The sequence below is a fragment of the Ehrlichia ruminantium genome (assembly GCF_009728835.1).
GTDB classification, from domain to species: domain Bacteria; phylum Pseudomonadota; class Alphaproteobacteria; order Rickettsiales; family Anaplasmataceae; genus Ehrlichia; species Ehrlichia ruminantium_B.
In genome coordinates this window covers 461373-519043 of the sequence record NZ_CP033455.1, presented here as the reverse complement: position 1 = coordinate 519043, position 57671 = coordinate 461373, and the positions used below count along the sequence as shown (strand labels likewise).

37 protein-coding genes and 1 tRNA gene are annotated in these 57671 nt (G+C 27.9%); 19 read left to right on the top strand and 19 right to left on the bottom strand.

What is annotated here, in order from left to right; genetic code table 11:
* Window positions 1-58: 58 nt before the first annotated feature.
* From uvrA to EDL80_RS01665, 3 genes are all read left to right on the top strand, one after another.
* The gene (uvrA, locus tag EDL80_RS01675) at window positions 59-2935 is read left to right on the top strand and encodes an excinuclease ABC subunit UvrA (protein ID WP_158406477.1); all 2877 of its coding nucleotides are present in this window, start codon (window positions 59-61) and stop codon (window positions 2933-2935) included.
* A gap of 830 nt (window positions 2936-3765) precedes the next feature.
* Complete coding sequence (locus EDL80_RS01670; protein WP_158406476.1) at window positions 3766-4137, top strand: NADH-quinone oxidoreductase subunit A; 372 nt, start codon at window positions 3766-3768, stop codon at window positions 4135-4137.
* A 6-nt stretch (window positions 4138-4143) separates the two neighbouring features.
* Window positions 4144-4677: a NuoB/complex I 20 kDa subunit family protein gene (locus tag EDL80_RS01665; RefSeq protein WP_158406475.1), complete on the top strand. Its 534-nt coding sequence runs from the start codon at window positions 4144-4146 to the stop codon at window positions 4675-4677.
* A 755-nt stretch (window positions 4678-5432) separates the two neighbouring features.
* Here the strand turns inward: EDL80_RS01665 and EDL80_RS01660 are convergent.
* On the bottom strand, window positions 5433-5579 hold the full coding sequence (locus EDL80_RS01660) for a hypothetical protein (RefSeq protein ID WP_158406474.1): 147 nt from the start codon (window positions 5577-5579) through the stop codon (window positions 5433-5435).
* Window positions 5580-5837: 258 nt separating this feature from the next.
* Between EDL80_RS01660 and EDL80_RS01655 the strand changes: the two genes are divergently transcribed.
* Window positions 5838-6413 (top strand): NADH-quinone oxidoreductase subunit C, encoded by a 576-nt coding sequence (locus EDL80_RS01655; protein WP_158406473.1) that lies wholly within the window; start codon window positions 5838-5840, stop codon window positions 6411-6413.
* A 1403-nt stretch (window positions 6414-7816) separates the two neighbouring features.
* On the opposite strand, the gene ccmE is transcribed toward EDL80_RS01655, so the two are convergent.
* From ccmE to leuS, 6 genes are all read right to left on the bottom strand, one after another.
* Window positions 7817-8224, bottom strand: coding sequence for a cytochrome c maturation protein CcmE (ccmE, locus tag EDL80_RS01650; protein ID WP_158406472.1), 408 nt, complete (start codon window positions 8222-8224; stop codon window positions 7817-7819).
* Window positions 8214-8342: a hypothetical protein gene (locus tag EDL80_RS05100; protein ID WP_269144132.1), complete on the bottom strand. Its 129-nt coding sequence runs from the start codon at window positions 8340-8342 to the stop codon at window positions 8214-8216. The genes ccmE and EDL80_RS05100 overlap by 11 nt, the downstream gene beginning before the upstream one ends.
* A complete protein-coding gene (surE, locus tag EDL80_RS01645; protein WP_158406471.1) occupies window positions 8339-9109 on the bottom strand; it encodes a 5'/3'-nucleotidase SurE in 771 nt (256 codons plus the stop codon). Before surE ends, EDL80_RS05100 begins: the two co-directional genes overlap by 4 nt.
* Window positions 9110-9743: 634 nt before the next feature.
* Window positions 9744-10439 carry an orotidine-5'-phosphate decarboxylase gene (gene pyrF, locus EDL80_RS01640; RefSeq protein ID WP_158406470.1) on the bottom strand — a complete coding sequence of 232 codons (696 nt, stop codon included), beginning with the start codon at window positions 10437-10439 and terminating at the stop codon, window positions 9744-9746.
* A 410-nt stretch (window positions 10440-10849) separates the two neighbouring features.
* Window positions 10850-11635, bottom strand: a complete 786-nt coding sequence (locus tag EDL80_RS01635; RefSeq protein ID WP_158406469.1) for a TatD family hydrolase — start codon at window positions 11633-11635, stop codon at window positions 10850-10852.
* Between the two features lie 889 nt (window positions 11636-12524).
* Window positions 12525-15017, bottom strand: a complete 2493-nt coding sequence (gene leuS, locus EDL80_RS01630; RefSeq protein ID WP_158406468.1) for a leucine--tRNA ligase — start codon at window positions 15015-15017, stop codon at window positions 12525-12527.
* A gap of 449 nt (window positions 15018-15466) precedes the next feature.
* Here leuS and EDL80_RS01625 point away from each other — a divergent pair, with 449 nt between their 5' ends.
* From EDL80_RS01625 to thiC, 4 genes are all read left to right on the top strand, one after another.
* On the top strand, window positions 15467-15793 hold the full coding sequence (locus EDL80_RS01625; protein ID WP_158406467.1) for an XRE family transcriptional regulator: 327 nt from the start codon (window positions 15467-15469) through the stop codon (window positions 15791-15793).
* A gap of 73 nt (window positions 15794-15866) precedes the next feature.
* On the top strand, window positions 15867-16265 hold the full coding sequence (rpoZ, locus tag EDL80_RS01620) for a DNA-directed RNA polymerase subunit omega (protein ID WP_158406466.1): 399 nt from the start codon (window positions 15867-15869) through the stop codon (window positions 16263-16265).
* Between the two features lie 153 nt (window positions 16266-16418).
* Window positions 16419-16982 carry a Smr/MutS family protein gene (locus tag EDL80_RS01615; protein ID WP_158406465.1) on the top strand — a complete coding sequence of 188 codons (564 nt, stop codon included), beginning with the start codon at window positions 16419-16421 and terminating at the stop codon, window positions 16980-16982.
* Window positions 16983-17611: 629 nt separating this feature from the next.
* A complete protein-coding gene (thiC, locus tag EDL80_RS01610; RefSeq protein WP_158406464.1) occupies window positions 17612-19279 on the top strand; it encodes a phosphomethylpyrimidine synthase ThiC in 1668 nt (555 codons plus the stop codon).
* A 1372-nt stretch (window positions 19280-20651) separates the two neighbouring features.
* Here thiC and coaE read toward each other — a convergent pair.
* Window positions 20652-21257, bottom strand: a complete 606-nt coding sequence (gene coaE, locus EDL80_RS01605; protein ID WP_158406463.1) for a dephospho-CoA kinase — start codon at window positions 21255-21257, stop codon at window positions 20652-20654.
* 314 nt (window positions 21258-21571) lie between these two features.
* Here coaE and EDL80_RS01600 point away from each other — a divergent pair, with 314 nt between their 5' ends.
* The 3 genes from EDL80_RS01600 to EDL80_RS01590 all read left to right on the top strand — a co-directional run bounded on the left by EDL80_RS01600 (window position 21572) and on the right by EDL80_RS01590 (window position 24191).
* The gene (locus tag EDL80_RS01600; protein WP_230957613.1) at window positions 21572-22192 is read left to right on the top strand and encodes an L-threonylcarbamoyladenylate synthase; all 621 of its coding nucleotides are present in this window, start codon (window positions 21572-21574) and stop codon (window positions 22190-22192) included.
* A gap of 487 nt (window positions 22193-22679) precedes the next feature.
* Window positions 22680-23570 (top strand): AAA family ATPase, encoded by an 891-nt coding sequence (locus tag EDL80_RS01595; protein ID WP_158406461.1) that lies wholly within the window; start codon window positions 22680-22682, stop codon window positions 23568-23570.
* 336 nt (window positions 23571-23906) lie between these two features.
* Window positions 23907-24191 (top strand): HU family DNA-binding protein, encoded by a 285-nt coding sequence (locus tag EDL80_RS01590; RefSeq protein WP_158406460.1) that lies wholly within the window; start codon window positions 23907-23909, stop codon window positions 24189-24191.
* On the opposite strand, the gene EDL80_RS01585 is transcribed toward EDL80_RS01590, so the two are convergent.
* Window positions 24178-24894, bottom strand: a complete 717-nt coding sequence (locus EDL80_RS01585; protein WP_158406459.1) for a pyridoxine 5'-phosphate synthase — start codon at window positions 24892-24894, stop codon at window positions 24178-24180. The two genes, EDL80_RS01590 and EDL80_RS01585, sit on opposite strands and share 14 nt — an antisense overlap.
* 391 nt (window positions 24895-25285) lie before the next feature.
* Window positions 25286-25849, bottom strand: coding sequence for a nicotinate-nicotinamide nucleotide adenylyltransferase (locus EDL80_RS01580; protein ID WP_158406458.1), 564 nt, complete (start codon window positions 25847-25849; stop codon window positions 25286-25288).
* Between the two features lie 302 nt (window positions 25850-26151).
* Between EDL80_RS01580 and EDL80_RS01575 the strand changes: the two genes are divergently transcribed.
* The gene (locus tag EDL80_RS01575; protein ID WP_158406457.1) at window positions 26152-27162 is read left to right on the top strand and encodes a hypothetical protein; all 1011 of its coding nucleotides are present in this window, start codon (window positions 26152-26154) and stop codon (window positions 27160-27162) included.
* Window positions 27163-27451: 289 nt separating this feature from the next.
* Here EDL80_RS01575 and dnaA read toward each other — a convergent pair whose 3' ends face one another.
* From dnaA to EDL80_RS01550, 5 genes are all read right to left on the bottom strand, one after another.
* Window positions 27452-28846: a chromosomal replication initiator protein DnaA gene (dnaA, locus tag EDL80_RS01570; protein ID WP_158406456.1), complete on the bottom strand. Its 1395-nt coding sequence runs from the start codon at window positions 28844-28846 to the stop codon at window positions 27452-27454.
* Window positions 28847-29160: 314 nt separating this feature from the next.
* Complete coding sequence (locus EDL80_RS01565) at window positions 29161-29964, bottom strand: SDR family oxidoreductase (protein WP_158407088.1); 804 nt, start codon at window positions 29962-29964, stop codon at window positions 29161-29163.
* A gap of 102 nt (window positions 29965-30066) precedes the next feature.
* Window positions 30067-30138: transfer RNA gene (locus EDL80_RS01560), tRNA-Asp, on the bottom strand.
* A gap of 401 nt (window positions 30139-30539) precedes the next feature.
* Window positions 30540-31985 (bottom strand): Asp-tRNA(Asn)/Glu-tRNA(Gln) amidotransferase subunit GatB, encoded by a 1446-nt coding sequence (gene gatB, locus EDL80_RS01555; protein WP_158406455.1) that lies wholly within the window; start codon window positions 31983-31985, stop codon window positions 30540-30542.
* Between the two features lie 35 nt (window positions 31986-32020).
* Window positions 32021-33400, bottom strand: coding sequence for a malonyl-CoA decarboxylase (locus EDL80_RS01550; RefSeq protein ID WP_158406454.1), 1380 nt, complete (start codon window positions 33398-33400; stop codon window positions 32021-32023).
* A 147-nt stretch (window positions 33401-33547) separates the two neighbouring features.
* Between EDL80_RS01550 and ssb the strand changes: the two genes are divergently transcribed.
* Window positions 33548-34018, top strand: coding sequence for a single-stranded DNA-binding protein (gene ssb / locus EDL80_RS01545; RefSeq protein ID WP_158406453.1), 471 nt, complete (start codon window positions 33548-33550; stop codon window positions 34016-34018).
* Window positions 34019-34927: 909 nt separating this feature from the next.
* Here ssb and EDL80_RS01540 read toward each other — a convergent pair.
* Together EDL80_RS01540 and EDL80_RS01535 are read right to left on the bottom strand one after the other, a co-directional pair.
* A complete protein-coding gene (locus tag EDL80_RS01540; RefSeq protein WP_158406452.1) occupies window positions 34928-36175 on the bottom strand; it encodes an MFS transporter in 1248 nt (415 codons plus the stop codon).
* Between the two features lie 1581 nt (window positions 36176-37756).
* Entirely contained in the window at window positions 37757-39010 is a 1254-nt protein-coding gene (locus tag EDL80_RS01535; RefSeq protein WP_158406451.1) for an MFS transporter, read from the bottom strand.
* A gap of 1057 nt (window positions 39011-40067) precedes the next feature.
* On the opposite strand from EDL80_RS01535, the gene EDL80_RS01530 reads away from it, so the two are divergent.
* The 5 genes from EDL80_RS01530 to EDL80_RS01510 all read left to right on the top strand — a co-directional run bounded on the left by EDL80_RS01530 (window position 40068) and on the right by EDL80_RS01510 (window position 51566).
* Window positions 40068-41591: a hypothetical protein gene (locus EDL80_RS01530; RefSeq protein WP_158406450.1), complete on the top strand. Its 1524-nt coding sequence runs from the start codon at window positions 40068-40070 to the stop codon at window positions 41589-41591.
* Between the two features lie 1059 nt (window positions 41592-42650).
* A complete protein-coding gene (locus EDL80_RS01525; protein WP_158406449.1) occupies window positions 42651-44276 on the top strand; it encodes a hypothetical protein in 1626 nt (541 codons plus the stop codon).
* Window positions 44277-44592: 316 nt separating this feature from the next.
* Window positions 44593-46164: a hypothetical protein gene (locus EDL80_RS01520; protein ID WP_158406448.1), complete on the top strand. Its 1572-nt coding sequence runs from the start codon at window positions 44593-44595 to the stop codon at window positions 46162-46164.
* A 1207-nt stretch (window positions 46165-47371) separates the two neighbouring features.
* Entirely contained in the window at window positions 47372-48955 is a 1584-nt protein-coding gene (locus tag EDL80_RS01515) for a hypothetical protein (protein WP_158406447.1), read from the top strand.
* Between the two features lie 1075 nt (window positions 48956-50030).
* Window positions 50031-51566, top strand: a complete 1536-nt coding sequence (locus tag EDL80_RS01510) for a hypothetical protein (RefSeq protein ID WP_158406446.1) — start codon at window positions 50031-50033, stop codon at window positions 51564-51566.
* 553 nt (window positions 51567-52119) lie between these two features.
* Here EDL80_RS01510 and EDL80_RS01505 read toward each other — a convergent pair.
* On the bottom strand, window positions 52120-53352 hold the full coding sequence (locus tag EDL80_RS01505) for an MFS transporter (protein ID WP_158406445.1): 1233 nt from the start codon (window positions 53350-53352) through the stop codon (window positions 52120-52122).
* A 522-nt stretch (window positions 53353-53874) separates the two neighbouring features.
* Here EDL80_RS01505 and EDL80_RS01500 point away from each other — a divergent pair.
* Window positions 53875-54090, top strand: a complete 216-nt coding sequence (locus tag EDL80_RS01500) for a hypothetical protein (protein WP_158406444.1) — start codon at window positions 53875-53877, stop codon at window positions 54088-54090.
* A gap of 485 nt (window positions 54091-54575) precedes the next feature.
* Here EDL80_RS01500 and EDL80_RS01495 read toward each other — a convergent pair whose 3' ends face one another.
* On the bottom strand, window positions 54576-57371 hold the full coding sequence (locus EDL80_RS01495; RefSeq protein WP_158406443.1) for a PD-(D/E)XK nuclease family protein: 2796 nt from the start codon (window positions 57369-57371) through the stop codon (window positions 54576-54578).
* Between the last annotated feature and the right edge of the window lie 300 nt (window positions 57372-57671).

The window sequence follows — 57671 nt, the reverse complement described above, 5'->3', positions numbered from 1 at the left end:
ATTCATATATTATGGTATCTTTAATGCTTAATTTGATGTCACTATGGTAATTTAAAATATGGCTACTTTTATTAGTATACGCAATGCCAAAGAACATAATCTTCATAATATTTGCATAGATATACCTAAAAATAAACTAGTAGTAATAACTGGAGTAAGTGGATCTGGAAAATCAAGTTTAGCATTTGATACAATATACGCTGAAGGACAGCGCAGATATGTAGAAAATCTATCATCCTATGCTAGTCAATTTCTCGACTCATGTGCAAAACCAGATGTTGAATCAATAACAGGGCTTTCTCCAGCAATTGCAATCACTCAAAAATCTTTATCACGAAATTCAAGATCAACTGTATCAACAGCTACAGAAATTTACGATTACTTAAGGTTGATGTATTCTAAGATAGGAATTCTATATTCCCCTACTACCGGATTACCAATAACCAAACAATCCACATCCCAAATAATAGATAACATATTAAAAATACCACTAGGTACAGAAATTCTAATTTCAGGAACATTAATCAGAAATAAAAAGGGAGAACATCAAAAGGAAATTCTTGAAATAAAAAAACAGAATTATCAATACCTAAAGATCAATGACGTAATATATGAGATTAATAACATACCCAAGTTAGATAGAAATAAAAAACACAACATTTGCGTTATTGTAGAAAAAACAATACTATCAGAAAGCTCTATAGACACTATAGGTAACAGTATTATCACTGCATTAAAGATAGGCAATGGTACAGTTCATGTTGAAATATTAAATTTACCTCAAAGTTATAATAATCAACAATATTATAAAAATCAGATATTAACTTTTTCAGAAAATTTTTCATGCCCTGAAACAGGCTTTAGTATAGAAGAAATAGAGCCAAGATTATTTTCATTTAACACTTCATATGGCTCATGTAAAAATTGCGAAGGAATAGGAAAAACTTATAGTGTAAATAAAAAACTTATAATAGCTAACGATAATTTATCGATTATAGAAGGAGCTATACACCCTATTGGTCCTATTAATTTACAAACTCTCCACCATAAAATTAACTCTCATTTTAGCTATCACTACGCAAATATAATTTTATCTTTAGCAAAATATTATAATTTTGACATCACAAAACCATGGAAAGAACTTAATCACGATATACAAGACATTATTTTATTTGGCACTAATGGAATACCAATACCTATATCTTACCAAAATAAGGAATATCAATACTCTCAGAATAAACAATTTGAAGGAATTATAAATATACTAAACAATAGAGAAGACATAGTAATTGAAAAGCTAGCTGAACAATATTTATCTATAAACACATGTAACATATGCCAAGGCTTTAGATTACGACCCGAAGCTTTATCAATCAAAATTAACAACAAACATATAGGAGAACTAACAAAATTATCTGTAGTAGAGGCAATTTCATGGTGCAAATCTCTTCCACATCAACTTACTAAACAACAAAAAGACATTTCCCAAAAATTACTAGACGAACTAATCAAAAAATTAACACTTCTCAAAAATATAGGTTTAGGATACTTAACACTTGACCGTGAATCAGGCACTTTATCTGGAGGAGAAGGCCAGAGAATAAAATTAGCTTCACAAATTGGATCAGGACTAACAGGAATAATTTACGTATTAGACGAACCATCAATAGGTTTACATCAAAAAGACAATACATTACTAATTAGTACCTTAAAAAATTTACGTGACATAGGAAATACAGTAATTGTCGTTGAACATGACGAAGAAACTATAGAAAGTGCAGATTACATTATAGATATGGGACCTGGAGCAGGACAAAATGGAGGATGTATAATAGCAAATGGTACTCTACAAGACATATTAAATAACGACAATAGCATTACTGGACAGTATCTAAGTCACAAAAAAACTATACCTTACTTTAAAAAGAACAAAACTTTCAACCAATGGATTAAAATTACCGGAGCACATGAAAACAATTTACGTAATATCGATGCACAAATTCCTCTCAATGCTCTTACATGCATTACTGGAGTCTCAGGAAGTGGAAAATCTACCCTAATTAATACCCTATATAAATATGCTATTAATGTATTAAATAACATCAATCAGGTACATAATAAATGTACCTCTATATCAGGATTAGAACATATAGATAAAATTATCCAAATAGATCAATCACCTATTGGAAGAACTCCTCTATCAAATCCTGCAACTTACATAGGATTATTCACTCATATCAGATCATGGTTTGCTGGATTGCCACTATCTAAAGCAAGAGGGTATAACATAAGCAGGTTTTCTTTCAACTCAAAAGGAGGAAGATGCGAAGCATGCAAAGGCGATGGACAAATAAAAATAGAAATGCATTTTCTACCTGATGTACAAGTAAAATGTGAACAATGCAAGGGGATGCGTTATAATAAAGAAACTTTAGAGGTAACATATGAAGGCAAATCAATAGCTGATGTATTAAATATGACAGTTGATCAAGCATATGAATTTTTTATAGACTTACCATTAATTAAAGAAAAATTAGATTCCCTACGTAGCATAGGAATGGGCTATATAAAAATTGGACAGACATCCAATACGTTATCAGGAGGAGAAGCACAAAGAATAAAATTATCTAGAGAATTATCAAAACGTGCTACAGGTAAAACTCTCTATATACTAGATGAACCAACTACAGGATTACATCTTGCAGACATAAATAACTTACTACATGTTTTACATACGCTTTGTGATTTAGGTAATACAATAATAGTTATTGAACACAACTTACATGTCATAAAAACAGCAGAATATATAATAGACATGGGCCCCAATGGAGGAGATGAAGGAGGTCAAATTATAGCAACCGGAACCCCACAAGAAATAGCACAAAATCCCAATAGTATAACTGGACAATATTTAAAACAATATTTAGAATGGTAGAGATCAAAATCAATTGGCTAATTAATATTCGTAACTAATCTTTAGTATATAATATCAGATCAGCATAGGATAATCACATAAAACAACACCTGATTTTCAATAACTAAATCATTTTTATATACTATCAGGAATTTAAAGTAAACTATAGTACCAAACTATAATCACGTTGTACTATCAAATACAAATCAGAGAACAACATTAAAAAAACGGTAAACACAAATATCAATTGGCTAACTAATATTCAGATTTAATCTTTAGTATATAATATCAGATAAGTATAGGATAATCATACAAAACAATGCATGATTTTTTATAACTAAATCATTTTTATATACTATCAGGAATTTAAAGTAAACTATAGTATCAAACTATAATTATGTTGTACTATCAAATACAAATCAGAGAACAACATTAAAAAATGGTAAATAAAAAATAGGACAATTTTCATTTCATCAAGAAAATGTACACCATTAAAGTTATGCTATATAAAATTATGATATAATTATATAATGTAAAGATTATATGTTTTAGTAGGGAAAAAATACATAAAATATCTTTACGTATTTAATATATAATATTAATATATTTGCAACTATGTTATATAGTTGCTATACACATTATCATAAACAGGTAATCGAATAATGTAAGTTGTTCCAATATATCATATAAAATTAACAGTAAATGTTATTTGCTGTTTTTATACTAATTATAATTATACTTCATTTACAATTAGTGGTATGATTTAACGGTAAGAGGTGTGTATATGTGTTAATAAATTGACATATAATAGAAACTCTATAAATATTGAATTATTTACCAATGTATATAATATGACACAAACCTTTAATATTGCTGAATATTTTCCTATATTAATTTTCTTAGGAATAGCAGGTTTTATATCGTTCTTGTTTTCCGTATTACCGATGTTTTTAGCGTCAAGAAATCCAGACCCACATAAACTTTCGTCTTATGAATGTGGTTTTACACCACTTAGCAATTCAAGAAAAACTTTTAATATCAGGTTTTATCTAGTAGCAATATTATTTATTATATTCGATCTTGAAGTAGCATTTTTATTCCCATGGTCTATCTGTCTTTCAGACATAGGCATAGGTGGATTTTGGTCTATGATGGTATTCTTAGTGATATTAATAATAGGATTTATATATGAGTGGAGTAAGGGTGCATTAGAATGGGAGTAATTTTATATGATAAATAAGCATAGTTCTATTTTAAATAACCAATTTTGGCAGAGCTATAATCACCGTGGGTTTATGGTGACTAAGTTCTCAGACCTAATAAACTATGTGTCAAGTTGGGCAAGGTCAAATTCTTTATGGCCAATGACATTTGGGTTAGCATGTTGCGCTGTAGAAATGATGCACACAGCAGCAAGTAGATATGATTTAGATAGATATGGCGTAATGTTTCGTGCAAGTCCAAGACAAGCAGATGTCATGATTGTCGCAGGAACACTAACAAATAAAATGGCCCCTGCATTACGTAAAGTATATGATCAAATGACAGAACCCCGGTATGTTATTTCAATGGGAAGTTGCGCTAATGGTGGAGGATATTACCATTACTCATATTCAGTAGTAAGAGGGTGCGATCGCATAGTTCCAGTAGACATCTACGTCCCAGGATGCCCGCCAACAGCAGAAGCATTACTATATGGTATACTATGTCTACAGCAAAAAATTAATAGAACTGCTTCTTCTACTGAAAAAAAGCCAAAATAAAAAATATAGTATTTAAATTTCTGTATAATAAAAACATTACTCTGTTATTTTATAATAATTTGTAGAAAATTCATCAATTGACACGTTCAGTTGATGCTATAGCATAACTAGGTAATTAACATTTATATGAAAAATACCAAAATATTCTTTTTAAAAGACTTTTAGAAAATTTATCAACAGTAAAACTTATTATATACTAGGATACAATAAATTAAATAACTAAATGATCATATTCCTAATATAATAACAAATCACCCAAAATAAAATATACATTGAAAATTTAATATTGCTAATCACTCCTTGCTACAGCTAAAAAAATACACAGAAATATCAGTTTTATTAATTCCTGCTATACCAAAACTTCAAGAAACTCACTACATTTAAATAAATGACATATATGTTTATCAAATCAAGCACAAAGGTAATTGTAGAATTATACATTAAATACTATCTATAATAAAACTATTATTTATCTCACATAAAAACAACAGCACTACTAATTTTCAACAAAGTAATTATTCTTAAACAATGATATAAACATCCTATATAAGTAGAATATCAAAACCATTATACAAGCAACACAACAATCCACTTCAAATCAAAATAATATGCTTCTCCAGCTAACATCAAAAAACTCAATCTACATATTGTATATATTCAGAACTGCAAGCATATTATACAACACTCTATTGTATATATACATACAAACATAAATGATTTGATAACTTTAAAATTATTTACAATAAAACTGCAGACTAAGTATAAAGAGTACTATCTATAACTATACTAATAAAAAAGCCCATTTTAACATTCTTGATTAATTGTAATCGATAAATATTAACAGTAAACCCTGATACTGAAGCTGCTATAGTGCAACCTATAGCACCACATATTAATATCATGACTTATTCCAGACAAAAAACGCATTATTACGCCAATAACATAATTACACATTTATTTCTAATTATCATAATATTATATAATAAATAATCTATACTAGAATACTACTACACCTGTTTTATCAAACAAATATTCACACAATTATAATTTACATACATTATATATTAAATACAACAACACTATGTAATATCTTAATTTAGAAAAATAAGATATAGTAAAGTACTTATAGCTGCGTAAATATATTATTAGATAGGTATATAATGTCAAATATCAATAGCAATCTTGAAGATATTATCACACATATTGATGCATCTTTAAACGTAAAATGCACCATGCAAGATAACATAACACTAATATTACATTCAACACCACAAAATATTTATGATCACATTTTATTTTTACGCAATGACAAAAAGTGCAAGTTTCAAATCCTAATTGATATCTTCACAGTAGATTACCCACATAGAGAAGCAAGATTCGACGTAATTTATTCACTGTTGAGCATAATTCATAATATAAGAATTTGTTGTAAAGTTCCATTACATGAAAATGAAAATATCACATCTATTACTAATATCTTTAATGCTGCAGGATGGTTTGAACGAGAAGTATTTGATATGTATGGAATACTATTTAGCAATAATCCAGACCTAAGAAGAATTTTAACAGATTATGGATTTTCTGGTCATCCAATGCTTAAAGATTTTCCTTTAAGTGGATATAAAGAAGTACGATACGACATATCAAAAAAGGAAGTAAAATATGAACCTGTAAATCTACAACAAAATTTTCGGTCATTTGATTTCCTATCTCCGTGGAAAGAACACAAAACCTAACATAATTACATATATGGGATAATACTGGATAGACTTCATTTAACAAAATATCGCATTAGTCCAATAGCAATTTATGAATAGCATTATCAGTACTACAATATATTAACAATAACGTATTACTGTATAATTGGTACTATTGAGTGTGGTATTCTTATATACATAAACTAATGAGTAACCTTACAACTGTCACATTACTTCACTTAAGCTAATACTAAAATAACAAGAAACTTACTAACTAATATGCAATTTAATAATTATATCAGCTTAAAATATTCAGCACTATATACAAACATTTATTCGTAGACTGATACAACATTACTGCCATACGAGTTGCACATAACCATATTGTAACCACAAATATGTTTACAATATATTTCACAGTTACAAGAATACATAACATAGTGATTACAATAAACATAAATAAAAAACCAGTAAATTCAATATATTAGTTCTTTTTAGTTATATAATAATCACACAAAAAAAGTACATTCTATTATAAAAATACCCATAAGTTCTACTAATACAGATTCACACTAAAATAACACCACAATAATATTTTTAAAAATATAATATCTATATATTATAAGACTATATCAAGTATTTAAAAAATAATAAAGAAATTCAGTAAGTTCTATAACTAACTTTTTATTTTTCGCGATATAATAATTAGTCACAAAAAATACATTTCCACTATAAAACTATCCATAATGGGCTAAAACTAATACTGATAAAGATCCTCACCTTTGTTTATGTAACGCTTCATTACTTGAATATGACCCTAGTGACAATACATTCGTTACATCAAATAGAAATATAACCAATATACTCACATCATACCTGTGTCATCTGGTAGATCCGCAAGCTTTCAGTACTTTATTTCATAACTTTTATTATCTTCGCAGTCCTAAACATCAAGGAGATGTTATAATTCTCACTGGAAGAAATACTGATAATAATGAAGAATTTTATTTATCTGCAACATTAGAAAGAAATAATACTAATACAAACTAAGATTAAAATAACATAATTATTTCTGGCTACATCACCAATATCTTATCATTAAGTCCAAACATTGTAGGTATATAGAAGTTACATAATTGCAAAACTGTATACTGTGATACTGTTTCTCTCTGAAATGTTAACATATCAGTAAAATTAGCCATTAAATATCATGTATATACTGTAACTGGCGATGCAAGTTTTCTGTTATAAATACTTTATGATTAAAAATATTAAAAGTGTAAATTAACTGTAACTATTTGTATATCATCATAATAACATACTCATAAACATAGAATTTAAGAACACAATACTTTATACATTATATACCTATATTAGGTACATAAAATAGCTACAATACGGCTGCATAAAAGTAATTTGTAGGTCAAACCATAACATAATTCTTACAAATTATTCTTCCTAAATTTATTAGGCATATAGTTCTCATCATGTTTAGCTAAAATTTCATTTGCAATAAACTGATTATCCACCATTCTTCCTTTTGCTACTATCCAGCTACCCTCTGAAAATAAAGGAGGCAATATTCCTTTATATGTTACTTTAATATAATTTTTTAAATCTGTTATATGAAAAGCAATAGAATCATCATATTTTTGTACAGTATCTTTCACTACCATACCTCCTACCCTAATATTAGATCTATTAGAATACAAGCTATTTGATAATATTTCAGTCGGCGTATAGAAAAAAGATACATTATTTCTTAACTTACCCAATACAAAAATAACAGAAGCACCAAAAATACTAAACGCTATAATAATAATGCACAATCTCTTATATCTACGTTTCATCTTTCTGAGTAATACTTTCCAAATCCTTTTTACTTTTGCTATAACCACAAACTATAAAAGCACTTAAACCAACCAATAAGCCCGCACTTATAACATAAGCAAGAATTAAGAAAATCATATAGTATAACTCTCATTAAGTGAAGTTAAAGATTCTAAAATATCAAAATCTGTCATATCAAATTTTAGTGGTGTAATTGTAATATATCCTTCATCAATAGCTTTAATACTACCATCACATTGACTTCTATTTTTTTTATCTGGAGTAATTCTGCTAATTGTATAAGATGTATTGCTATTAGAATCCCCATTTTTTTCTATTTCATTACATGGAACGTACTTTCCTTGATTTGTAAATTTAATACCTTTTGCTGGCATCAACGGAAAATTTACGTTCATAACAGTAGATTTATTCCAAAATGAAATGTTCATTAACATTTCTATAATCTGTTTTAAAAATTTTTGAGGATTAACCCAATTTATCTCTCCACTCTTGCTATTATATTCTTGACTAATTGCAATCGATGGAATATTAACCGCAGCTCCTTCTGCTGCTGCAGCTACAGTTCCAGAATACCATATATCATTTCCTATATTAACACCATGATTTATTCCAGACAAAATTAAATCAGGTTTATGATCCATAATCTTCATCAATGCAAGAAAAACACTTGTAGATGGTGTACTATTAACAATAAATTCAGTATCACTTACCTGATGAACTTGCGTTTCAACATTTAACCCTACTGACCTACCAGACCCACTACAATTATTCAGTGGAGCAACTACCCATACCTCTGATGCAATACCGGACCTTATTACTATTTCCTTTAGTGTTTTTATGCCATTAGCATGAAAACCATCATCATTACTTAATAATACCCTCATGGTACTTCTATTCCTTAACTATATTTAGATTATACAATATAAATATAACATTCATTACACAATGTTATACAACACAATTATATTATAATTAGTTCTTAATATATATCTAGATAAATATATCTTTTCTCGAACCAGTTATAAATACCATATATCACGAAAAACTAATAGCTTTATATTGTATATCATCTATAAATGACAACTACCTATTAGTAATTCATATAATTAATAACAAATTTAATATTTAAAAACACTAAAATAATTTGATCCTGATAACTAACTCATTATAAAATACATACTATTTATAATCAGAAAAAATAATATATAAATAAACTCTTACGTGCCACTTTTAATTTTTCACTAGACATATTGACACTCATATTACATATAAAATTTCCATCATAAAATACATTAAAATTCAAACTTATACATAACAACATGTCAACCAACTAAGATATATATTAACTCTTACTATTTAAACACAACAAACATACAATCAGTATACATATACTATGCAATAAATTTTTTTTATATTAGTCCCATAAATAACAATTCTTTAATATAGAATTTCAGAATATACAAAAAAATTATCATAATAATTACATAATTACCTTTAATCAATTATGTATTACAATCTTCAATTGCACAAATCTACTATTGATGCAAGAATAGTATCAATCATTTGTACCGGATCACTACTTGTAGTAATTGGACGTCCTATTACTAAATAATCCGCTCCAGACAATATTGCATTTCTAGGATGTTCAGTCCTTTTTTGATCATTGTAGTCATCTCCTAACCTTATACCTGGAACTATAACTTTCAGATCTCTATCACATTGAGCACGAACTTCCTTTACCTCAAGAGGAGAACATACTATACCATGTAACCCCACTTTTTGAGCAAGTTTTGATAACAAAACAACTTGTTGCACTGCAGAATTATTAATCCCCACTTCCCCTAAATCATCAACATCAATACTTGTAAGTACAGTCACACCTATTATCTTCAGCGTACTACCAAAGATAACATCCATGGCTCTCTTCATCATTTCTTGACCACCACTAATGTGAACAGTAAGCATAGCAATATTAGAAGACTTGATTACTGATATAGCCTGACTTACAGTATTAGGAATATCGTGCAATTTTAAATCAAGAAATATTGGAATTCCACAATCAGATATTTTTTGTACACCAGACAGTCCATATGTTACAAAAAACTCCAGTCCTAGTTTCACCATAGATATTTTTCCATATAGCATCTTTGTCAACTGCAATGCCCTATCAAAATCATGAGTATCTACCGCACAAATAACTGGATTATGCTTCATAAAAAAACTCTCTAAAATATAAAAACATACAAATAGTTGTAGTCATTTTACACTTTTAATATTTTAAGTCATCAAACATTTACAATAGCAAATTTACACGACCATTCAAAACATGTACCTAATATATTAAGCAACTAATTTTACTAAGATATTGACATTTCAAAGTAAAATACCATTACACTATATAATCTATATATACTAGAAATACTTTACACTTGATTACAAAATATTAGTTATATAATTAAAGTTGTAACTAACTATACATCAAAAACAAATATTTTTAGTAACCTTAGAAAACCTAATTACTACAATTGTTTCAAACCAATAATTAAGTAATCTACAAACTTGACTTAAATATCTAAAATGTCACTGAATAACACTTGCACAAATCAATATATAAATTATCAAGTCTATAACGCATAAAAATGTTCAGCACATTTCTTAAAAAGCCTAAAAAAATTATCAGTTGTTAAACTACTTACTTCCTCTATGCTTATATCCCACAATTTCGCCAAACATTGTACAACAAATTTTGTTCTCGCAGGTTCATTTTTTTGTCCACGATATGGCTCAGGAGATAAAAATGGAGCATCCGTTTCTACTAATACACGATTTTTAGGAGTAAAACGTGCAACTTCCTGAACAACTTTTGCATTCTTAAAAGTCACTATCCCGGAAAAAGAAATATATAAACCAAGTTCAATAGCTTTTATCGCTAATTCTTCTGAAGATGCAAAACAATGCATAAGTCCCAAAAATGGTTTTTCATTCATTTCTGATACCAAGATCTCTATCATTCTTTTATCCGCATCTCTTGAATGAATGATTACAGGCAATCCTGTCCTTCTAGATGCATCTATATGAGCTAAAAAATTCTTTTCTTGCTTAACCGCATCTCCACACTTATAAAAATCTAGACCAGTCTCGCCCAAACCAATTACCTTAGAATGGTGTGATAAACTTACAAGCTCCTCTACTGAAACAGACTCACCATCAGCACTATTAGTAGGATGTACACCTACTGAAAAATAAACTTGTTTATAACTTTCCGATATTGTTCTCAGGTTAGCATATTCAGTAAGGGTAGTACATACAGTCTGCATAATACTAACATTATTTTCTTTAGCATTAGAAATTATAACTGGTAATTCCTCTACATTAAAATAATTCAAATGACAATGTGAATCCACAATCATATATACTTAACATAATACCAATTATTACAACCATCTTAGTCGAATACTAATACGTATTACAAGCACAAAATCAAAATTTAATTAAAAGATATAATTTACAATAAACTTTCAATTACATAAAGTAAAATATCAACACTAACTAAAAATATATAATAAATGTCATTATCTATAGAATTAACTATAAATATATTATCATTACAAAAGACAACGGCACTATATACCCAAACTATATATAATACAATTAAAATATACCATATTAACTCAAAAATAAACTAGCACCACAATATATATTGAATATAAGATAAATACTTTACAACATTGAAACTACATAATCTAAATTTAACAGTCAGTCAATTATACAAAAAAAATATAATATATAAGAACATACCTTTATTATGAAATATCTTTTTATAAAGATTCAACTTATGTAAATATACAGTACCTTGGTATATGTATTTTGTACAAAAGTACATACATCAATACCTTTGTGTGCATTATTAATCAAAGTTACATACTAAAAATCTGTTTTTACTTATAAAATCATCTATAGATAAACACCATTAACCTAAAAAAATTCCAAGACAACCTGACAGAAACAACACACATTTTCTAACTATTAAATGTGGTTAGCTAATTTTCTATACATTTTGCTGAAGTGATATTTTATCAATCCAATATACTTATATAAACCAAAAACCTACTACACATTTATAAGTAAATAACAAATTAAACTACACACTAAAAAACTTTAATAATTTTACAGAACAATACATTTCCCAAATTACTCGATTTACCCTAACTTTACACACACCATCTTTAAACTGGTATACTGTCAATCTACCCATTATCATACAAAAAATGACAAATCAAACTACATACATAAAAAATTTTAAGATGATTTTACTGTCACAATATTTACGACACGTCCTGGTATGATATACATATTCTTTACTAGATCACTACCTATTTTTCTTTGAGCTACTTCTAAAGCAATACTTTTTAAGGTATCATCATCAATATCATTTGGAACAGATACTGCCTTTATAAACTTCCCATTAACTTGTACAACAATATTAACATTCTTCTTAACAAGTAATTCTGAATTTATTTTAGGCCATGATTGATTCCATAACATCCCATGACCTCCTACAATTTCCCATAATTTTTCTGCTATGTGAGGAATAAATGGTTCTATTACTCTAATCAAAATATATATCGCTTCACTTACTACATGATGATTAATTGATAATCTTATCATATCAGAAATAATATTACTCAATTCACGAAATTTAGCTACTGCACAATTAAAACGATAAAATTCTAAATCATTAGTAATATCATTTAAAATCCTATGTACATTAATTCTGTATTCCAAAGTATCACTTGATATATTATCACACACAAAATTTTGCTCTATTTGATCATAATCAACTATCATCTTCCATAGTTTATTTAGATATTTACTTACACCTTCTATATTCTCATCTAACCATTCTATATCACGTTCAGGAGGAGTATCAGATAATATAAACAATCTTGCAGAATCAGCACCATATTTATCAATAATATAATCAAGATGTACTACATTTTTCTTCGATTTACTCATTTTTTCAGCCCTACCCACAGTAACATATTTACCTTCCTGTATCATCTTTCTACCTTCTTCAGGAAATAAATAGTTACCATCTTCATCTAAATATGTAGCATGACAAACCATACCTTGTGTTATAAGATTAGAAAATGGTTCTTTAATATCAAAATACTCACACTTAGTTAATGCCCTACAAAAAAATCTAGAATATAATAAATGCAATACTGCATGTTCTATACCACCTACATAATAATTAACCGGTAGTAATCTATTACACACATCTCTATCTATACCTTTACTTATTCCACAAAATGCTGCAAAATACCAAGAAGATTCAAAAAAAGTATCAAAAGTATCAGTTTCACGTTCAGCATCAGCACCACAAGAAGGACATTCTGTATACTTCCAAGTAGGATGATTATCTAAAGGATTACCAGATTTTGTAAAATCAATATCTTCAGGCAAAGTAATCGGTAAATCTTTCTTGTCAACAGGTACTATGCCACATTTTTTACAGTATATTACAGGTATAGGACATCCCCAATAACGCTGTCTAGATATTCCCCAGTCATGTAACCTATAGTATACTTGTTTTTTACATATTCCTAAAGACATGAGCTTCTTGATAATGCTTTCCTTTGCATCATCAACTGTCATGCCATCTAAGAATTCAGAACATCCCATAATACCTGAACCTGCATATGCCTCTTGTTCTAAATTGACATCCTGTTCAGGAAAAATTACCTGCTTTATTGGTAAAGAATATTTTTTAGCAAAATCAAAATCCCGTTGATCATGTGCTGGACAACAAAATACAGCCCCTGTTCCATAGTTCATTAAAACAAAATTCGCAGCATATATAGGCAAATCTATATCTAATAAAGGATGTTTTGCAACCAGCCCAGAATTTATCCCAAATTTTTCCACTGTATTAATAGATGCTTCATCTATTAAATTCTTTCTATCAAAACTATTAATCTGCCGAATTAACTGTACATCATTAATACATTTTAAGATCGGATGATCAAAAGATATCGCAATAAACGATGCTCCAAATAGTGTATGAGGAGCCGTAGTAAAAACTTGCAAAACCTCATTAACACCTATAACTTTAAAATCTATAATAACACCTTCTGATTTCCCTATCCAGCGCTCTTGCATCAATTTTACTTTTTCTGGCCATTGATTTAACAACTTCAAATCAGCCAATAATTCTTCTGCAAAATCAGTAACTTTTAAAAACCATTGAAATAATTTTCGTTTTTCTATAACAGCACCAGAACGCCATCCTTTACCATCTATAACTTGTTCATTCGCAAGAACAGTTTTATCAACAGGATCCCAATTGACTAGTGATTCTTTACGATAAGCCAATCCACACTTAAGAAAATCAAGAAAAAATTCTTGCTCATGTTTGTAATACTCTGTATTACAAGTAGCAAGCTCTTTATCCCAATTATAGGACAATCCTATAGATTTTAACTGACATCTCATATTATCAATATTTTTTTTAGTCCAAATTTGCGGACTTATATTATAAGATAACGCAGCATTTTCTGCAGGTAATCCAAAAGCATCCCACCCTATAGGATGAAATACATTTAAACCACAAGCTCGCTTATATCTAGCAATAACATCTCCTATTGTATAATTACGTAAATGCCCCATGTGTATATTACCAGAAGGATAAGGAAACATCTCTAACACATAACACTGTACGTCTTGTACATTAACTTTGAAATTCCATTTTGCCTGTATATCTCGCTCAACTTCCTTAAAATTATAATGCATAGTGTCCCATTGGTAATTGAGATAATTAAACTTATACTTAAATTTTTTATAACATCTTATGTAGATAATTCAAGCAATACAAATATTTTGACTTAAAAAACATATAAAAAATGCATTTTTCATATGTAAATTCTCAAAAAATGTACATTATATACTTCATCATCAATAAATTATAAAGTGATTTAATATAATATTTTTAACATATGGATTAATTTATCAAATATACATGAAAAAACAATATTTGCTAATTTATCGATGCATGATAATGTTTTATTAGTATAAGTATTTAAAATATTAATACTTTTTTATAAAAAATAAAATAATAATATAAAAATTGTAATATATATATTCTATTATTAAGTTAGGTATAAAGTAACTAAGTATTATTTTTTAAATATTGATTGATTGACCAAGGTTATTTTGTCTTTGTAGATTTATGGTATAAAATTATGACAACAATAAGTAAAACTAATGATTACAGCATTAAGTATAGAATACTGAAATTAATAAAGGATATTACATATAATAACCACTGGAATCAAGTGACCTCTGCAAAAATTTTAGGAGTAGATCAACCAAAAATATCACATATAAGTAATGGAAAAACTGCTGGATTTTCTCTAGAACGCTTACTTATATTTTTATTACGGTTAAAATGTGAAATCAACATAACAATCACTGTCAACAATTCAGAAATTGCGCTAATTAATAAAGACAATATGACTGATAAATCTCTAGAATCTATTAATCTAGTTATATTACAAAAAAATAATTAGCCACATAGATTCTTAATATTGCATAATTTCTTATTCATGCTATAATTAAACCTTTATTTATGTTAGGTTATTAATGGCACGTCTTACGGTTGAAGAATGCATGGGGCGCACTAACAATAAGTTTAAGTTAGTTATCTTGGCAAGCCAAAGAACTCATGATTTAAACTCTGGAGCATGCCCAGTAGTAAAACACAAAAACAGTAAAAATACTATTGTTGCTTTGACAGAGATAGCAAATGAACAATTGGATGTGCACCTTCTATTTAACTTGGCTGTACAAAGATGCAGGAAGTACATGGAGAAATTTATCAATTCAGATGAATCATATGTCACTCATAAGCATAAGAATAATGTTGACATATTTCAAAAAAATACAAACAGTAATCCTGGTGAATTAGATGCTAACTCATCAAATAGTGAAGCTTCTAAGTTTTTAGATGGAGATAATTTTTTTCTCACTAAAAAGGAATAAGTTTGGCACATCAGTTAAAAATCTATTTTTTAAGCTACTTTGTTGTACAAGTTTTTTTTTTGGCACACACATGTAAATTTATAATTGCTTCACTTTTTTATGTATAATATCATAAAAGTAAGTGTGTGATTATAAGCAAACTATTAAAAAGAAATGTCAAATTATTCAGATGATGTTGATGGTGTAGCATTGTGGAGTTCTATTGCTGCAACAGCTACTCCAATCAATAATAACAAGGTTATTCAAAAAAAACAGGTAAAGAAATATAGTACATTCTGTACTAATATATTTTTACAAGATAGCTACTACATAAATAATCATACAGTACTACCAAATAACACATCAAAACCCAACAATCAACAATCAACAACAAATGGAATCAACCTAGACAAAAATACTAAAAAGAAGATAGATAAGGGAAAGTATCACATAGATGCTGTATTAGATTTACATGGGTATACACTAGATACAGCTTACATTACATTAGTAAACTTTATCATTAAAAGCTACAATACATCAAAAAAGTGCTTACTAATTATCACAGGTTGGGGAAGTAAAAGTCAAGGTACTAATAATAGCATAAAAAGTAATTTCAATAAGTGGTTACACAATGAACAAATAGCAAGTCTAATATTATACTGTAAAGAAGCTATTGGTATACATGGAGGGAAAGGTGCATTTTATTTACTAATTAAAAGTAAAAAAAAATCCAAATGAAATTTTTTGATACTATATATAATCACAACACACATCTAATTAACCATCAATATTTAAATATTCCAGATACAACTTTATCATTAAAGCTTTCAACTACTCAATGTAATCAGAAATTACTATCACTAAAAAAATTTAAATAAAACCCATTTTCATACATAAACACAACACACATCCTACCAAACATTAATTTCCTAAACGCTTAAATATTCAGATCACCAAAGCTTTTAACTATTCAACATAGTCAGACATTACCATCACTAAAAAATTTAAATAAAACCCACTTTCATACATAAACACAACACACACCCTACCAAACATTAATTTCCTAAACGCTTAAATATTTAGATATAATTTTATCACTAAAGCTTTTAACTACTTAATATAATGAGAAATTACCATTATCACTGATTAACATATATTAAACTTATAATAATTAATTTAATAGTTTTTGTACAAAATAAGATATCAAATCAATATAAATACGTACAACTTATCATATATTGTAAATAACATAATATTTAGTTATGGCTCATTTATATGTTTCTTATAAAGCTTAATCTTTTTACAATTATAGACATAAATTAAAATAACATATACTATACTTTGCATATATTACTTCATTAATAAATATGAAAATGGATCTCAATACTACATTTCCTTCATCATGCAAGGAATACATAGCAGGTAAAATTTACAAGAATATTCAAATTGGTATGCGTAAGATTTCTTTCAACAACGATACTGAATCAATCCTAATATATGATACTGGTGGACCACATTCTGACAAAAATATACAAACAAATATAAACAATGGTATTAAAAAACTACGGCTTGATTGGATAACAGATAGACAAGATGTAGAGTATTACGATAAACATACGATAAACACAAATCCTAGTACGGCATTTCCTTTACAAAACAACAAAGCTCTAAAAGCTAAAAATGATAAACCAGTAACTCAGATGTTCTATGCACGAAATAATATTATCACTCCAGAAATGGAATATATTGCAGTACGAGAAAACTCTTTAATACAAAAAGTTCTGTCATACATACCAAATATTATAACCCCAGAAATCACACCAGAATTTGTACGACAGGAAGTAGCTGCTGGTCGAGCAATCATTCCAGCAAACATTAATCATCCAGAATCAGAACCCATGATCATTGGAAAAAACTTTCTAGTAAAAATCAATGCCAATATTGGAAATTCAGCAGTAATCTCAGATGTCACCGAGGAAGTTTATAAAATGATACATGCGATTATATATGGTGCTGACACAGTAATGGATTTATCAACAGGGAATCATATACACAATATTAGAGAATGGATTATTAGGAATAGCCCAGTACCAATAGGCACAGTACCCATATACCAAGCACTTAACAAAGTAAATGGAATAGTAGGAGAACTTAATTTTAATGTTTTTAAAGAAACACTAATTGAACAAGCAGAACAAGGAGTAGACTACTTTACTATACATGCAGGTGTATTAAAAAATCACATTCAATATGCAACTAATCGATTAACTGGTATTGTATCCAGAGGTGGAGCTATTATTGCACAATGGTGCACCATACATAATAAAGAAAATTTTCTTTATACAAATTTTGAAGAAATATGTGACATTATGAAAAGCTATGACATTGCTTTTTCTTTAGGAGATGGACTTAGACCAGGTTCCATAGCAGATGCAAATGACAAAGCACAGTTTTTAGAATTACAAACATTAGGAGAACTCACAGACATTGCGTGGAAACATGATTGTCAAGTCATGATAGAAGGCCCAGGACATATACCAATGCACTTAATTAAAGAAAACATGGAAAAACAGGTACATTTTTGTAAAGAAGCTCCATTCTACACTTTAGGACCACTAACTACAGATATTGCTCCTGGATATGATCATATTACCAGTGCTATAGGTGCAGCAATGATAGGATGGTATGGTACTTCTATGTTATGCTATGTAACACCAAAAGAGCACCTTGGATTACCAAATATTAATGACGTAAAAGATGGAGTAATTGCATATAAAATAGCAGCACATGCAGCAGATTTGGCAAAAGGCAATCCTTCTGCCTATGTAAGAGACTATGCATTAAGTCACGCAAGATTCAACTTTAGATGGCATGATCAATTTAATTTATCACTTGATCCAAAAACAGCTAAATCTTTCCACGATGAATCTCTTCCTTCCGAGCATGCAAAATCTGCACATTTTTGCTCAATGTGTGGGCCAAAATTCTGTTCAATGAAATTAACACATCAATTACAAAATAACCTGACTGAATAAGTAAAAACTTACTAATAACAACGTTTCTATTGAAAAGTCAGAATTATATCAAACCTATGATACAAACAACTAAATACGCAATAAAAATATTGACTATCAGATTATATACAATTAGTAATACCAAATTCCATTGTTCAGCCACACTATGTCTCAAAATATACAATTTTGTACTAACATAATACCTAAATAAAAAGTCACCTTAATATTATCAAACAATTGCATTACAGATAATATATTGTAATAACATAAATTTAAAACAACAATATCCTTACTGAAAATTCCGTACCATTTTTAGCTCTATAGTACAAATACTGAAACACACACAATAAAAACATTTACTATTAAATATAACCTATACACCAGTACTTAATTTCACTTTTTTATCTAGACCATATGCTAAAACATATACTTTCGCATTAATATCATGCTACGTAAAAAGTCACTTTAATACTATCACACAATTGTATTACAGATAATATATTGTAATAACATAAATTTAAAACAACAATATCCTTACTGAAAATTCCGTACCATTTTTAGCTCTATAGTACAAATACTGAAATACATATAACAAAAACTTTCACTATTAAATTACAACCTATATACCAGTACCTAATTTCACTTTTTTATCTAGACCATATGCTAAAACATATACTTTCGCATTAATATCATGCTACGTAAAAAGTCACTTTAATACTATCATACAATTGTATTACAGATAATATATTGTAATAACATAAATTTAAAACAACAATATCCTTACTGAAAATTCCGTACCATTTTTAGCTCTATAGTACAAATACTGAAATACATATAACAAAAACTTTCACTATTAAATTACAACTTATATACCAGTACCTAATTTCACTTTTTTATCTAGACTATATGCTAAAACATATACTTTTGCATCAATATCATGCTACGTAAAAAGTCAATCTAACTATATACATTTTATTTTTCATAATAAATCTAACATCTATTTCTCAATATCATATCTATACTAGGTAGTTTTAAAAATAAAAAATCACCTTTATTGTAAAAGCAAACATAAATATTATTACAAACTAACAATACTATTTCAGCACAATTTACTTTTGATAATTCCTGACATACATAAATCATTAGAACATATTTATGCACATAATCTTTACTATTAAAACGCTAGTATACAATAAAGCGTTAATCATATAGAATCTATTTACTACTGAAATAGTGATATCAATGTTAAAACTTTTCAAAGATGCAGGATAACAATAATGCAAATTTTGGTATTATAACCTAACCGTTATATAGGATTTAGAAATATCAATATAATTCACTAGAAAAATCTTTTATAAAATCACCTTATTAATCAACATAACAACTAATTAATTTAGGCATTACATTCAATCTTACGATCTATTTGACAAGCTATATTCTTAACTTGTGATATAACATAACCTTTATTCAATCCAGTATTGATAGTAAAATCTGAAAGTCGTTCCCTCTTATGATCAGATAACTGTACTTTAGAAATTAATTCAAATTCACGCCTTGACAAACCACGCTTTAATAACCTTGTCCATTGTAAAATATTACTAACTTTCACATGAATAACAAAATCACAACAACCATGGTAATTAGATTCTACCAACAGAGGAACATCCAATACTACATATTTTGTTAACCTTCTACTATTGTACAGAATAAAATCTTTCTGTATAGACCAGACTATTGAATGCAACTCAGATTGAAACTTTACCCACAGGTCATCATAAAGTAAAAAATAATTCCTGAGATTATTCTTATCAACAACTCCATTATTTACAGAACTCGGAAAATATGATCTTACAAGTTCTATAACATTACTGTCAGAATTATATAAATCACTTACTACATTATCAGCATCAAATACTGCTGCCTTAAAAAATCTGCTAAAATAACTAGCAACCAAACTTTTTCCAGATCCTATTCTACCTGTTAACCCTAAAACTACCATATAGTTACAACTAATAACAAAACATAGGAAACTAAATATGTATAATATAGGCCATACATATTTTAAATATTGCACCAAATATATTCACAAATGTATCTATATGTAGCTACAGTAAAAATATCATGAATATCTATAATATATTAAATATCCTACCCTTTTTTATCAATAAAACACATATCAAAGTATAACTTATATATGTTATAACTTTTACATATTTGTTAATCTATAAAAATCAATATAATAAGAGTACACAGTTTCTGCTATTTACAAGTACTAGTACATTTGCATTATCATACATATAATTTATCCAGTACATGATCAACATAAAATATACTATGATACAACAAGCAATACAAGCACTAAAAGATAACCAACTTATATGCTTTCCTACTGAAACTGTTTACGCATTAGCTGGAAATGCCTATGATACTGAAGTCATACAAAAAATATATCAAATAAAAAACAGACCTTATAGCAAACCAGTATCACTACTATTAAGTAATATAGATCAAATAAAACAGTTTTCTAATCTTACAGAATACATTATTCATATAATACAACAATTATCACCAGGATCTATTACTTTTGTACTACCAATTCATAACTATGGTAAATTACCAAAACAATTTTTTTATAATAAGATTGGAATACGTATTCCAGATCATCCTATAGCCTTAGAAATTCTAAATAATTTTGACCACCCTATAGTAGCAACAAGTGTTAACATCTCTGGACAACAAGATGCAATCCGTGCTGATCAAATCCCACATGACATAAAAAAACACATTGCAGTTACAATAGATGACAACAGACTAGTTAATGGAATTGTATCAACAGTAATTGATTTAACTTCATATCAAATCTTAAGAAAAGGTGCAATAACAGAAGAAAGAATTCAAGAAATACTAAGGAAAACTAATGTCAAAATAACGTAAAAACATCATTTTTTCTACTAAAAAATTTATGTACTTAAATAACATATAACTAATTAATATTATCTAACATACTACACAGGACATAATACAAATATTACATATACAACCACGTAAATTATATATTTTTAAAGTCACATTACCTTTTATTGCTATAGTAATACATTTAAATATAATAAACTCATACAGACACAAAATACCTTATTAAAGTCACTAACATTAAATATGCGATAAATCTTCTATATAAATTCATTGATCACCACTAGCAAGATTGTATAATATAAGTTGATTTAAGTATTGAACAAAAAAATATATAAAAACTTCAAAATACAAAATATTAATGAATATCAGTATTTACAAAAAAAATATTCATACCATACTTAAACAATGCTTATATGTTTATAATCACATACAACATGTAACTATCTTTCAGTAATTAATGTTATAAAATATAGTAGAGTATATAAAGTCTTAACAACATACAAAAACCATGAATACAATTATAGGACACGAGTTAGCAAAGCATACTTTAATCAGTAATCCTCAAATACAATCATGGTTATTTCACGGAAGCAAAGGTATTGGTAAAGCAACATTAGCATATTATTTTGCACAACATATAACACAATTCACAGATTTCAAATGCTACAATCCCGATATTTTAACTATCCATGATAATGAAGAGATAATAGGTATAGAAAAGATTAGAAATATAAAAAACTTTCTACACTTAAGTACAGCAAGATCTAATCACAAATTGGTAATTATAGACAGTATAGATAACTTAAACATTAATGCTACAAATGCAATGTTGAAAATCTTAGAAGAACCACCCAATAATTCTATAATAATTTTAATTAGCCATAATTTACATTCTGTACCAGTAGTAATAAGATCACGATGTTTTACATTAGGCTTATCAGACTTAAATACTGAAGAAACCCAACAAGTATTAAAAATCACATACCCAGACTTAGATCATAAAAAAATAAGCCATATTTATCCAGGTACACCAGGAATGGTAAATCAAGACATTACAGAAGAAATCCACTTATATGAAAACCTTATCGCAGTAATTTCCAAAAAATGTAACAATCTAACAGTAGAAGAGATCATAACGACTGATATTACTCTCTATAAAATAGAACACATACTACTTACAATTATACTAGACATAATAAAAGAAACATTAGGTATTACAACAAGTTTAAGCACTAATCACAACTTAATATGTACCATAAAAAACAACACTCACACTGAACTACTTCTTCCAAAAATATCTCAAATCCAACACTTGATATTTTCTATCAGAAAATTCCAACTAGATAAAAAGGCATCTCTACTAAAACTAGTTAATATATTAGCCAAATTACTCAATTAGCTCAGATTTCTTTATCTAAAGTAATCATAGTATATACTATATATAGTATATACTCAAATACCTTATCCCAATAAAAAATATATTAGACTCATATAAAAACTATCAACATACTTGTAGTCACTATAATATACTACACTTAAAACAAGCTTATTTTGATATAAATTAGTAAAAATTATTATTAATTTACTAAAATAAATCATAAATAACATCATTATCTACTAAAAATTGCACATTAATTAACCATGCTTTAAGTAATAGCAATAAATTTAGTTGACTATATCAACTAACCTAATATCCTAAGTTCATGTTCAGTTATGTAAAATTAGGAGTTAAGTTATGAGTAAGGATATGGTAGTGAGAACACTGATGGCAGAATTAGGGTTAACAAAAAAGACATCAAGTCAAGCATATGATCTAGTAATGCTTAATATCCAAAATGCATTGAAAACATCTAATTTAATCAGACTGCACAATGTTGGAACACTTCATGTAATTCAATGTGCAGAAAAGAAATATCACAACCCAAAAACTGGAAAGCTAGAAACGCTATCACCTAAGAAAAGAGTAAGATTTAGATCCAGCAAGAAGCTTTCAAATTCTATCAACTCTATAGAGGACTAGAGATGACCTTCTTCATTTTATAAATAGAGGTACCTATTCCATGTAGCACAGCTTCACAAACTAAGAAATGTCCTATGTTAAGTGCTGATATGTATGGTACTCTCGCTATAATAGCAGCACTTTGATAATTTAGGCCATGCCCTGCGTGGCACTCTATGTTATGTGTGTAGCAGTGTTCTGCCGCCTTTAGGATTTTATCAAGTTCACTCTGTGTATGATAATTACAGTATGTACCTGTGTGCAGTTCCACGTTGTCAACCGCTAATCTTTCTGCATAATTGATTTGGTTGATATCAGGTTCTATAAATAATGTAACTTTGATATTATGATGATGTAACTCTGCAACAAAAGGAACTAAATAAGAGAACATATGCTCCACATCTAACCCCCCTTCTGTTGTCAGTTCCTGTCTTTTTTCTGGAACTAAACAAACACATTCTGGTTTCACTGCTATGGCTATATCTAACATCTCATCAATTGCAGCAATTTCCAAGTTTAATGGTACATTCAAACTATTTTTTAGTTGAAAAACATCATCATCTCTTATATGTCTACGGTCTTCTCTTAGATGAACAGTAATAAAATCTGCACCATTAGCTACTGCTATATTCGCTATCTCAACAAGATTAGGATACTCAGTATTTCTGGCATTACGCAATGTAGCAATATGATCAATATTCACTCCTAAAGCAATGCTTGACATCAAAACCCTCTTATATATCTATGGCTGTACAGCACATTATATATTACCAATAAAGTCTTCACACAAGCACTATATTTTTAAAATTGTATGCCCTGATTGCGAAAAAACTAAGATATTACAATGACCTAATACAGAAAGATCTATTCAGTATACATAAATATTTTATAAGATACCAAATAATTATTTCTGTAACCTTAAATTCAAAAAAATTGCCCGTCATTAGAAACATTGGACAACGTATATATTATTTCCAAATATTTTGTAAATGACGTTTAAATAAAAAAAATACTAGTAGTGAAAAAGACACAGTTTATAATTTGTATACAATAACCTCTTAAAAAAACAGATACACATTTTTATCCTAATACAAAATATACTATACATTAGAACACTACACTTTCTTTAAACTATATCCTCTTATTTCAGAAGATGATATACTATAAGTTCGTAATCTAATAAAACTCCACCCATATTTACTATACATCAACAATTGAGGATTTACAAAATACATATTCCGCATATAACTAACAAATGGAGTACCAAAAAACCTATAAACATACCCTGTACGTTCAAAAACTATAATAGGCAATAATTTACAAAAATCTCTCCACCTATACCATAAATGAAATGCCAAAAGATTATCAGACCCCATTAACCATATAAAATTAATATGCTTAAACATACTTTGTAATTTCACTACAGTATTGTAACTATAACACTCTTGTACCTTTACAATCCTAACTCTTCTATAACCTGAAATTAATTTAGAGGACAACACAGTTCTCTCATGAATATCGTATCCTCCATTAAATTTTAACGGATTCTGAGGTACTATTAACCACCATACCATATCTAATTTAAGTCGCTTTATAGATTCTCGTGTAATATACATATGACCATAGTGTGGTGGATTAAAAGAACCACCTAATAATCCTATAGTTAACCTTTTTAACATAATAAATTTTTATAAAAATATTCTTTATATATACTATAATAATATGTGTTAGGCTTAGGTTTAAGTACTAATAAATAAAAGATTTCAAAAACAATAAATTTATTATAAAGTTAATCACTGCTAAATATAGCATTTTATATATAAATAAATTATATTGTTATTGTATCTTCATGAGTATGGTATTATTAATAAGTTTGTTGCATAATAGGTGAGCAATCATGCTTTATATGTATTTAACAATGTTGATTATATAAACATTTTATCTACAGCTATGATCAGCATATTAATTAAGAAATAAATATATGTTTTACACTGAACGAGATATTAAAAGTATATATTCCTCTGCAGGTTCCCCATCTATAGAATACATCTTATCTCTAATGAATCAATCAAATGATCATTTGATGCAACGCCAGGAAGAGTTAAAAAATCAGTTTACAGAACATCAAAAAGCAAAACTAGCAGAACGTGGTAAAAGCAATGAAGAAATCCAACAATATCTTTCACATCCCAATTTTTCTAGAGATATAGAGCTTCATAGCCAACAAATGCTTAAAAATGAAATAGTAAACACTTTGCACAATGATGCACATATAGGAGATAAAGTCAAAATACTCACCAGATGTATAAGAAAACTACCTGAAAATAAAAAATTATTAATACTCAAAGGAATATATAGACTTGCCTTTTTAAATGAAATGAATCAAACAATGCAAGACATGTCTGATCAAGACTTCGAAGCATTTGTTAAGGTAGTAATAGTCTGTAGTCATCTAAAATCAGACACAACTGCATTACAGAAACAAGCAAAATTAGAAGAAGCCATAGCTGCACATAAACACGCAACATCTAGCGGTTGTTCACTTGAAGATGTAGCTAGAGAATTAGAGAAAGCAACAGGAATAGATATAAACAATCCGCTTAGTTCCATTAAGAAAAAGCTTAACTTTGGTAAAAAAACAGAAGCAAAACAACACCTAGAATCATTAGATGAAATATTAATATCTTCATCAGTCAGTCCAATATTAACTTGTTCTTTTTTCCTTCTTACAGCTCTCACATTAAGTATGCCAGGTTTAGGAGGTGCATTATTACCAGTCTTTACCATAGGTGTTGTTGGTAAAAGTGTATATGGAATAATTACACATGATAAATACAAAGAAGGAACTATACACTGTCCTTTTCCAGAAAGTATGACATACCAACCCTTAACTCCTGAAGGAAGTAAAAATTATACCGCTATGTTAGAAGAACAAAAAAGTAGACAAACCAGCACTAAACATCCACAAGATACTTCAAGCAAACAAAAATAACTCAATTATAATCATCGATATTCCCATCCAAAGTGTATATTACTATAATATCAGTATATACACAAAAGCATATAATATACTTAAAGAAGATATGTTGTGTTGCTTTACACATGAATATTCATAATACTTTAATATGATAATTAATATCGTACTGCAGGCTAACTCTATTATTAGCACAGTATACTATCAGGTAAACTATCTTACTTATGTTTATCGACTTACTATCAATACAATACCTAGTATACAGAAGAAACCAAGCAACAATAGACAATAAATTGATCCTACAAATCTACCTTAACATTCTATTAAGTAAATTAATATCATCTCTTAATTTACTATCTGTATCCATTAACTTCTCTATTTGCTTGACAGCATGAATCACTGTAGCATGGTCTCTTCCACCAAAACTCTTACCAATTTCTGGCAAACTTTTTTGAGTCAATTTCTTCGACAGATACATAGCAATTTGCCTAGGCCTAGCTAAAGTCCTTAACCTTCTAGTAGAATACATATCAGATACTTTGATGTTAAAAAACTCAGCAACTTTCTTTTGAATACATTCTAATGTAACTGACTTGTGATTTGCACGTAACAAATCAGACAAGATATCACTTGCTGTATCTAAAGTAATACTACACCCTACTAATGAAGAATGAGCTACTACTTTATTAAGAGCACCTTCTAATTCCCTAATATTAGATTTTATATTCTTAGCTAAAAACTCCAATACTTTATTTGGAATGTTAATACCCATTTTTTCAACTTTTAATTGCAAAATACCTAACCGCAATTCAAAAGTTGTTTCATTAATATCAGCAACTAATCCCCATCCAAGACGTGATTTTATTCTCTCTTCAACCCCGTCTAAATCACTAGGTGATCTATCAGCAGATATAACCAACTGCTTATTTTGATCTATTAATGCATTAAAAGTATGAAAGAATTCCTCCTGAGTACTATCTTTACCACTAATAAATTGCACATCATCAACCATCAATATATCCACTGAACGAAACTGCTCCTTAAATAACATTATGTCCTTACTTCTCAATGCAGTAACATACTGATACATAAATTTTTCTGCGGAAAGGTAAGCTATCTTTCTCTTTGAACAAGATTTGATAATATACCATGCAATAGCATGCATTAAATGAGTTTTACCTAATCCTACACCACCATATAAGAATAAAGGATTACTACCAGATATTGGGTTGTTAGATTCCGCCACCCTTCTTGCAGCAGCAAATGCCAGTTCATTTGGCTTACCAACTACAAAATTATCAAAAGTAAACCTAGGATCTAAAGGAGAACTCACATGATCACAGTTACTTTTAATTCCCTTATCTAGCCGATCTTTAACATCTACCAACAAACTAGTATCTTGATTGCTAGCAACACAAATATCTACAGAACAAATACTTTGATCTTCATCTTGCCAACATTTTAAAATCTGATCTAAATAATGAACCAATATCCACTCTTTAATAAATCTAGTAGGAGCAGAAAGTAACACCTTACCACCTTCAGTACTGACATACAGTAATACACTTAACCAGCTATCATATATAGCATTGCCATAAAATTTATGTAACTTACTTTGAATGCTTTTCCAAATTACATGGCTACTAGATTGAAGTCCATCTTGTGGATAATTTTCTAAAATTTCAGTACCATCATTATTCATATAGTCAATCCAAAACTACAATCATAACCCACAACTATAATCTTACTAAAACCCTGTCTAATAAAAATTACAATTGCCTGCATTATACAATAGAAAAATAAACTCATCTATCAATTATTCATCAATATACTAAATTTATAATAAACATAATAATACTCAAATTCTCAATATAGAAAACAATAATTCTTTACAACAATATCCAGTAAATCACATATGAATAATAAAAGAACCAACAAAAGAGCAAGAAAAACACTAAACACAGATAAAATATTATAATAATAAAGCATGGAACTACTAATTAATACAACCCCTTATTATTTATTTCCTTCAATATAATGAATGTCTGGAGCATCTATTGCTTTCATTCCTATAGCATGATAACCACTGTCAACATACAAAATTTCCCCAGTGGTACCTTTGCCTAAATCACTTAATAAATAAAGTGCAGCACCCCCTACATCTTCTATTGTTGTATTACGCCGTAAAGGCGAATTATATTTATTCCATGTCAATATATAATGAAAATCACCTATTCCTGCAGATGCAAGAGTCCTTACAGGACCAGCAGAAATAGCATTAACCCTAATATTTTGAGAACCAAGATCAACTGCTAAATACCTAACACTAGCTTCTAAAGCTGCTTTGCACACACCCATAACATTATAGTGAGGCATTACTTTTTGAGCACCATAATAGGATAATGTTAATATACTACCACCATTACACATCATTTTTTCAGCCTTCTTAGTAAGACAGGTAAACGAATAACATGATATATGCATAGATGTTAGAAAATTTTCTAATGATGTATCAACATATCTACCTTTAAGCTCATTTTTATCAGAAAAAGCAACAGCGTGTACTAAAAAATCTATACTTTCCCATTCTTTACCTAAGAGAGCAAACATTGCATCTATAGATTCTTCCTGAGATACATCACATTGTAATACCAACTTTACTCCTATAGATTCAACTAAAGGATCAATTCTCTTCTTAAAAATATCAGATAAATAAGTAACTGCTATATCTGCCCCATGCATAGCTAAAGTTTTAGCAATTCCCCATGCTAAAGACTTATCATTGGCAATACCAAGAATTAATCCTCTTTTCCCTTTCATTATATTACTAGCAATCACTCATATCTCCTTATTTTAATTATTCACTTTCCCACAATACATAACTAGCAAGATTACATAAAATACAACAAAAACTTTAAGATGCGGGAGAGACGAGATTTGAACTCGCGACCCCAGGCGTGACAGGCCTGTGCTCTACCACTGAGCTACACTCCCGATAAGCATAAGATATATAATGCTAGTCAGCATTATATAAGTTGTCAACAAAGTTTCATTGATTTAACCAAATTTCTAGATTTTCAACCTCTTAATAATATATAAATATCTAACTTCAATAATATCAATTAAATACCTACCACAAATTAAGTAACATCAAAATACTTTTTTACATTACCAGGTATTATATTTATATAATACCTACTTACAATATCTGATAACAAATACATGAAAATAAAACCCAAAAATTTTCACTATAACATCTTAAATTCAAACATACACGATATAATCCAGAAGAACTTTAGAAGTTAAAAATAGACATTATACTAACTACTAAAACAACAACATAACACTCTTACTTAAGATAGTATTTATCTTCAAGCAACATAATGATACACAGATTATTCTTGTAGCTTTTCTTTAATAATAGAATTAACTAATTCAGGATTTGCCTTGCCTTGTGTTTCTTTCATGACCTGTCCTACAAAATATCCAAACAACTTTTCCTTACCTTGCTTATACTCAGCTACCTTACTTTGATTATTTTTCAAAATATTGTCTACAACTACAGATACTGAATCAACATCATCTAACTGTCTTAATCCATGTTCATTCACTATCAATACAGGTGATTTACCTGATTTAAACATAATATCAAATACTTGTTTTGCTATTTTACCAGATATAGTCTTATCAACTATCAGATCAAGTAATTGTATCATATCTCTAGCCTTAACTGAAGATTCATTTATAGTAATTCCTAATTTATTCAATCTAGCAAAAAGTTCACCTATTATCCATGATGAAGCAAGCTTTGCATCATGTTTTTGTACAACTTCTTCAAAATACTCAGCAACATCTTTATCTGCAGATAAAATATCAGCATCATATCTATTTAATTTTAAATCATTGATATAACGATCTTTTTTCTGCATAGGTAATTCTGGCAAAGATAATCTGACATCAGATATATATTGATCATCAAGTTTTAATGAAAATAAATCAGGATCTGGAAAATATCTATAATCATGGGCATCTTCTTTATTCCTAATAACTCTTGTTTCTCCCGATGTAACATCAAACAATAAGGTATTTTGCGTAATTTGTTCTCCATTTTCTAAAGCAATAACTTGTTTATTCGCTTCATACTCTATAGCTTGCATAACATAACGAATAGAATTTAGATTTTTTATTTCAGACCTTATACCTAACTTACTACTACCAATATTCCTAACTGAAACATTTGCATCACAACGGAATGATCCTTTCTCCATATCTCCATCACACGTACCTATAAAACGCAATATCATACGCAGTTTTTTTAAATATTCTGCCACTTCTTCAGTAGATCTCAAATCTGGTTCAGATACTATTTCCATCAAGGCAACACCAGCTCTGTTAAAATCAACATAAGTTTTCCCATATTCATGAATACTTTTTCCAGCATCTTGTTCAAGGTGGATCCTAGTAATACGTACTTCTTTACCATCAAGGTCATCTAAAATAACCTTACCCCCCATTGCTATAGGATAATAAAACTGTGTTATTTGATATCCAGAAGGTAGATCTGGATAAAAATAATTCTTCCTATCAAAAGCAGAATAATTATTAATCTGACACGACAACGCAAGTCCAGTTTTTACTGCTTGATAAACACAGTATTCATTTAGCACAGGTAACATACCAGGCATTGCCACATCAAAGAGTGATACTTGCGTATTAGGTAAAGCACTATAAGTACGTGCTGAAGCACCGGAAAACAACTTGGAATTAGAAATTACTTGTGCGTGTACTTCCAAACCTATCACTATTTCCCAATCAGATGTCTTTCCTTTTATAATTTTCATAAGAATATATTACAATCCAAATAATGTATGTTAAATCAACGCTTCAATAGTGACAACACTTCTTTTGAACAATTAATCTTCCTATTTACTAGATAATTTTCATAGTTATCATCTATTTTAGATAGCTCATAATGGTAATTCACCATGATACCCATAGAAGAATTCAATCCCTTCTCTGAAGTATCAGCCATCCAATTTAACTTTTTTATAATTGCCCCATTACTCAGATGAAAGTGTGCTACTGGATCTAAAGCCTTATCATTATTCTTAGATTCCACCAAGTAATAAGCACATAATCTAAGAAATAAGTTTTTTAAATCCTGAGACAAGCCAGAATACTGTTTTTCATTAATATGAGAGATTATCTCATCTACAGGCATAGTAATTTTAAGGTCAGTCAAAAATCCAACATCACCTGAAGTCAACGATTTCATAAGCCATTTAACAAAACCAGGTATAGGTGACAATGTTGCATAAATCTTAATATTCCGAAACTCCTCGGATAATTTACTTACAACACGTTTTATTAAAAAATTACCTAAACTAATTCCAGAAAGCCCTCGCTGAGTATTCGATATTGAATAGAAAATTGCTACTTTCGCATTCTTAGGATCTTTAGGAGGAACATGAGAATCAAGCAACATCTGTATACTACTAGTCATTTCATCAACAAGTGCCACCTCTACAAAAATTAATGGTTCGTTTAACATTTTATAATGAAAAAAGGAAAAACACCTACGATCTGAATCCAATCTATCACGCAAATCATCCCATGAAGAAATTGCATGAACTGCCTCATATAAAATAAGCTTTTCTAGCAAAGAAGCAGGAGAATCCCATGTAATCTGATGTAGATCTAAAAGCCCAATATCAAACCAATAAGACAAAATATTCCTTAAATCCTTTTCTAAAGAAAAAAATGACTGCTTACTATCTCTCAACTGCATTACATCAGCTCTCATATCAACAAGAAACTTTAAACCATCTGGTAATGAAATAAATTGCTTGAGTATGCGAAATCTAGGAGATTCAAGTACCCCCATTAATTCAAATTCAAGTTTTCTCTTTTCATACCCATCTATTTCACGTATATAATCCCTTATTTTATCATCTATTTCATTCCTATCAGCACTAAATTTCTCTTCCAACAACTTAAAAAATACTGTTTTACCTATATCAGACAAATTAAGATATAAATTACCAAGAGATATAGTATTATACCTAGCCTTAATTTCTCCACCTTTTGGACTCAAACATTCTTTCATTTTCTCATAGAGATTGCTGATATCCTGATCTCTGGTCAAGTCTTTGTTAATACTGCCAACCCAAGATAATATTGTATCAGCCATCCCACCCATAACTTTGAATACATTATCTATTGTCTTATTTCTTATTGTTGGTAATGAGTTATCCATTCGAAATCCTACTTTACAACATAGATACGTAAAATAACATCATTCTCTATCGTTAGTCTATTTTTTAAATACAAAATAAAAATATTGACTGATTTATTAATAAAATACGATAATGACAGTCAGTAAGCTTAGAGTAAGAATATAACTATGTCCACTATGGGTATTAATAAAGTAATTCTAATCGGTAATTTAGGTAAGGATCCAGACATTAGAGTAATGCAAAATGGAAAAGAAATGGCAAGTTTCTCTATTGCTACATCTGAAAGTTGGGTAGATAAATCATCAGGCATCCGCACAGAAAAAACGGAATGGCATAATATAGTAGTATTCAACGAAGGACTAGTAAAAATCATTAAGAACTGTATACGTAAGGGAAGTAAGGTATACATTGAAGGATCACTCAGAACAAGAAAGTGGACTGACCAGAATAACATTGATCGTTATACAACAGAAGTTATCCTACAAGGATTCAATTCAGCATTACATATGCTAGATTCTAAGAATAATACGACAGACAATAATTCAGAATCTGAAGAATATACTAACGAAGGATTTAATAAGTCAGCCTTTCAACATAATTGTGACGACGTTATTATCGATGATGAAATACCATTTTAACTAACATGTTGTAAGAAAGGCATACTTTCTATGCATTTTAAGTTGTAATTAGCAAGAAATGTGCTCATTGCATATTAAGTAAAATAAATTATATATCTTATGGTGATTGAAATATAATAACTAAGTTATTACTATTGCATATTTAGTTGTTGCATTATCCCAAATATATTACTTAACAATTTTTATTTTAGTTTTGACTTCTTTACATAATACGAAGTAGGTAGATTATTATAATAAAGAATATGTTGTGTTGATTAAACATTTATTCAATAAACCACTACCCAACACAAATCTAAAACATCTAATACAAATTATACGCAGTATGTGTCCCCATCAAGCGCCCTATTTTACAGTTTGTTTTTCTTCTTATATACGTTCATATCTCATACATTACGATTTGACCTTGTGCATTACATTTTATACAACATTTTGAATTACAGAAACCTTCTTAATAACTAAAATAAACTATTACCTGATAGATATAATAAGACAAAAAAATCACAGATATTTGTTTCTATCATCACAAAATTTGGCTAATTACTATTACAAGCTTTAATATACAAATACAATAATAAAAACAGTATAAATCCTGAATATAACACATCAAATATTAACTAACTAAAACAGAATGATTCACAAATCAGTTATAAAAACAAAAGTAACTATATAACAGATAATAGAGAATAAAATTTCCTATATAAATATGAGAACACGTAACTTAACAATACTACAAGCACACTTCTTATTTACATATACAATACCTATACTTTCAAATAAGTAGATTTCCACATATAGTCATATACCCTATATATATCTAGGACAAATAAACACTATAATTACAAGTAAAATTCAACATAATAAATATCAAGGAGATTCACAAGCATATCTAGAATAAATACCAATAATTAATTATCTATATACACTTTCATATTCTATTACTTTCTCATGTGTTTTAAGATAATAAAAACTATACAGTGAAATTATCGCATAAAAATTTATACAAAATATAGGAGCCATAGTTAGTTGTAAGATATCAGATAACCATAAAAACATCATAGGAGTAATTGCACCACAACACCCTATAGCTATACTATAGGATATAGATAATCCTGTCTGTCTTACATTAACTGGAAACAAAAGCATTAATAAAGCAAAAATAGGAGTTGAACACATACCCAAAGAAAATGCTATAATAAAATAAGTAATGTAAGAATCAAATCCAAGAAAATATATAATAGGTGACATTAAAACCACAAAACAAATTTGAGAACTTAATGCCACAGTTGTTGGCTTATACACTACACAAATCATAGCAAAAATTACCCCTGATATCAAAATTGTTAAAATTAACAATACATAAATAGCCATACTTACCTTTTGCTGAATACCTAGAAATACAAAAAACATATAAAATAAAGAATTACAAAAAGGTATACTAAGAGCTGTAGCTAAACAGGGCTTTTTATAATGGAGTATTACATCTAAAATTGGAACCTTAGAAATTTTTTGTTGCTGTTTATATTCTAAATATTGCCTGCTTTCTTGTATAGAATTACGCAAAAAAGGTAGAGATATAGACATTATTAAGCCTACAAAAAATGGAATTCTCCATCCCCATGAATAAAATTGTGTTTCTGGAATAAAATAATAACAAAACTTAAATATAAAACATCCCACTGCACCACCAAGTATAGAAATCAAAAAGTGTCCACCCATAGAAAAAGCAATATTACGATTATTCTTGACATTCTCTGTCATTAGCACTATACAACCAACCTCACCTGCAAAAGATAATCCCTGTAAAACACGAAATACAATTAATAAAATAGGTGATAATATTCCTATAAGCTCAACCTGAGGTAAAAAAGTAATCCCCCCTATTGATATAATCAGCAACGTTGCAGAACTAAACAAAGCAATTTTTCTTCCAAACTTATCCCCTATATACCCAAATAATAATGAACCAAATGGTCTTACAATAAAAGCTATTGCAAATGTCATAAATGACAATACTACAGCAAATTCCTCAGTAAGATGTGAAAAAAATATTTTACCAAATATACGGCTAAAATTTCCATAGATCATAAAATCATAGCATTCTATAAAAGCACATATTAGAACAGATACCGTAGGTTTAATATTAGAGAATTTTAACATTTTCACATATATTTAATATAACATACATGTCTATAACCCATACTTGAATCTGTCAACTAATTTATAAAAAGTAAATTTTTCACAACAACTCAACCTATACTATACAAGATACGATACACTAAAGTTCATTAAATATGCTGATGTATAGTAACTATAACACACACTAAAATAAGGAAAGACTGACTTATAACAAATAATATAATTACACGTATATTTCCATATTGTAATTATAACATCTTCTATGATTACAAATACTCACATGTTAGCTTTGTTACAGAATTTAACATCTTACACATTTATAACATTCTTCAGAAATGAACATACTATAAAAATATCACACATAACAACGTATTTCTCTTAAATTTATATAACGATTTTATTTAATTAGAATACATGACTTGCAACACTTATAATAAAAACCCCATATTAATATCAACAAACAACTATATTGCAAGACTAATAGAAGTGTCTAATATACATAAATACACATTATTAACCTATATTTTCCTTGTATATTTATAAACATATTGTTACTAGCATTTACAAAACACTATACAAGTACTTATACATTCATTAATAGTACATCAGCATACTCATTAGTTCTCTAATATATTTAATGTACAACTAAAAGATATATTTATAAGTCAGTATATCTAAACTCATTACCAGAAACAGTACTATAGTTATTATATGTTACTATATACATTTAATAAAATTATAACTACTTATTAAAATAATAAAATAGAATCACCATCCACAGTAATCTTTACATACACTATATATTAATAGTCAAACTAAGTATATCAGCATATATTGCAAATGATACATAATACTTACAATAATATAACAATACACTCAATATGCTGTACAATATACTTACATACCTAATTTAATAGATATTTAAGAAATACATATTATCCACACAAGTAACTTCTACTGATATGATTAAATCAATTAATTTTATATTCTATCAAAACCAACATATTTTGAATCACACAATAATTGACCAACTTTAGCACTACAATATCTATCATAACTATACAACATTCTCAAACATGTTACATACTTACACATATCATTTTGCTTTCACAAATTCAGTCCATTTGAGTTATTTTATTAATAGGATCATATCATCAGTATCACTACTAGGTAATACAACATCACAATTAACATGACTTAATATAACACCCAAATACCTATTCTAACTAGTATAGATCCACAACAATTTAGTATTTACCACAATAACATTATGTAATAATAAAATTTTAGCTAGTCATTTTATTTCCCACAATATAACCATCAAATCACCGGTAACAAACACCATGTATAAAAACACATACTGCTTTGTATTTAGCCATCCGTATTGGTCAACTACCTGTTCAATCATACACATAATTAACAAGTTACAATTAAAATATGTTATGGAATTCCAAACCACTTAATTAAACACGATACATATCAAAGACGTTGCCATAACTTAGATACCAAATCAATTATATGTTAATTACATACTACTAAATATATAACCCTCATAAATTTATTAAACTCACATATAAAAACCCAGTACTTAGATAAAGTAATCTAGTAAGGAACCGATACATTACTATGCCGTTGTGTTATAACATTATATCTCTTTAAGAAGAACAGTGACCCCAACGCTAATAATGAACATCCATCCAGATAAAATATAGGAGATATACTTAGTCCCGTTACCTCTGTTAACCACAAGCAAATCGCAGGTGCAGTACCACCAAATACTGCTACTGCAACACTGTAAGAAAACGAAAAGCCAGTTTGCCTTACATTAACTGGAAACAAAAATATCACTACAGACAATATAGGAGTAGAATATATTCCCAAAGAAGCTGCAAAAATAAAATAAGTCACCAAAGACTTAAATCCAAAATAACACACTATTGGAGATACACAGGTAATAAATAATATTTGAAATATTATTGCAACACTTTCAGGCTTATACCTCTTATATAGGAAAAAAGAGATTAAACCACAAACTAACACTGTTAACGTTAAAAAACTGTATGTAATAATACTTACTGGCTGTTGAACATTTAAAAATACAAAAAACATATAAAATAAGCTATTACTCGATCCAACAATACTACATATCATTATAAAAAACTTTTTATGATATAGTACTATATCTAATACAGGAACTTTAGAAATTCTCTGGCTATTTTTGTAATGTAAATATTGAGAACTTTCCTCTATTGAACGACGTAAAATAGGTAACATCATAGCCATAAATAAACCAACAATAAAAGGAATCCTCCATCCCCAAGAATAAAACTCAGCTTCTGGAATCAAATTATAACATACCTTAAAAATAAAATATCCAGCTGCACCTCCAAGTATAGCTATCATAAAATGAGCACATAACATCAATATAACTTGATCTTTTTTAACACTTTCAGCTATCAATACAATTGCACCAACCTCACCACCAAAAGATAAGCCCTGAAAAGTACGTAACAGTACTAATAGAATTGGAGATAATATACCTATAGAATTAAAGAGAGGTAAAAATGCAACCCCTCCAACAGAAACAATCAGTATAACTGCAGATATAAACAGAGAAATTCTCCTACCATACTTATCCCCAATATATCCAAATAATACTGACCCAAAAGGTCTCACAAAAAAAGTTATTGCAAATATAACTAATGCTAATATTAAAGACAAAGTTTCACTAATATGAGAAAAAAATAGTTTACTAAATACGCGACTAAAATTTCCATATAATAAAAAGTCATAACACTCGATAAAAGCACATAAAAGCACTGCTAATGCTGACCTTACACTAATTTTAGATAACATACACAACTTACACATGAATAATTTTAGAGTGTAGATTTCTTGAATAACTATGTCAATATCTCACAACAATTACATAAATTATTCAGACAAAACAGTGACATTTTTACATGATATTATAACTAATTTTAAAGTTTTCTATTTTGGCTAACTTTATCGTTATATAATTTAGTAGATATTTATAAACATATTGTTAATTATATAAAGCTTAGGATAAATTTTTTATTTTTTTACAATAGTTACACTACAAAACTGCATTATTGAACATGAATCACATAAATTCATTTACACCAAACTAGAATTAATAAGAAAATTTAGCAATGATAATTACTAATATGATATCCCTAATCAACAAATTACCATTAATGTATTATGTTCATATTTTGCGAAAATCTAAGAATAACTAAATATCACTAATTAATTCAGCAAGCTAGTCTCACTAATACTAAGAATATGTACATACAACATTTACAATATCATTATTTAACATATTTACTAAATTAACAATTTATAAAAGTTAATAACAATTTTTAACACATATATATAGTATATACACGTACTAAACAAACATTTATTAATATATTTATTAATAAAGGGAATATATAGTAACTTAAGTAAACCAAATTAATTAAATATATATTGATAGTACGCAATAAAATTATTAAAGCTATCACCAGCTATAATATAAGTTGAATATACGCACTTACCCATTTTAATTTGATTTAACGTCAGATTCTGATATATGTATTATCAGAAATGTAATAAATCAATACTATTGCAATCAGAAATTTCTTAAAACTAAATATATACTTTTATTATCAATACATAACTATACTTAATATTCATTTCTTCCAAACTTGCAGCTCATTAACTTACTCAAATCAAATAAGTATTATCTAGCATTCCCCACAATTAACATTAAATAATGTCATATAAAATATGTTACTTGTGTTAAGGAAATTTAAAGTATAATAATTAATGATTTTAATAAATAAATTAATAATTTACTTTACTAAACAACGTTGTATTACGTATAATGAATAAATTTATTAGGATTTCTATGAATAAAACATCTTCTATATTTTTATTTTGTGCAATATTTGTTATTCTAGCTACAACTCTTTTTGCTTACTTTTACTTCAGAGAAAAACTTAATGGTATGCCACTTCTTATTGGTATTTATACTTTTTTAGCAATAGAAGGCATATCTCTAATTTTCAGCTTTATAAATCTTATAAAACACAGAAAAGGAATATGTATCAAGTATGATAGCAAAGATTTAATTATCAATACAGATAAGCAAAATGTCATATTTATAGAAATGCCACAAGATGAGTTATATAAGATAGAACCAGATTGCAATATTACAAATCTTGTACAACATACAGGTAATATATATGATTGCTCTACATATGTCTCACAAAATCATGGGTTCTTATCTCCAGAAACAAAATACAAACTAAATAATACTACTAATGTCAGTATATTAACATGCCAAGAAGATTTCCATGATATTAGAGGTACTTCTGGATTATGTATTGTAGTTAAAAATAATCCTCAATTAGCAGAATTAACACAACCAAGTTCTTTATCTATTTCTTATAATAGTAAGAAAAAGAATACAGCATTATTATCACTATTCTCTCCCAGACTTTATGGCCATAATAACCCAAAATATTTTTATTCTGCCTTACAAGATAAAGCCATACCTATTGAAAGTCTAGGTAATTCTGAATGCACTGTATACGATCACGTAGTATCAAACATTTTAAGTACACTCCCTACTGAACACTCTGACGATAATTCTTGGTTTGAAACTGGATATGGTAAGATTGCTATTAGTTTTTTTACAAAATTTAGCATACAAGACATTTCTACCTATAAAAAACCCTTTGAACCTGCAATAACAGAAGCTTTACAACATAAAATAAAACGTGTTCAAGAATACATCAGTAATATGACACAAGAACAATGTACAGATGAATTCAACAAACATGTATTTAGTATAATCAAAAACATACACACTAGTACATCACTTAAGACAACTCAGTACTCATTTTTGCATTATAATCGTCATGTAAACATAAGAGAACGCATTTGTGATCTTATATATTCTGATATCTATGAACACCCATTATACAGATGTATCCATATTATTGCTGTACAAAACTGTGAAAACAATGATCCAGATATGGCAACAAACCAATTTATTATAAATATATTTAATACAGCAAATATTCACCTCGATACTCAACCTATCACGCGTTTCATTAAAAATCCTGATACTTTAATTACACAGGATACTAACATTGAAAATGAGGATTTCCGTAGAGCAATATATGAGTTGCTAGGCAACAAACAACAAGTAAGTTTTCGTGAACTAATTAAACTCGCAAGAAACTATATGATCAACCGTTATTCAGAACATATGAAATTTTATACAATAGATACATCGGATATAGAGCTAGATATAGACTACGTAACTATATTGACTCCTGAACGCGCAATAACACACAATAATACAATAAATGACATTGATTCTGTTGAAGAACATAGCAGCACAACAAGGTTAATTCACGATTAATTAGCTTAGCATTTATCCTTTTTTTAGTCATACTATAAATATATAAATAATGCTTAATATTAATTAACATATTTCAATACTAATCATCTAGGGCTCAATAATGTTATCAACAAATGTATATAATGGACATTTTTACCTATAAAAACTGTACATATATGTTCATTATATACAACTATTTTACACTATCATATTTAACATATGATTTGCTATTACTGTAATATTAGTGTTATTAATATATATAAACATGGAAATGCTTCCAGTAGCAAATTACATAAAAAGTACAGATACATCTATAGGCAATACTTTTATACCTATTCTGTATGGATAGAGATAGAGAATCCGTATAAGTTAAGAAATTTACTATTTCCTTATTACAACACACTACTTTAATAACGTGAGTATAATACCTTTTGTAAAAAAATATCAATTAATATATTAAATTTCTATTTATTACATCATAACATCAAAAATTTTTTTTATAGTTGTGATACATTATAATAACAAAAATTAGAAATATTATGTACTAAATATATTACATTACTAACGTATCTTTTCAATAATGGAGTTATAGAGTTTTATGCCATGGTGGTATTCTGAATAATTTTCATACAGTGTTCATAAATATAACACGTACTTTTTATTAACAACATTAATTATTCATATCAATACTATATTCCTTATAATTCTCAGAATATAACACATAAACCATATTTGTAACGCATGTCTTTTATAACAATATATCAGAAACATACAAAGACATATTTACTATTATACAAATACCCACAAACACACTATATATTTTTACAGAAAAATTAATTTATAAATCAATAGGTATATTACTTAATAATTTTCACATATACCTAATTAATAATCTGGTTATACGTACCTATTTTACTCATAACCTTTAAATCAATTGCCAATTCAATGTATAAATTTAATGATATAAAAATTTATTTTAATGTATATTAATAAAATATTATTAATTTTTTATATGATACTAATTTTTTTTATGATAGCATATAAAACATGAATTAATTAATAGACTTTTGCATAATTATTATGAATAAAAAAACATCTGGTATTGTACTTTGTATATTAGCGATAGCTTTCGCAGTAACTTTGACATCTTACTTAAAATTTCAACAAAAATTTAACAACCTAGCTTCCTTGAATGGAATTATTTTTCTCTTAGTAATATTAGGTTCATTGACTTGTGTAGCTCTAATGCATCTTATAGAACATTATACCAAAGGATTTCCATTCAAACGTTTTAGTAGGAACGAAGCTTTAAATATTAACACACAAAACCAATCTGCTATTCTTATACACATGCCACCCAAAGCACTACCAAGTATAGACTGTAATTCTAATATTCTTAACCTTTTTACGAATTATAAAATATACAATAGACAGCATACCCTTAACATAACCTATAATGCAGGACTATTAAATTATAAGAGACGTAGATATAATAATGTTCAAGGAGTATCACTGCTCACTAATGAGCCAAGTATTGAGCAAGTGAAACAATCTCCAAATGCTTCAGGGATACTAATAACCCTTAAATCTAATACTTTGCATACACAAACCGAAGGAAAAGAAATACTCAAATACAAGACAGTGTTATACCAAGATAGAACACTATTCCTTTATATCTCCTATATTCACTCCTACAATCCTGAAGACTATTTTGAAATACACAATGACATAAGTTTACATAATCTTCTAACCAGTCACATTATTAGCAGTGAACACCCTAATGCACGTGTATATGACATTGTAGCATTAAAACTTTTACAAGCACATTCTACACATGACATTGCAACATCAATGGCTTCAGAGTCAGAAACATGTCCTACAACAACAATAAACCCTGAAGATCATTGGTTAAATACTCAAAATGGCCAAATTGCTTTAACTTTCTTCTCAAAGTTTCCTTATCAGAAAATTTTAAATGCTGATGACTTAGCTATCACCCTCACAAAAGAACAAGATAGAAGATTAAAACACATTCTAGAATATATTCAAAATAATAATATATCACCTAGTCATCAGATTAACAAAAAACACATTAAAGGAATCATTGAGCTCATTCAAGATACACATCTTCGTATGTCTTATGATACAAATCACTATTCTTGTCTATGGAAAAACCGCATGAGTACAGAAGGCAGATTAATTCTAGAGATACTAGAGGAAAATATTCATAAGGATAAAGTTTTTCAATGTATCTGTGCTATTGCTTCCATCAATAAGCATAATACTCATCAAACAGATAGCAGAACAAATACCATTATTAGTCACATGTTGTTAAAAGTAGACTCACAAATTAACTGTATACACATTCTCATGAACAATGTTGACAAAAATACTGGACTAATTTACCGTGATAAACTTGAGGTTGACAATATACATGTTCTTAACATGTTACATATATTATTTAATAAAGAGGATCAATGCTCCATTCCTGAACTTATAAAACGTGCTAGAGAACATGTATCACACTTTTGTGCACAATATATGAGATCTTATATTACAAGAACTATAAGCATGGATCTAGACGTAGACAACATAACATTGTTATCACCCCAAGAACAAGAGAAAAGTGCAGAACCATCTACCAATATAACAACAAACAGAGATAATAACCAGCAAAGGCACTTATTAACTCAACAATCTGCATAGTAAATTCACTCCAAATACTGTATTATTTAGAGTTATTAAACATATAACACTATTAAAGTGCTATCAACTTAACCTAATTTAACTTTATATTACTTAAATATTGCAAGATTAATAGACTATTTATAAAAAATAATTAGCTTTTTAAATATATTACTAAATGAAATTAGGAACTATTTCTTAACTTAACAATATATGCTCACATATTATTATAATTATTAAATTAATAATAAAAAATTATTAATTTTTCTATACGTTTTTTTTTTTATGATATTATATAATAGTATAAACTAATTAATAAATTTCTTTAAGGATTACTATGAACAAACCAATGTCTAATTTATCAGTTTTGATATCACTGGTATTACTTGCCTCAGCTATTATAACGTTAATGATATTCATTAATAGAATCAGGGACTCTAAGCTAGTAAGCATTACTGCTGGTGCTGCAGCTGTATTTTCTGTATTATTCTTTTTCACAGTACTAAATCGTATTGCACATTGCTTCGGCTATAACCCAACCGCAAAAACAAAAGCAGAAGCTTTAAATATTAATACAGAAAAACAAGTCGGTATATTCATACCTATAGACAAACGTATAATATCTCAATTAGATGATCAATCTAACATTGTAGATCTCAGACTTAATATGAAAGAAACCAAATTTCATCCCTCAGTTAATATAACATACAATAGGGGAATACTTCCGGAGCGTACAGTAAAATGTGAAACTAGTCAGCAAGTATCACTAATTACTGATGAAAGAAGCCTTCATAACATCACAGAAGATGCATCAGGATTACTGATTACCACAAAATCCGGAGATTTAGCACAAATAATCAAGGACCGCACAATAACTAGTATTGAATTAAATCAATGCAATAGTAAAATGGTACTTAATATCTTCTGTGCATTAAATGATAATACGCTCGATATATCCGACAGATATTTACACTACATTCTCCTTATGCCCACCGTTCGCACAGGTACGTATGCTCTTAACTATACTTATCCTGTATATAATTGCGTGATATATGAGATATTAAAGGATATAACATATCCTTTAACTGACAACCAGTGGACTACTAATCCTGCAGCTCAAGTGGCTATATTTTTTTTAAAAAATTTTCCAATTGAGAATTTTACCAATAGCAGATTAAATAGCACATTATTTGATACTTTACCAACACCATTAGATAAAACACTGAGACATATTATAGATTATCTAGAATTTGCTAAACAAACCGGTAAAGAAATAGTAGTAACTAAAGAGATTACCTCAAAGGTTCTTCAGCATATTAAAGAGGCATATTTTACATATTCTCAAGATTTACATCACTATTCATCTCTATGGAAAAATCGTATTACTACGCATAATAATCAGCATATCCTAGATAAAATATCTCAAGATATACAACAAGACAAAATACTTGCATATATTTGCACTCTTGCTGCTATCAGTATCAATAGTGATACTAAATATGATACCAACACAAATCAAGAAATTAACAGGATATTAAAACAAACAGAACTATATGATATTACTACACTTTTAAAAGAACATATTAATGGCGATAGCGGCTTAATTGACTTTAATCACATAGATTATACTCAACACCCAGACATTAAAGCAGCGTTAGATAATCTGTTAAACACTGATTATGTGACTAAATGTAGTCTTCCTGAATTGGTAAGACATGCAAGAAATCACGTATCACAGAATTATACAAGATTCCTATCGCATTATACAGAAGGTGCTGAATCAGTAAAACTCACTATAGAGAATATAACATTAATAGATCCTACAAGGAAGCCCCCACGTAGTACTATGGAAGAAAGTAGCGAAATACCATCATACACGCCTTTTATACCTAATCTACGTTTTTGCTAATCAGTAAATACTTACTATCTTATATTGAATCAATATAAAATCACGTTATTTAGTAATACTATTTATTAAATAACGTGATTTTATACCTAATATTTGTAGTTATAATGTTAAATCCCTGAACATAGCATATTACTAACTTTTAAACACAAAACTAAGCTTTTCTCTCTGATAATTGTTTCACTATTTTACTTTAACGCATTAAATTAGTTAAGATTTTCTATTATGGTATATAAAAAAAATGAGATCTATCATTTGTTACATGATTTTTTTAATCTTTATTGAATTTATTAAAGTTGTTATAAATTCAAGTAGTAATTTTCAATATCTTATATTTTTTAGGTCATACTTTAATATTAATATTCATAAATATATTTATTACTGACAAACCAATAAGTAGTATTTTTAATACATACAAAAAAATTAGTTTAAAATATTAGAGTACAACTTAAATTTAAATATTAACACAATAAAAAGCTAGCAGTACTGTCACGAATACAATTATGGCACAACACTATCTAATATCCTATAACATATCCAACAAAAATACATATACTACTAGTAGAATCTTTATTGCACAGAACCAAAAATCATTAAAATAACAAAAATTCTACATGCTATAATTGTCACCAATAACTCTTATATAATAAAAAAGCTCTTTAATATCACTTTAAAAATTAACATCATTACTTTTACTGCTAGATCTAAAAATTTGAAACGTTAATTTTAACTACGCTACACAGTGAAACAAAAATTAATAACACAACCACCAACACACTCAGTAGTAAGCAATGTTTTGATCAATTAACTATATACTAAACATTATTTTTTACCTTTGTCAGTAACATGCTAAAAAACATATAACTATCTATTATTAACAATTTGAACATAGTATCTACCAATATAACTGATATTTCAAATTAAAATATATTAATATATTTATTTACAACTTTTAGAAATATAGTATATATACTATATTTAATTTAGAGTAATATATTTGTTAAGTATTATTTTTTCTTAATATACTGTTAGTATTAAGATCTTTAGTTACGCTTTATTAATAAATATACCACTGAAATACACACCTCTCAGTGGTTAATATTAGTAACTATATTGTCAATGTATTAGTAATAAGAACTATAAATATTATATATTATTAATTGTTTTTTATTATAATATATTAAATATTTAGTATATTGTGTAAAAATATATGAATAAAATAACATCTAACATCTCATTAATTATATTATTTCCAGCTTTAATTTCAGTCAGTTTACTTTTTTTTAAACTTAGACAACATTACAATAATATTGCTTTTTACGTTGCTTTTGCTATTACCTTAGCATGTATAGGTATATCTTTTATCATCATCTTAATAAACCGTATAAAACACATAAAAGGAATCTCAATACAAGATCAAAGTAAAAGTGAAGCTTTAAATCTCAACCTAAGTCAACAATCTGGCATCTTCATACCCATACCTCTCAGTGAACTATCTAAAATAAATTCTGAACACAACATTCTTGAGTATCATACCAAACCTATAGATGACAACTTAACATGTATTGACACTATGTGTAATCTCATGAACGCTTCTATAATGCAAAACCAAGGATTATTTGGCAGTAGACAATTCAAACCATCAAAAGCTATCAGTCGCATAGACTTAGTAACTGATGAAAACATAATTAATAAAATTAAAAATGACCCAAATTCCACAGGAATATTTATAACAACCAAATCTAATATATCAGAACAGATAATCAAAGATTCTATAAAAGTTTATAACCATGCTAGCATAAAGAATGGAAAATTATTAATTTCTTTCATAAACTTGAAGACTTGTACAAATACTCAAAAAATAGCATATACTATAGAAGAATTTGACATTTTATTACAAAGTCAAGCTACCCATAATTTGGGTAATCCTAAGCTCACTATATATGACATAATGGCATTAGATACATTACAAAAATGTCCTGATACAATATTTAACGATCAGGAACCATGGTTTAATACCCAAGAAGGTAAGATTGCTATAATGTTTTTTAGAATGTTTAATAAACAACATACCTTTCATTACAATAACCTCCCTATTTCAAATGTAGAGCACCTTAAAACTAAAATCAAAACAATTCAAGAATATATTGAGAATAATGCAACAATCGAATATCCAGACAATTATAACATTACAACATATATCTCTAACAAAATTAAATCTATTTATCTTACTAAATCTGCTGATACAAATGATTATGCTCATTTGTATAAAAATCGCCATATAACACATACTTGTCAGTGGGTACATAATCTGATACATATTGATATAAGATGTAATGAACTATTAAAATACATTTATACTCTTGCTACTTATGAAAAATATGATACTAATGATAAGAACATAAACACAAATGCTTTTATCCGTAAGATTTTAGAAAAAGAAGATAAGGTTGATATATCAGAAATTATAACCCGTCTTAACAGTCAAAACATAATTCAATGTAACACTAACTTTAAAAATAAGAATCTCTCTAAATTATTACATACACTTCTAAATGACAATAAAACAGAATGTACTATAACTGAACTAATCACATATGCAAGAGAGTACATTATGAATCGCCACAAAAAATATATGTTATGTTATATAGAAAAAAAGCAAAACCTAACTGTAGAAATAGAGAACATAACTTTATTTTCCCCAGAAGGAAATACAACACACCTACCAACTAATATTCAAGATACCACAAGTAATAATGTCAGGTCCTATATAGCGATAGAAACTAGTCATTAATTACTATTATACATACTGTTTAAACAATATATTAGATAGTAATATATTTTTATCACTTAAACTTATATTAACAGCTATAGGTAAAATCCATTATGACTCAATAAGAACAACGGTTAGTCTTTAAAAAAGAAAGTATATAGTACTTTGCAATCTATAGAAATCAGCAACCCCAGTATAACTATAATAGCAGTATTAAGTAATTAATAATAACAAAATTTAATATATAATTATAAACTACATTTTTACTTATAATTGTACCTAAAGGATTACAGGATAAAATACATCTTTCATGAATAACAATAATATAGTACTAAAAGATCTCATATATCACTTGATAGAAATACTAAGTGATACATTAATATGCTTCAATAAATACATTCAGGGAATCACTACTCAAAGTACAACTTACCAGTATTATTCAGCATATTTCCCAGATTAATAATTACAAAAATACCCAATCCTTAGAACAATAGGTCTTTAATATTACTTGTTTATACACTCCGAATTTGGATTTCATTATATTAATATTTAAAATATATTATTCATAATCTGATTTATGATATAAAAACTATAAATTAATAACTACTAGTATATTCCGATAATAACACTATACAATTAATAATTATTACACACATTTCAATACTTAAATAATATAATTTATAATCATTTTACCCTAACAATATGTACAAGAATTACTATGAATAAATTAAGATTTTGTATTTTACTTATCCTATCACTCTATATAGAACACTAACTTGCATCTTAATACGCTATTTTATAAATATATCAGATCTCTATAACTATTATAGAATACAACTATACTATGAAAGCGCATATATTTATTACTAACAAAACTTAAAATTATCTGATGATACGTTTTGAATATGAAAATTTATTATACCTAACATATTGCTTACAGTATTAAAATTTCACAACAAATATATATTATAATTAATTAACAATAATAATATTAGTTTTAATAATAAAACAAAGTTTATTAATTTTTCTGTATTTTACTAATTATTTGCTATACAATTATTAAAAATACTTAATAATTGATGCCAAAATACCACATATGAATAAGATAGAATCTAATATTGCGTTTGCAACATCATCCTTACTATTAATTTCTACTATTGTAATTCCTATATTGTTAAGGCAATATCTAAAGAGCATACTTTTCTGTATTCCGTTTTTCATTGCATTTATAACATCCGGTATTCTTTTCATTTGCACTTTACTGGACCGTATATATGTTAGTAGAGGAATAAAGTTAAAATACAAAAGCAAACATAAAACTTTAGATATCAATTTCAATGAAAAAGCTGGTATATTCATTTCATTACCTCTTAGTTACCTGCCTAGAATAGACCGCCATTGTAATATTTTAGAATATCATATTATTCTATCCGGTCATAAGACTCATGAAGAACAATATCTGATTAAGTATTCTTCTATAGAACAGAACCAAGGACCATACAACATGCTAGATTTTAAAACATTATCAAATAACGGTATTGCAAAATTAATAACCGATGAACATACACTCAATACCATCACAAATAATCAAAATCTTGCTGGATTATTAATAATAACGAATAAATCTACTATAGCATCATTACCAACAAAAACAGGTCCTAACATGTATTTTCTTCACTTAATATTAAATCACGATTACACATTATCTATTTCTAGTACATGTGTAGCAGATAAATGTGATAAAGCCATACAGCATAATCCAACTGATCTAGATATATTTCTAAAAAATAGACATAAAAATAGTAAAATCACTGTATACGATATAGCAGTCAAAAACCTTTTAACACGTCATGGCAACGTATTAGATCATCCCGACTGGTTTAATACCCAAGATGGTAAAATTATTATAGAATTTTTTAGAACATTTAATACACAACAATATATTCGTTGTTTTGAAAGTTTTATATGTGCAAAAAAATACATACGTAAGATTAAAATAGTTGAAGAATATATAAAAAATAACACAATAGATCAACCCACTGATGAAGAAATAATGGATTATATTACTAATATCATCTTAGAGGTCTATTCCTCATTTTTTGACTATTCAGAACTGTATATGAACCGTTATATATGCACCCCTTTCCAATCTACACTGAATCTGATGTATTATCACGTAGGCATAGGGTTATACAGATACATTTATACTCTTGCCATACTTGAAAACTATGATACCCATCATCAATATAGGAAAACAAATGCTGCAATCCATAATCTTTTAGTAATAAGAGAGAAGGCTAATATAGAACCTATCATATCTTATTTTAAAACAAACAAGACAATTAAACGTACTACTAAGTTTGAAAATAAAGTTATATCCAGACTACTAACCACAGTATTAGATGATGATGACAAAGAATATACTATTGCTGAATTAATAGCACATGCAAGAAAATATATTTCAACCATATGCACAAATATGTTATTATATTATAATCAGAAAGTTGAATCCTTTAATACCGCAAAAGTAGATAGCATAATTTTACTTGCTCCTGAAAAGAAAAAAATACACGACATTCTTGAAAATGCATCAACTAGTACTCCTTGTACAGATGTAAAACAAACAGCATAACCACAACATAAACGTATGTTATACATATGAAATATCAAACTTTCATATCATAAAAATCAACTTAACAAATTCTATTTCTTTTCAAAAAATACACATAATACTTTGTGAATATAAAACTAGTATTTCCCTGTATAATACAAGACAAACAGCGTAACAACTACATCAACGTATGTTATATCCATGCAATATCAGACTTTCATATCACAAAAATAAACATCACAAGTTCCACTTCCTTCAAAAAAATACACATTACACTTTATGAATATAAAACTAGTATTCCCTGTATAATGCAAGACAAACAGCGTAACAACTACATCAACGTATGTTATATCCATGCAATATCAGACTTTCATATCACAAAAATAAACATCACAAGTTCCACTTCCTTCAAAAAAATACACATTACACTTTATGAATATAAAACTAGTATTCCCTGTATAATGCAAGACAAACAGTGTAACAACTACATCAGTGCATGTTATACCCATGCAATATCAGACTTTCATATCACAAAAATAGGTAGTATACTTTATCACTTCCTGAAAAGAGAATGTTAACATGCTTTTTCAATATTATATTTTTTCAAGATAAATAAACCATATAATGATAGTAATGCACATATATCAAAATACAGTATAGGAGATATACTCAACCCTGTTACTTTTACCAACCATAAACAAATAGCAGGAGTAGTACCACCAAACATCGCTATTGCAATGCTATAACATAATGAAAATCCAGTTTGTCTAATATTAACTGGAAATAAAAGTATTACCATTGATAATACAGGCGTAGCATATATTCCTAATGCAACAGCAAGAATAAAATAAGTAATTAAAGTATAAAATCCAAAGTAACTAATAATACATGATATACATGTCACAAATAACACCTGAAATACTATCATTACATCTTCAGATTTATATTTCTTATATATGAAAAGAGACAAGAATCCAGAAATTAACATTACTAATATTAAAAAAGTATAAGTTACAATATCCACTCTCTGCTGTATATTTAAAAACACAAAAAACATGTAAAATAATATGTTACTTGTTCCAACTACACTTAATATGATAATGCAAAACTTTTTATGATATAATACTATATCTAAAATAGGAACTTTACAAATTTTGCGATGACTAGATTTATAATTTAAATACTGATAACTTTCCTTTACAGAACAACGTAAAATAGGTAACAAGGTAGCCATAACCAAGCCAACAATAAAAGGAATCCTCCACCCCCAAGCATAAAACTCAGCTTCTGGAATTAAACTATAACATAACTTAAAAATAAAAGAACCAGCTGCACCTCCAAGCATTGCTATTACAAAGTGTGCAAATGATATCAATATAATTTGATCTTTTCTAACACTTTCTGCCATCAATACAATAGCCCCTGCTTCACCACCAAAAGATAATCCTTGCAAAACACGCAACAAGACTAACAGAATAGGTGATAACACACCTATGGAATCAAAAAGAGGTAAAAATGCAATACCCCCCACTGAAATTATTAGCAAACTTATAGACATAAAAAGAGAAATCTTTCTTCCATATTTGTCGCCAATATATCCAAATAACAATGATCCAAAAGGTCTAATAAAAAAAGCAATAGCAAATATAATAAATGATAATATTAAGGATAAAGTTTCACTAACATGGGAAAAAAATATACGACTAAAAACATAACTAAAATTCCCATAAAGTAAAAAATCATAACACTCTATAAAAGCACTCAAAAGAACCGCTAAGATAGATTTAATACTAGTATTATGCAACATCTATATAACTATTATCAAATAAAAAACATACAATTGTCAGTACACGCTATTTATAACACAGATATCAATCTTGAAGATGATATTAATTTCTCATGAACTCAATAAAGTATATTGCTATAAAATCCAAGATTAAGATAATTATGCTACTTATAATCAAAAATTAGTAGTTAAAAAATATGAAAATTATACAGAACTTAAATATAACATACTAAAAATTGAATAATAATTACATCCACATTAATAATACATCGAACTAGATAAATAAATGCATTGTCAAGCACATAACATTGCTAACAATTAAAACCTAACATTATGAAGTAATTAAAAATTAGCACAAAAAGAGCTTTATATTATTTACTTTTAGGAGAAAACAATACTATATACTCTCATAACATAAAAAGCTGCCGTTTCATCAATACAACATATGTTGATACATTTACCTGCTGTAACATTATTTTGCACCTGTGTAATCAGTATTATAGTTTCAAAGAAAAAGTGTAAAAAATACATATTTCAGGGCTGATGTATTGGAAGATAAGTTCAGAAGATATAAAAATAATACCTATAGATAACTATGAAGAAATTATGGAAAAATCGGAGATTATTTTGAAACAATTAATATTAGAATATTTAACAGAAAAAAAACCATTTAGTGCATCTTATGATATTTCTGGGTATGGGGATTATAGCCTTTTAATTCGTCTTAAGGAATGGGGGCAACATATTTATAATAAGTAATGCAAAAGTATTTATATGTTATAAAAGATAAATAATCATTTTCAAATTAACATGAGTAGTTTTTATCTGATTGGTTTTTAGTAGGGTTGCATTTTTTTTTTTTTTTGATTGATTTAAGATTAATAGTTAGCTTAATTAATATTAAAGTTATTAATGTGTGTGGAGTAACAGAAAATTTATATTGTATAATCAGTTGCAATTGTGTAAATGGTATAAGTTTTCATAAGCTGTGAAAGAGAATGGAAGTTGTTACAAATTTATTCCTAATTTATATACAGATTTATAAGTGACAAGATTATTTATTATATCTATATGTTATATATGATAACTTTATATAGTGTAGTAGATTTTAAAATTATTGTGTGATTATTTCCTACACTAGTTGTTCCTAGAGATTAAAAAGGGCTTCTAGTGTTTTGTTTGTGTATGATTTTATATTAGATTAATTTTGATTTATTGTAGTTTCCTAATATAATATAGTTACCTTAAAGCAAACATTCATTTGTGTAGTGCTGTGGTTTATTAGTTTTCTTGCGATTATGGTGGTAAGGAGGTTTTTTATTTATTTTACAGCAAGTTAAAATATTGTAATCGTCATACCCAGAAATATCATAAGATGCACTAAATGGTTTTTTTTCTGTTAAATATTCTAATATTAATTGTTTCAAAATAATCTCCGATTTTTCCATAATTTCTTCATAGTTATCTATAGGTATTATTTTTATATCTTCTGAACTTATCTTCCAATACATCAGCCCTGAAATATCCCTTTTCAAACTTTTCTTTACTGCTAATGCTTGTATTATCATCTGTAATGCAATACCACGGCTAATATCTGATTGAGATGGAATTATACCAGTTTTATAATCAATAATTACAACGCTATTATCTTTTAAACACTCTACTCTATCACACTTAGATACTATCTTAACATTATTGCTAATTTCCCAAGAAAAAAAATGCTCAGTAATAATTCTATCAACATCACGATTGCGATTTAGATTCATCTCAAAAAACTGTTCAGCTATTACTTGAAACTTAGGCCACAAAATACTATTCACTTGAGGAAAATTTCTGTACCTATCTACAAATTCTGATTCTGCAATTTTTATCAGGGTGTCATAGTTTTGCTGGTATTCATTATTCAACAAATACTTATGTAATATGTTATGCACAATAATTCCAAAATCTCTCATGGAAAATTTCTCATTAATATCTTTGCATGGCACAATGTTTAAAATATTATTTAAATAAAATACATATGGATTCTTTATTAAAATCTCTAAAGCAGTTGTTGATATAATATTAAATGCTATTACCCTATGATTAATTTCTGGGTTAGGTTGTGGTCTTAAACAAAACAAATCCATCATACCGCTAGAATATTTATCTGGCATTTTTAAACAATTTTCATATTCTAAATCTTTATAATTATAGATATTTGCCACAATTTTTATCTTCTTTAGCCAAATAGGTTCCTCATTAACTTTTCCAAAACTTTTTAAAGACCTAGTAATATAAACCTTAGATGCATAAAAAAAGCTATATAATACATAAGCAAAATAACCTTTTTCCACTTGAATAGAAGGCAATCCTAATTTACTACGCATTCGGTTACTTAATAACGTACTGCGTAAACTCATACCATAATCAAATTCATTAAACCCAGAAAAAATGACGATATCTCTTCTAGACAAATTCACAGAGGATAGTTTATAATTTTCAATAAAAAGATTATTACGTAACACTGAAATTAAAATCTCACAATACGTATCTATCCCACTTATTTTAATATTAGTACACGCACTCTGAAAGTTACTAAAAAATTCTTCTATATTCTCATAACTAAACACAGCACTACCAGCCAGCAAATCACGCAAACATGTAATATGAACTTTTACTATAGAAGAAATAGTATCATACTTAACATTAACTAAAGGAAGTATTATATTAGTTACCTTTTCCCAAAAAGGCAGTAATTCAGGTACTTTCTCCTTTATATTATTATCTATACTGATAAAATCATAACTAGAACATAATCTAATAATTTTTAATTCAAAATCCGATACTAAAGTACTGTACTCATTATCACTATATCCTAAAGTAATAAAAGGATGCTTAAGTAATGATAGCAATGATACAGGATTCCAATAACTCATAACAACTTCTAATATAGATGATATAAAAGAGAATATCAGGTAATTAGCATTCAATTTATCAACCAAATTTCCTAAATTTAGTAATGAATCTATTCTCTTACTTAACAACACATTACTTGTAAATATAGTGATGTCCCTAGAGCTGTATTTCGCCATAAGTTCAGATACAACTTGAGATTCTTCTTCATCTGATATACAAGTAATTAGTTTTACATAATCACAATTATCATAACTATGAACTTTCCCTTTGTGATATTCTTCTAAAAAGATATCAAAATTAAATACATTATTTACAAATTCACGATTATTTTGTTTACCTAAAAAAACAATATCATTCCTATTAACTTTTAAAACATCCAACAAATTTTTTATACAATACTGATAATGTGATTCTTCCAATAACTGCCAATTTGCCTCACTAATATTTATGTCCACATATGGAAGTATTATCTGAGCATTAGGCAACTTATATAACGTTTGAATAAAATTGATAACCAGACTATCAAATGCCATACCAGCAAATATAATAGTACTATTACAAACTCCTGCCTCTAGATACTTAATTAAATTATTTATATATAAACTTCTATGCTCTAATATATCTAGCACATTTTCTTTACACAACACTTCTTTCCATTTTTTTGACAAACACGAAAGAAATTCCACAGCTTTTTGAGCATGTTCTGGCAAATCACTTTCAAATAAATTCTCAAAATTAGATAATGGTATACAATGTTTATGCATCTCATTCAGTAGAATAGACAGCTCATAACTTAAAGACATAGGATAATTGTCACTATGTTCAGAATTCCAGAATTTTATGAATTCCATCAACAACATAAGTCTCCTAATTGGACTAATAATTTTGAGAGAATCATTTTGGTTGACTAGTATATCGTGATCTATCTCAGATAATGAAAAAACTTTAATTTTCAGATCAGAATAGTTACCACAATAGGATTGTCTCAAAGATTTATCTAATAATTCTACATCTTCATGATTGGATACTATAATTATAATATTAGACTCATGTTCCAATCTATTACAGAAGATACTCAACGTAAATTCTGCAACTACATTTAAAAAAGATTCTGAACAATGAACTGAAAAAACTTTCCCCATCGATATATCAAATACACATCAAAATAATTTTCATATATTATATTTCCCATAAGCTATTACAAATATAACATAAATACCTATACTTATGACTAATGATTAGATTTTATAAGATAAATTTACTAGACATACTTCCTTATATGAATACAAAACAATAATTCAAATAACACAAAAATTAACATTAATATTCCACAATAAAATACTCTCTATGTTTAGAGCTGATATACAAACGCTTAAAGTAAGTAACTTAACCATTAATTACACAATAAAAAACAATAAATCAAGGTTATTAAACACTAAAAC

What these genes read in the sequence shown, in the direction of transcription:
- EDL80_RS01595 (WP_158406461.1), top strand. Translation starts at nt 22,680, where the DNA reads ATGAATACAATTATAGGACACGAGTTAGCAAAGCATACTTTAATCAGT.
- EDL80_RS01670 (WP_158406476.1), top strand. Translation starts at nt 3,766, where the DNA reads ATGACACAAACCTTTAATATTGCTGAATATTTTCCTATATTAATTTTC.
- EDL80_RS01565 (WP_158407088.1), bottom strand. Translation starts at nt 29,964, where the DNA reads ATGAAAGGGAAAAGAGGATTAATTCTTGGTATTGCCAATGATAAGTCT.
- EDL80_RS01635 (WP_158406469.1), bottom strand. Translation starts at nt 11,635, where the DNA reads ATGATTGTGGATTCACATTGTCATTTGAATTATTTTAATGTAGAGGAA.
- EDL80_RS01550 (WP_158406454.1), bottom strand. Translation starts at nt 33,400, where the DNA reads ATGGATAACTCATTACCAACAATAAGAAATAAGACAATAGATAATGTA.
- EDL80_RS01525 (WP_158406449.1), top strand. Translation starts at nt 42,651, where the DNA reads ATGAATAAAAAAACATCTGGTATTGTACTTTGTATATTAGCGATAGCT.
- EDL80_RS01500 (WP_158406444.1), top strand. Translation starts at nt 53,875, where the DNA reads ATGTATTGGAAGATAAGTTCAGAAGATATAAAAATAATACCTATAGAT.
- dnaA (WP_158406456.1), bottom strand. Translation starts at nt 28,846, where the DNA reads ATGAATAATGATGGTACTGAAATTTTAGAAAATTATCCACAAGATGGA.
- EDL80_RS01495 (WP_158406443.1), bottom strand. Translation starts at nt 57,371, where the DNA reads ATGGGGAAAGTTTTTTCAGTTCATTGTTCAGAATCTTTTTTAAATGTA.
- EDL80_RS01665 (WP_158406475.1), top strand. Translation starts at nt 4,144, where the DNA reads ATGATAAATAAGCATAGTTCTATTTTAAATAACCAATTTTGGCAGAGC.
- leuS (WP_158406468.1), bottom strand. Translation starts at nt 15,017, where the DNA reads ATGCATTATAATTTTAAGGAAGTTGAGCGAGATATACAGGCAAAATGG.
- EDL80_RS01655 (WP_158406473.1), top strand. Translation starts at nt 5,838, where the DNA reads ATGTCAAATATCAATAGCAATCTTGAAGATATTATCACACATATTGAT.
- EDL80_RS01600 (WP_230957613.1), top strand. Translation starts at nt 21,572, where the DNA reads ATGATCAACATAAAATATACTATGATACAACAAGCAATACAAGCACTA.
- surE (WP_158406471.1), bottom strand. Translation starts at nt 9,109, where the DNA reads ATGAGGGTATTATTAAGTAATGATGATGGTTTTCATGCTAATGGCATA.
- EDL80_RS01540 (WP_158406452.1), bottom strand. Translation starts at nt 36,175, where the DNA reads ATGTTAAAATTCTCTAATATTAAACCTACGGTATCTGTTCTAATATGT.
- gatB (WP_158406455.1), bottom strand. Translation starts at nt 31,985, where the DNA reads ATGAAAATTATAAAAGGAAAGACATCTGATTGGGAAATAGTGATAGGT.
- rpoZ (WP_158406466.1), top strand. Translation starts at nt 15,867, where the DNA reads ATGGCACGTCTTACGGTTGAAGAATGCATGGGGCGCACTAACAATAAG.
- EDL80_RS01520 (WP_158406448.1), top strand. Translation starts at nt 44,593, where the DNA reads ATGAACAAACCAATGTCTAATTTATCAGTTTTGATATCACTGGTATTA.
- EDL80_RS01515 (WP_158406447.1), top strand. Translation starts at nt 47,372, where the DNA reads ATGAATAAAATAACATCTAACATCTCATTAATTATATTATTTCCAGCT.
- thiC (WP_158406464.1), top strand. Translation starts at nt 17,612, where the DNA reads ATGAAAATGGATCTCAATACTACATTTCCTTCATCATGCAAGGAATAC.
- EDL80_RS01615 (WP_158406465.1), top strand. Translation starts at nt 16,419, where the DNA reads ATGTCAAATTATTCAGATGATGTTGATGGTGTAGCATTGTGGAGTTCT.
- EDL80_RS01590 (WP_158406460.1), top strand. Translation starts at nt 23,907, where the DNA reads ATGAGTAAGGATATGGTAGTGAGAACACTGATGGCAGAATTAGGGTTA.
- EDL80_RS05100 (WP_269144132.1), bottom strand. Translation starts at nt 8,342, where the DNA reads ATGATTTTCTTAATTCTTGCTTATGTTATAAGTGCGGGCTTATTGGTT.
- EDL80_RS01535 (WP_158406451.1), bottom strand. Translation starts at nt 39,010, where the DNA reads ATGTTATCTAAAATTAGTGTAAGGTCAGCATTAGCAGTGCTTTTATGT.
- uvrA (WP_158406477.1), top strand. Translation starts at nt 59, where the DNA reads ATGGCTACTTTTATTAGTATACGCAATGCCAAAGAACATAATCTTCAT.
- EDL80_RS01625 (WP_158406467.1), top strand. Translation starts at nt 15,467, where the DNA reads ATGACAACAATAAGTAAAACTAATGATTACAGCATTAAGTATAGAATA.
- EDL80_RS01530 (WP_158406450.1), top strand. Translation starts at nt 40,068, where the DNA reads ATGAATAAAACATCTTCTATATTTTTATTTTGTGCAATATTTGTTATT.
- coaE (WP_158406463.1), bottom strand. Translation starts at nt 21,257, where the DNA reads ATGGTAGTTTTAGGGTTAACAGGTAGAATAGGATCTGGAAAAAGTTTG.
- EDL80_RS01660 (WP_158406474.1), bottom strand. Translation starts at nt 5,579, where the DNA reads ATGATATTAATATGTGGTGCTATAGGTTGCACTATAGCAGCTTCAGTA.
- EDL80_RS01510 (WP_158406446.1), top strand. Translation starts at nt 50,031, where the DNA reads ATGAATAAGATAGAATCTAATATTGCGTTTGCAACATCATCCTTACTA.
- EDL80_RS01585 (WP_158406459.1), bottom strand. Translation starts at nt 24,894, where the DNA reads ATGTCAAGCATTGCTTTAGGAGTGAATATTGATCATATTGCTACATTG.
- EDL80_RS01505 (WP_158406445.1), bottom strand. Translation starts at nt 53,352, where the DNA reads ATGTTGCATAATACTAGTATTAAATCTATCTTAGCGGTTCTTTTGAGT.
- EDL80_RS01580 (WP_158406458.1), bottom strand. Translation starts at nt 25,849, where the DNA reads ATGTTAAAAAGGTTAACTATAGGATTATTAGGTGGTTCTTTTAATCCA.
- EDL80_RS01575 (WP_158406457.1), top strand. Translation starts at nt 26,152, where the DNA reads ATGTTTTACACTGAACGAGATATTAAAAGTATATATTCCTCTGCAGGT.
- ccmE (WP_158406472.1), bottom strand. Translation starts at nt 8,224, where the DNA reads ATGAAACGTAGATATAAGAGATTGTGCATTATTATTATAGCGTTTAGT.
- ssb (WP_158406453.1), top strand. Translation starts at nt 33,548, where the DNA reads ATGTCCACTATGGGTATTAATAAAGTAATTCTAATCGGTAATTTAGGT.
- pyrF (WP_158406470.1), bottom strand. Translation starts at nt 10,439, where the DNA reads ATGAAGCATAATCCAGTTATTTGTGCGGTAGATACTCATGATTTTGAT.